The following is a 54211-nucleotide window of genomic DNA, read 5'->3' on the forward strand; positions in this document are numbered from 1 at the left end:
TTTTGAAGAAACAACCAGATTGAATTACAGAATCGAGGAATTAGGAAACACACTAGATATTTTAGATAGTTTTATATAGTTTATTTGACTGCCATGTTTTGGTATGACGGCCATAGCGGCGGGGAAACACCCGGTCCCTTCCCGAACCCGGAAGTAAAGTCCGCCCGCGTATCTGTCTGTACTGTACTGCGCAAGCGTACGGGAACTCAGACACGCTGTCAACCACTTTCCCATTTTCTCCGAAGACCGTGAGGTCTAGACTCGGAACACCAACAAGATAGGATTCTGAACCACGATGTATACCACCTGACACCGGTTCATGGGATTCGACCCGTCCGTTCCACAACCTGTCGCACTTGGCTCCGATCAAGAGTATATAAAATCTCAAAATAGATAGAATTATATACTACATCGACATGGCAGGGATTGGTATGACGGCCATAGCGGCGGGGAAACACCCGGTCCCTTCCCGAACCCGGAAGTAAAGTCCGCCCGCGTATCTGTCTGTACTGTACTGCGCAAGCGTACGGGAACTCAGACACGCTGTCAACCACTTTCCCATTTTCTCCGAAGACCGTGAGGTCTAGAAGTCGATCAGGACATCGATAGTGATCGCTCATTGGATCATCACACGAATCCCGATGGATACAGGAAACTTCGAATTTTGACAGAAATAAATGGTTTGGAAAAGGGTTTGATGAAAGCTATCAGAGATCCATCTCGGAGAGCTTGACGAGCTTCGCCCATCTCCTGTCGACCTCGGCCTGATAGGCCTCGACGACAGGCTCCCACTTGTCCACGAGGAGGTGCTTGAACCTTCCCTGTGCATTGAACCAGTCGAGGATGGGCTTCTTCTCGGCCTTACCGTCAGCGATCCTGGAGGATTCGGCTGTCAGGGAGTACTTCCCATCGACGACCTCGAACAGAGGCCAGACGCAGGTCTCGACGGCGAGCTTCGCCATGTCGATGGTCCTGTCGGACGGGAACCTCCATCCCCTGGGGCACGGGGAGATCGCGTTGATGAACGAGGGGCCATTGGCCTCGAATCCCTTGGATGCCTTGGTCACAGTGTCCCTCCAGTTGTGGGGGGAGACCTGGGCGACGTAGGGGATGTTGTGCGCGACCATGACCGCGGTCATGTCCTTGGAGTTCTCCTTCTTTCCGGCCTGGACGGTTCCCGCCCAGGAGGTGGTGGTGGATGCCCCGAGGGTCGTTGCGGACGACCTCTGGATACCGGTGTTCATGTACGCCTCGTTGTTCAGGCACACGTACATCATCCTGTGGCCCCTCTCCATCGCTCCGGAGAGCGCCTGCAGACCGATGTCGTATGTCGCACCGTCTCCGGCGAAGTTGACGAACTTGATCTCCTCGGTGATCTTGCCCCTCTTCTTCAGGGCGTTGTAGGCCGTCTCGAGACCCGCGCATGTAGCGGCACCGTTCCCGAAGGCGGTGTGGACGTACGGAGTGTTCCAGGAAGTGTACGGGAACACGGTGGTGGACACCTCGAAACATCCGGTGGACAGGGACACTGCTACCTCATCGGACGTGCCCATGAGGATCTGCTTCGCGATGATGGACTCCGCGCATCCGGCGCAGAGCCTGTGTCCGCTCGCGAGCCTTACAGGAAGCTTGTTCAGCTCCTTCAGAGAAAGTGAGGTCATATCTTCACCCCCAGGTAAGTGAGGCGCTGAGCCTCTCCGGAGACCACGGCCTCCATCATCTTCTTGAATCCGGCCACGGTGGCGTCGGCGCCTCCGAGTCCGTAGATCACATTGTACATCTTGGGCACCGTGCCGTTGATCGTGGCGGCGGTGACGACCTCGGGGAACACGGGTCCGTACGCCCCGATGCTGAGGTGCTTGTCGAACACGGCCACGGCCTTCTTGCCCTTCAGCACCTTGGCGATGGCCTCCTCGGGCCAGGGCCTGTACACGTGGGGCATGCAGCATCCGACCTTGAGGCCCTCGTCCCTGAGGATGTCCACGGTCTCCTTCATGGTCCCGAATGACGAACCGATGATGACCGCGACGTACTCCGCATCGTCGCACCTGTACTCATCGACCAGATGGTACTCCCTTCCGGTCTTCTCGGCGAACTCCTTGAAGACCTCCTCGGCTACCTCGAGCGCCTTCTTCATGGCGAGCTCGGACTGGACCTTGTGGGGGTAGTAGAAGTCGGGACCGTCCATGTTACCGTGGGAGACGGGGTGCTTCGTGTCGAGCAGCGGGTAGAGGGGCTTGTACTCCCCTACGAACTCCTTGACATCGTTGGTGTCCATGACGGTCATCCTCTCGATCGCGTGGGTCAGGATGAAACCGTCCAGGTTGACGAGGATCGGCAGCTGGACATCGTGGTGCTCCGCGATGCGGGGCGCGATGATCGAGTTGTCGTACGCCTGCTGGACGTTCTCCGAGAACAGCTGGATCCATCCGGTGTCGCGGGCGGACATCGCATCCCCGTGATCGTTGTTGATGTTGATGGGTCCGCTGATCGCCCTGTTGGCCACGGCCATGACGATGGGGACGCGCATGGCCGCGGTGATGGGGAGCATCTCCCACATGTAGGCCAGTCCCTGGGACGCGGTGGCGGTGAATGTCCTGGCCCCGGCGGAACCGGATGAGGTGCACAGCGTGAGCGCGGAATGCTCGGACTCCACGCAGACGAACTCCGTGCCGACCTCGGCGTTGGACACGTACTCCGCGAACTTCTCGACGATGATCGTCTGAGGAGTGATGGGGTATGCCGCACACACGTCCGGGTCGATCTGCTTCCATGCGAGTGCGACCGCGTTGTCTCCGTTGATTGCTATGTCGTGGCTCATGCTCACTCCTCCTTCATTGTGATGGCATCCTTGGGACATACCCTGGCGCAGATGCCGCATCCCTTGCAGTGGGACATCTTGACGCCGGACATCTTGTCGTCCCTGAACACGATGCTGTTGTCCGGGCAGTAGATCCAGCACGTGTAGCAGTCGATGCACTTGTCCTGGTCGACGACCGGGACGTAGCTTCTCCAATCTCCTGTGGCGAACTCCTCGGAGGAGCCGGGCTTGATGATCCTGCCGCCTACGACGAGGTCCTTGATGTTTGCCATTGCCATTTCACTGCACCTCGTTGTAGCCCCTCTTGAGGGCGGACAGGTTCTTCACGATGACCTTGTCGGCCAGCTTTCCGGTGAACTTCGTGGTGATCTGGTCCTCGAGCATGTCATAGGGGACCACAGGGCATGCCTTGATCACCGCGCCGAGCATGACCGTGTTGACCATGGGCTTGCCGATCTCGTCGATGGCTATCCTGTTGGCATCCAGCGTATGGCACTCGACGTCTATGCCGAGGGCGTCCTGGAGCTCCTTGGGGGAGCCGGTGTAGTTGGCCACCACGACGGAGTCCTTCTTCAGCCCGCGGGTGACATCGACCTTGCCCACGAGGGTCCCGTCCATGATGACGACGATGTCAGGCTCATACACTTGGCTATGTACTCTGATGGGTTTGTCGGAGATCCTGGTGAATCCCCTGATAGGAGCACCCATCCTTTCCGGACCGAACTCCGGGAAGGCCTTGACGTACTTGCCTGAGGCGATGGCGGTCTCGGCGAGGATCTCGTTCGCCGTGACGAGTCCCTGACCTCCCCTACCATGCCAACATAGTTCCATGTGCATTAGTACCACTGAGCCTCCGTATGTCTGCTTTGTTTTAAAATCTTCGTAGTTAGCGTTGCTTCAATTATTGATTGAAGAAAAAAATAAGCATATTTTTGAGGGGAATCGTAGCGGATTTACGATATTAGTAGGAATATCTACGAATACAGCCAAATCACATCGAAGGATCCATCATGTCGACATCCCGAGGGAGATCGTATTATCCATACGGGTAACATCCATGGAGGCGAACCGCGACCGATGCCCGCCGTCCCTCCCATATGCACCAGGTCACGGCGATGGGACGCGTCCGAACGACCGTCATGAGGGAAATCATTTAGAAGGCAAAGGGATACGGAGAATCATTAGGCATAAGTATGCCATCCAAACCGCTTGCAGATGCGGAGATTTCCCGATGGACAGAAAAATTGTGGATGTAAACGAGCTGCACGTCGAAGACATACCCATCGTGGGAGGAAAGGGTGCCAACCTGGGCGAACTCACCAACGCCGGTTTCCCGGTGCCGGAGGCGTTCGTTCTCACCACGTTCTCCTATGATTACTTCGTGAACAACGGAAAACTGATGCCCGAGGTCGAGAAGAAGCTCGCCGGCATCGATCGCACCTCCGACGACAGCCTCACCCAGGCGTCCGAGGAGATCAGGGCCATTTTCGAGGAATGCGCCATCCCCGACGACCTGAAGAAGGAGATCGTCTCCAAGTACAGGCTCCTCGTCCCCAAGGGAAAGGTCGGGTTCGTGGCCGTCAGGTCGTCCGCGACGGCCGAGGACCTTCCCGATGCCAGCTTCGCCGGTCAGCAGGAGACCTACCTCAACGTCAAGGACGAGGCGGACCTCTTCGACAAGATCAGGAAATGCTGGTCGTCCCTTTTCACCGCCCGCGCCATCGCGTACCGCGAGAAGCAGGGCTACTCCCACAGCGATGTCAAGCTGGCCGTCGTCGTCCAGAGGATGGTCAATTCCGAGTTCTCCGGGATCATGTTCACCGTCGACCCCAACAGCGGCGCGAAGCAGATCGTCATAGAGGGAGGATACGGCCTCGGAGAGGCCATCGTAGGCGGAGAGGTCACTCCCGACACCTACATCGTGGACAAGCAGAAGATGGAGGTCGTCAAGAAGAGGATCTCCACCCAGACATGGAAGTACGTCCGCGGGAAGGAAGGCGGTGTCGAGAAGAAGGACATGCCGTCCGACATGGTCAAGGCGCAGAAGATACCCGACTCCCGCATACAGGAGATCGCGGAGATCGGAAGGCAGATCGAGATCCACTACGAAAAGCCCATGGACATGGAGTGGTGCATAGAGGACGACAAGGTCTACATCGTGCAGGCGAGGCCCATCACCGCCACCGGCAACTCCGCCACCAACGAGTCCGTCGGGACCGCCGTGTCCAGCGAGGACATCCTGTCCAACGGCCTGGGTGCCAGTCCCGGCCTTGCGACCGGGAAGGTGATCCTGTACGACATCAGCATGAGCCTCGATGCCGTCAAGGAGGGCGACATCCTCGTCACCAAGATGACCATGCCCGACATGGTCCCCGCGATGAGCAGGGCCGCCGGGATCGTCACCGACGAGGGAGGCATGACCTGTCACGCCGCCATCATCTCCAGGGAGCTCGGGACGCCCTGCGTCGTCGGTACCGGGAACGCGACCGAGGTCCTGAAGGACGGGATGGAGGTCACCGTGGACGGTACCACCGGGACCGTGTACAAGGGGACACTCAGGAAGGCCGAGGCCGCGGCCGCCGGGTCCGCGTGCGTCTGCGCCGAGTACGTTCCCATCACGGGAACCAAGGTCATGGTCAACATGTCCATGCCCGCCAAGGCGGACGAGATCGCGAAGCTCCAGTGCGACGGCGTCGGGCTGATGCGCAGCGAGTTCCTGTTCACCAACTACATAGGGGAGCACCCCTGCGCCGTGATCGAGGAGGGGAGGACCGACGAGCTCATCGACAAGCTCGCAGAGGGCATAGCCAAGGTCTGCAGGGCGTTCTACCCCAGGCCGATCACCCTCCGCACATCCGACTTCAAGACCAACGAGTACCGCGACATGAAGGGCGGGGCGGACTACGAGCCGAACGAGGACAACCCCATGATCGGCTGGAGAGGTTGCTCCAGGTACGTCTCCGAGTCCTACCGCGAGGCATTCATGTGCGAGCTCAGGGCCATCAAGAAGGTGCGCGACGAGATGGGATTCAAGAACCTCAACATGATGCTCCCGTTCGTCCGCACCATCGAGGAGGTCGAGGACATCACAGAGATGATGAAGCAGGTCGGGCTCAGGCGCGGCAGGGACTTCAAGCTCTACTTCATGGCCGAGGTCCCCGTGAACATCTTCATGGCCGACGAGTTCTGCAAGTACTGCGACTGGTTCTCCATCGGGTCCAACGACCTGACCCAGCTGACCATGGGATGCGACCGCGACTCCGACATCCTCGGTCACATGGGATACTTCGACGAGAGGCAGGAGGGCGTCAAGAGGGCGATCGCCCAGCTCATAAAGGTCGCCCACGAGAACGGCAAGCACGTCAGCATCTGCGGACAGGCCCCCTCCGTGTACCCCGAGTTCACCGAGTTCCTGGTGGAGCAGGGGATCGACTGCATATCCCTGAACCCGGACACCTTCAACAAGACCAAGAGGATCATCGCCTCGGCCGAGCAGAGGGTGCTCCTGAGAGACCTCAGGAACCTCAGGGACAAGCTCTGAAATCATTTCCAGGAGGGGCATCCGCCCCTCATACCCTTCTTTCTCGCTCCGGACCGACCCCGATATATAGAGGCAGCCGCATCGGCGCCCTGCAGCCGATTAGGACATCGAACGAGTGAGACAATGAGCAGCTACAGAGAAGCGATCGTCAAGGCGTTCCCATACACCGTCCCGGTCCTCACAGGATATCTGTTCATCGGCGGGGCGTTCGGGGTGATGTTCGCCGACATGGGATACAACATCCTGTGGGCCATCCTCATGAGCACGGTCGTCTACGCCGGGTCCGGACAGTACCTGGCCGTCAACTTCTTCGTTCCGGGGTTCTCGCTCGTGCAGGCGGCGTTCCTGACCATCATGGTGAACATCAGGCACGTCTTCTACGGCCTGTCGCTCGTGGAGAGGTACAACAGGTTCGACAGGAAGCGCTGGTACATGATATTCGGGATGACCGATGAGACCTACTCGCTCATCTGCACCACGAAGGTGCCGGAGGGAGTGGACGAGGGCAAGTTCCTGTTCTCCATAACCCTGCTCGACCAGCTGTACTGGATCATCGGTACGGTCATAGGGTCGATACTCGCAACGGGAATCGGATTCAGCTCCGAGGGGGTCGAGTTCGCCATGACCGCGCTGTTCATCGTGATGTTCATAGAGCTCTGGTACAGGCGCACCAACAGACCTGCGGAGCTCATCGGACTGGTGGTCGCGTTCGTGTGCCTGCTGATATTCGGAGCGAACAACTTCGTCCTGCCCACGATGATCCTCATCATCGCGGTCATCATGCTCTGCAGGGACAGGCTGGAGAAGAAGATGGAGGTCGAGGACGGTGCTTGACACTGTATCGTCGCTGATCATGATCGCGGTCGTGGCCGTGGCGACGTTCGCCACGCGCGCGGCATCGTTCCTGGTGTTCCCCAAGGGCAAGGAGATCCCTCCGGCCGTCAAGTACATCGGGATGGTGCTGCCTCCGGCGGTCATAGGGATGCTGGTGGTCTACTGCCTGAAGACGACCGACGTCCTCACCTACCCCTACGGCATCCCGGAACTGATATCCTGCCTCGTGGTGATAGCGCTTCACGTTTGGAAGAGGAACATCTTCCTCAGCGTGGGCGCGGGGACCGTGCTATACATGTTCCTGGTGCAGGCGGTATTCTGACCCGCCCGTACGGACGGCTCACTCATCCTTGACGCTGTCCATCAGCCTCTGGTTTATACCGTCGGCCTCCTCGCTCGGGAGCAGCATCGTGGTGATCTCCATGAACGGGTGCTTGGAACCCTCGATGATCTTGACGTCGTCGAGGCTGTGTAACCCCCAGCGCTCCGCCGTCTTCTCCAGGCCGATCTTCGTGTCGTAGTCGTTGGGGACCAGGACTATCGCCTTGAAGTCCTTCAGGCCGAGCTTCTTCGCGGCCATCATCCTGTGGTGACCGTCCACCAGGAGATATCCCTCGCGGCGCTCCACGACTATGAGAGGCTCGTTGAGTCCTCTCTTCAGCTCGTACTGGCGTCCGATCAGCTCGTCCATGTAGACCTCCTTCTGGGTCGGGATGATCTGGTCTATGCCTATGTCCTTGTTGACCACCTTGAAGCGGAGTCCGTTCTGCTGCTCCAGGAAGTTCTTGATGGACATCACCTTGCCCGGACGCGACTTCTCTATCTGCGAACGGACGATGTCGATGTTGGATATGATCCCGACCAGTTTCTTGTCCTCGTCCACGACAGGGAGGTTCCTGAGCCCGTACCTGAACAGTATGCGCGTCGCGTCCTCCGTGGACATCGAGGGGATCGCACACAGCGTTCCCCTGCTCATGACCGTGCGGATCTTGGCATTTGGCTTGTCCACATGCCGGAGAAGCTCCTTCGCGGTGATGAATCCCAGAAGGTACCCCTTCTCCGTTATCGGGAATCCGTGGAAATTGGAGGCGATGATCTCCTGCCTCACCTGCTCCACCGTCATGTCAGGACTGACCGTGTGAACCTTGCGGATCATGTACTCTCCGACTGTAGCGTCTGGCATCGATCCCGAATCTCATCGGCGTGATAATAAGTCTCGGTCTGAGATGGCACGGACCCTACGCTCCAGGGAGGAGATGCGGGACCTCAGGAGCAGCATGATCGCATCGCGACGGTCCTCCGGGACCGCCCCGTCCGCGGAACCGAGTATGTCCTCGACACCGTCCAGACTGGAACGGAGGGCGTCCATATCGACCCAATCGAGATCCGATACTAGCGTCAGCTGGTCGTCGAAGCTCTTCCTGAACGGCTTGCATCTGTCGGACGAGGCATATTGGATGTCATCGACGATCTTGTCGAAACCCAGACTGGCCCCCGTATCGAATATCGGCGATGCCCCCTTCCACTCCAAGGTGTCCGGGTCACGTATGATGCCGAAGTTGTTGGTGTGACGGTCGACGTTGACCATGAGATAGTCCAGCACCAGCATCATGTCCACATCGTGGGTGATGTCGATCCCGTGTTCCCTGCAACACCCGACATAATGGTCCAGAGAGGTCGTGTTATTCGACCGGGGGGTCGATACCATGACATTGTATGCCGAGACGAACTCCGAACCTCCGTCTATGAAATCATCGCATGCGGAGCAGAGGAGCCTTCCGTCCGATATGAGATCGTAATCCACGTGCGGAATCCCCAACGCCTCCGAGATATGGGCCGCTATCACCTCGTTGAAAGGCTCCTGGTTGATGGGCGGTGTGCCGGATTTCAGAAGTCTGCGCTTGCTGCCGATTATCTTCCACTTCTTCCTCAGATTACCCTCGGTGGTGCTGTCCGGGGATGAGAGGTCCAACCCCCTCTCTGGAACATCCCGTCCGAACAACAGGTCCCCCATGTCCTCAGAGAAATCGTTCTCTAGGAAATTCACCGAAGACCAGCTGAGATCCGCATTGTGCTGACGGATCCAGTAATGATCGGACAGACAGAGGCCATTGGATTCCATCAGGAGTCTGAAAGGCGCCCCGATGCCCAGATACTCACACAGATCGCGTATCCCAGTACGACTCACGGGGATCGACCTGCCGGACCACCAGTCCTTCAAGGATTTGGAATCCGGATGCCCGCCCCTGACCGTTCTGACAGGCATGTGGTCCAGCCGGGAGACCGACACGACCGAGCTGATGAGGCCGGTGTCCAAGTCCATATCCAGTTCAGACACCAGCAGGTCCTTGTGCATCAGATCGTAATGTGCCATGTGGATTCCGTCCGAACTGTCCCTGATAGCTGTTCAGCATTGTCATATAACTATCATATTCTATAAAGATGTCTAGCACGGGGACTTAACCAGACTGAGTATGGATGGGTTCCTGCGAACTCTTTAATTGGTTGCTCAATCTACCGCCCTCCCAGAGGAATATAAACATGGCAGGAACAGTCATGACTGCGGAGAGCATCGAGGAAGAGACCAGGCTCCACGATGCGCTCGACAAGATCAAGCACATCATCATCGTTATGAGCGGGAAAGGCGGAGTGGGAAAGTCCACCGTATCGTCCAATCTCGCCACCGAGCTGTCCAACAGGGGGTACCAGACGGGGATCATGGACGTGGACATCACCGGGCCCAACATCCCCAAGATGTTCGGTGTCGAGGACGAGAAGCTCCATGTGCTCGACGAGAGGCTGATCCCCGTCACGGTACCGCCTTCCCTGAAACTCATGTCCATGGCATTCCTGCTTCCCGACAAGGACTCCCCCGTCATGTGGAGGGGCCCCGTCAAGATGGGCGCCATAAAGCAGTTCATCGAGGATGTCAACTGGGGAGAGCTCGACTATCTCGTCATAGACATGCCCCCCGGGACCGGCGATGAGGCGCTGTCCATCGTCCAGCTCATGCCCAAGGCCGACGGGATGGTTATCGTCACCACCCCGCAGGACGTCGCACTGCTTGACAGCAGGAAGTCCCTGAGGTTCGGTGCCGAGACGAGGATCCCGATCATCGGCATAGTCGAGAACATGAGCGGGTTCGTCTGCCCCCACTGCGGGGAGATCACGGACATCTTCAAGTCCGGCGGCGGGGAGAAGGCTGCGGCCGAGCTCAACGTCCAGTTCCTTGGCAAGGTGCCCATAGAGCCTGGAGTGGTGGAGTGCGGCGACAGCGGAATGCCCGTGGTCCTGAAGTATCCCGACTCCGCGTCCGCGAAGGCGTTCAAGGGGATCGTCGACAGGATCGTCAAGACGGTAGAATGAGGATAATCGCAGTTTCCGAAGGGGAGTCGCTGGACTCGTACGTCGCAGACGACTTCGGCCACGCCCCGTTCTTCCTGCTGGTGGACTCCGAGACCCTGGACTACAGCGTCATCGTGAACGAGTTCATGGACTCGGAGTCCGGAGCGGGGATGGCCGTGGCGAGGGCCATATCCGGACTGGGTGGTGTCGATGCGGTGCTGACCGGAGGGATCGGTATGCACGGCATAGAGATCCTCAGGAAGGCCGGCATCGACGTGTCCTCCGACGAGGAGGGCACCGTCGAGGAAGCGATAAGGGACTACATCCGTCGCGTGGAGAGACGGAAGAAGTTCGAGAGCATGGCTGGATGAAGAAGGCAGTTCGCTACCCTCATCATCCAACATAAAACCCATAAGGGCCGGCTCACACGCCGGTCCTGTCCCCCCATATGATCTTGTGAAGCTGAGGCAGTACGCGCACATCGATGCCCTCGGACAGGACGCGATCCGCCAGCCATCCCAGCCTCCCGGTCCCGCCGACCGGCCCGAATATCACGTTCGTCCCCGGGCGGTGCGCCTTGACGAAGTCCACCGCGTAGTCCAGGTCCTCCTCGGTCTCGATGACGAACTTCAGCTGGTCCTTCCCCGAGAGGAGATCCAGGTTCCCGACGAGCATGCGGTCGGTCATGCCCGACGCGGGACACTTCCAGTCCATGCTTATGAGGACCAGGTCGTCCCGGGGGACGGCGGAGAGGTCCACCGACCCGTTGGTCTCCAGGTCGACTTGCCTCCCCATCGAGACCAGCCTCCCGATCAGCTCCGGCGCGTCCGGCTGCATCATTGGCTCCCCTCCCGTGAGGCACACGCGGGGGCAGTCCCCGACCCTCTCAACTATCTCGTCCAGGGTCATGTCCGTTCCTCCCTCGAACGAGTAGCCGGTGTCGCACCACCTGCACCTGAGGTTGCATCCTACCGCGCGGACGAACACGGTCGGGAGCCCCATCTGGAGCCCCTCGCCCTGGATGGACCGGAATATCTCGCAGATCCTCATTGCAGGTTCTCACCGTGCTCGTATTCGATCTCGTCCCTGTACCCCGCCTCCCTGAAGCCCTCGAGCCTCAGGCGGCACGAGTCGCAGTGGCCGCATGCCTTGTCCCCGCCGTTGTAGCAGGACCACGAGAGCTCCAGGGGCGCCCCTAGCCTCTTCCCGCGCCTGACGATGTCGGCCTTGGAATCGTGGAGTATCGGGGTCACGATCCTGATCGGATTGCCCTCGACCCCTGCCTTGGTGCCCTTCCCGAGCATGTTCTGGAATGCCTCGAAGAACTCCGGGCGGCAGTCCGGGTATCCGGAGTAGTCGACGACGTTGGCGCCTATGTATATCCTGTCCGCGTCGATCGACTCGCAGAGTCCGGCGGCGATGCTCAGGAACACTATGTTCCGGGCGGGGACGTACGTCACGGGGATGGTCTCGCTGAGGTCCCCCTCGCGGTCCATCGGGACGTCGATGTCGTCCCTGGTGAGGGCCGAACGGAACGATGACAGGTTGAGGTCGATGACCACGTGGTCCACGCCGTAGTGCCTGCACACGTTCTCGGCGGAGACGAGCTCCCTGGTGTGCCTCTGGCCGTACCTGAAGCTGATGGCCGTTACCTCGCATCCGTCGGCGATCGCCTGTGCGAGTGACGTGGTGGAGTCCAAACCTCCAGAGAGTAGGACGACCGCCTTGGGCATTCAGAGCACCTCCGTGTACCATGCGGTCTGCCCGCGCTCCTCGTCCAGTCCCACCGAGACCGAGCGCACGTTGGACGGGAACCTGATGTCGTCGACCATCCTCCTGGTCATCATGCGGGCCATCTCCTCCGCGGTGGTCGTGGGGATGGGCAGCAGGGTGACGTCCTCCCTCGGGAACAGGTACCTCTTCCCGCAGGAGACCGCCTCCACGGACTCGGGGGTGACCGTCACGCTGACATCCTCGGACTCCGTAGGGATCAGCGTCCTGTGGTCGAACTCCTCGATGATCGCCTTCAGCTCCTTCTTGAGTATGACGAAGTCCATGATCATGCCCTCGGCCCCTATCTCGCCCTCCAGCCTGAGCCTCACGATGTAAGAGTGGCCGTGGAGCCTGGAGCACTTCTCGTGCCTCGGTATGAAATGGCATGCCGAAAACCTGATCCCCGAATATCCTCCGTCTATCTCCAATATCACTGTGAACCCTCCGTTAGTCTTCTGGCCAGGGCGATGGAGTCCCTGTAATCGGTTTTTGCCCTCGACGTGTCGACGAACACCCTGTCCGAGTTGACGACGGGCGCGCCCAGGGCCTGGGCCCCTCCCACGAAGTGGAGGGTCCTGAACATTATGTTACCCGTGATGCCCTCGGGAGCGATTATCACCCCCGCCTCGTGGATCGCGTCCTCCACGAGGATCTGGCAGTTGTAAGCGTCGTACCCCGCCTGGTTCAGCTTCGCTGTGACGGCCTCGGCGCTGTCTATGGAACGGTCCACCGCGGCGCACCTGCCGCGGTCCTCGGCCCTCCCGCCCGACATGACCGCTATGCGGGAGTCCATCCCGATGGTCCGGGCCAGGTCGGCGGCGCGGCGCGCGATGTCGACCCTCTGGTCGTTGGTCCACCCCTCGTCTATCCCGACGGGGGCGAGCATGAGGAGCCTCCCTCCCCTCGGCTCCAGCAGGACCACGCGCTCGAGCCTCCTGAGCTTCATGCCTCTCTTGAGTATCGGTAGCAGGACGTCGGAGGGCATGTCCCCGCGCACGGCGGCATCGATCCTCCCCGACACCAGGTCGGAGACCATGGCCTCGGGGTCGTCATATATGGTGACGTTCGCCCCGGACCCCTCGGCGCTCGCCTCGACGAAGCCCCTGTCGGTCCCCCTCCCTATCCCTATGCGGACGTTCGGCAGCGGCCCTGCGAGGAGCTCTCCCGAACTCCCGATCATCAGAGACCACCTTTGTTCGAGTGTCCGACGGATACGATCGCGCTACCGGGAAGCTTGTCCTTGCGCTCGGACTCCCCGGCGATCCTGCCGAACACGAGCTGCGCCACGAGCCTGTACCCCTCGGGTATGCCGAACTCCTCGCGCACCGCATCGTCCACGATCGGGTTGTAGTGCTGTATGTTCGCTCCGAGACCGATGTCGTACATCGCGGTCCAGACGGCGAACTGCATCATGGCGTTCCCGTGCTCGGCCCAGACGGGGAATGCGTCCGCATAGCTGGGATACTGCTCGGCCAGCGATGCTGCGGAACTGTCTATCTCGTAGAACAGGATGGTCCCGGCCGCCTTCGCGAAGTTGCGGAGCTTTATCTCGGTCTTGCGGAACCTCTGCTCGTCCCCCACCTTCCTGCGGAGGATGTCCTCCACGATGGCCCAGAACCTCCTGTGGTCCTCTCCAGCGAGGACGACCATCCTGACGGACTGCGCGTTGAACGACGAAGGGACGTTGGGAGACATGGTCTCCAGCATGCGGATCACGTCGTCCATCGTCACGCCTGCGCTCGCGATGTCATCGTCGAGCATGTACGCCGAATACCTGGCGGAAACAGCTTCCTGGTACTCCATGCGGATGCTAATGCCGACGGCCTATAAACCCTTGCGTCGGACACCTTCGCCCGAGAATCGATTTTTACGGATCCCGTCCGGGATGCGTGTCCCGGATGCCGTTCGGCGGTGTCACATTCATTAGCCCGTACTGCCATGGTCTCTCCGACGACAAGGAGTGTTCGTGATGGTGAGAGGAATCGGAATCATTGTCAGACCGGGTGAGCCGCCCTACGTCTCTTGGATCGTGGCGGGGACACTTGTCCTGATCACAGGGATCCTGGGGATCTGGGCAGACATCCTGCTGTTGGAAGCCGCCAGTGTTGTCATGGGAGGCTCCGTCATATTCCTGAACGCATGTACCAATTACAGGGTCCATAAGGATTTGAAGGACGTTCGTTGCGAGAAGGAGATGTCCATATCGTACGAATGTTCAGATGACGGGAAGTACTTCTACTTCATCTCGAACCCGGACCATGCTCCGAACAGATCGAACGACCGTGACGGTCCCAGAACTTGATTGACGACTGTCACCATCAGGTTCTAGGAATCATCTGCAGACATGGGGGATACCCCCCAGTTTCCCCTTTTGACAAGGCGTCTCATCCTAGAGACGTCTGCACAGGCCATAACCATCGTGAGTCATCGATCGTCCGAATGGACCCGGCATGATTCATCTTATCTATCAGCAGAGCATAGTCCGGGACATGGAAAAGGGACAGGTGTATCTCCTGATGTCCGTCGCCGGCATCGCGATGATGGTGTCGGGGTTCATCTGCTATGTGGCGCTCATCGAGGTGGGGTTCGAGGTGCTCTTCATACTCGGACTCGTTCTGCTCCTCTTCGCATACTATGCGACCAACAGGATGAACAAGAGCCTCAACGCGGAGCTGCAGGAGATTCTGGACCATGAGGCGGCGAACGGATACATCCACTACATGGACGGGGAGTCCGCGGAGAACCCCGCGACGGTGACGTACCTGACCAAGTGATACGATGACGGCTCTGAACGCGGAGATCCTGTACCTCATGTTCAATTCCGCGAACATGAACCGGTGGAACGACCACATGAGACCCGTCGACCTGACGGAACTGGACAAGCAGGCCCACAAGGCCGCCATCGCATGGGTCCTGGGGAAGTTCGAGGAGTCCGCGGGGAACGGGATCGACTGGAGGGTGGTCATCGAGCACACGCTGTTCTCGTTCATCCAGAGGACCGTCATGACCGACCTGAAGCCGCAGGTCTTCCACAGGATAGTCGCGGAGCGCAGAGGGCCGGTGAACGAGTTCGTGATATCAGAGTTCGAGAGGCTCGTCCCGAACTCCGACCCGGACCTGAAGGCCAGACTGACGGAGTACCTCTACTCGGAGAAGGACAGCCTGGAGGACCGCGTCATACGTGCGGCCCACTACCTGGCAACGAGATGGGAGTTCCAGCTGATCTACGATTCCAACCGGTCGCTGTACGGCATAGACCAGACCCGCGAGGAGATAGACGAGCAGATCGGCCAGCACCTAGACCTGGTCGGAGTGAGGGCGATAAACGATGCGGGGGACACCTTCGACTTCATAGACCTCATCGGCCAGCTGAGGTTCCAGCAGCGCTGGGCGAGGACCCCGCGCATACCGAAGACCACCGTCCTGGGACATTCCCTGATGGTCGCCAACATGATGTACCTCCACGACCTCGACCACGGCGCGTCCGACAGGCAGGTCTACAACGACTTCTACACGGGACTGTTCCACGACCTCCCGGAGGTCCTGACCAAGGACGTGATATCCCCGATCAAGACCAGCGTCAACGGCCTTGCGGCGATATTGGAGGATTACGAGCGCGACCTCGTCGAATCCAGGATAATGCCGCTGATCGACGGCGAGTGGCACGACGAGTTCAGGTTCATGGTGTTCGACCCGTTCTCCAGCACCGATCATCCGGAGTTCGGGGCGAGGAACGGCGGCGACCTGAAGGCGTGCGACCTCATGGCGGCGTACATGGAGGCCCACATATCCAGATGCTACGGGATCACGTCCAACACCCTCCTCGAGGGGGAGAAGGACCTTCGCGACAAGCTCATGGACCGCGGCAGGGGCATAGGCGCCAAGCAGCTGATCGACGGGCTGGACCACATGAGGATCTGATCCGACCGCTGCGGCCGCCGGGGGAATGTGTGAGAAGGGGCCCGAGGGCCCGGAAGAAGTTTCGTGACTTGCCAGGCATCACTGCCTGTCGATGACCTCCTGTCCCCTCATGTAGGGTCTCAGGACCTCGGGGATCGTGACGGTGCCGTCCTTGTTCTGATAGTTCTCGAGGATCGCCACCATCGTCCTAGGCAGGGCGAGGCCGGAACCGTTCAGGGTGTGCACGAACTCGCTCTTGAGGTGGGGCTCGCGCCTGAACTTGATCTTGGCCCTACGTGCCTGGAAATCGCCGAAGTTCGAGCATGAGGATGCCTCGAGGTACGCGTCCTTCCCGGGGGCGTAGAGCTCCAGGTCGTAGCACTTGTTGCAGGAGAAGCTCATGTCCCCTGTGCAGAGCAGGAGGACGCGGTAGGGGAGGTCCAGCGCGTTGATCATGTCCTCCGCGTTCTTCCTGAGCTCCTCCAGCCTTGCGGCGGAGTCCTCGGGCTTCACGAAGTTGACCATCTCGACCTTGTTGAACTCGTGCACCCTTATGATGCCCCTGGTGTCCGCGTGCTTCCCCACCTCCCTCCTGAAGGAGGGCAGGTATGCGGTGTAGTAGATGGGGAGGTCCTTGATATCCAGGATCTCGTCCTGGAGAAGGTTGGTTATGGGGACCTCTGCGGTCGGGTTGAGGAACAGGTCGTCCCTCTCCAGATAGTACATGTCGTCCTTCAGGTTCGGATACTGCCCGGTACCGGTGACCGCGGCCTTGTTGACGACCACGGGAGGGAACAGCTCCGTGTACCCCTGGTCCTGGTGCGTGTCGAGGAAGTAGTTGACGAGCGCCCTCTCGAGCCTCGCACCGTCCCCCTTGAGGCAGTAGAATCCGCTTCCGGCGACCTTGACCGCCCTGTCGAAATCGATTATGCCCAGGTCCTCCGCTATCTCGAAGTGCTGCCTCGGCGTGAAGTCGAACTGCCTCCTCCTTCCAGCCTCGTAGACCACGACGTTGTCGTTCTCGTCCTTCCCGAGGGGGACGTCGGACGCGGGGATGTTAGGTATGTTCAGGACGCAGTCCTGACGGACGTCCTCGAGCTCCGCCATCCTGTCGTCGTTGGCCTTGATCTTGTCGGAGACCGCCCTCATCTCGGCGATCTTCGCATCCTTCTCCTCGCCCTTGGGCATCTTGGAGATCTGGAGGGACACCTCGTTGCGGATCTTCCTGAGACGGTTGTTCTCGTCGGTGAGGGCCCTCCACTCGCCGTCGGCATCCAGGAACCTGTCCAGGATCGCCTCGTCCTTGTTTCTGTTCCTGAGCATGGTCCTGATCATGTCAGGATCCGCCCTAATGACATTGACATCAAGCATCGGAAAAACCTCAGAATTTCTTCTGGCAGAGTGATGACCACGTCCTCTTGTCCGTGAGGACCATGACCCCTCCGCGTATGTCCACGACGACGCAGGCGGTCGCCTCCTCTATGGCGGCCGCGGCCTTGCCGACATCGTCGTCGGAATTGGAGAGCACCTTCACCTTGATGAGACGGTTCTTCTTGAGCTGCGCAGTGATCTCGTCGAAGAGACCCTGGTCAAGACCGTCCTTGCCCACTCTCACGGTGGGGCTGAGGTCGTTGGCACGCCTCATCAGCTCCTTTCTGGCATCCTTCTCGCTCATGTAATTGCTCCCTGATGTATGGTCTGCGGAACACCTCTCCGCAGCATTCGCATGTCGTGCGCACCATGTGACCGCCCACGCGGACCCGGCAGTTGAGTCCGGGGATCATCGGCGTCAGGCAACCGTCGCAGTAGGGACGGTCCCGGGGGACCGCGACCTTGGTCTTCGCACTTATGCGGAGTGCGAGGTCTATGTAACGGCGGGCGCGGTCCACCTTCCCCTCGCGTACAGCGACGAACGCCATGTCCAATAGCCTGGATATGCGATCGGCACCTATGTCCGCGATGGCGTTATGGGAGATGCGCCTCTTTGCCATGGTATGCTCTAAGCGCTCGATAATACCCGCATTATAAAGGTTCTTTCCTGCGGATGCCCCGTCCGGGACGTCACGGGAACGCGTATGACAGGAGCAGGTCCCTGATGTCCTTCTCCTCGCCCTCGAACGTGTCCTCGGACTCGGCATACGTCTCCCACAGGAAGACGAAGTACTCGTGGAACGCTATGACCGCCTCGTCCCAGGACGGCTTGGATATGCTGATGCCCAGGTCCTCGTTGACCAGGGTCCATACGCCCTTCGCACGGTTGAAGCCGGGACGTCCGGCCACCGGACTCAGGAGGATGATGTCGCGATCGGGGGTGACTATGCGGTGGAACAACGTCTGGGGGAAGTCGTAGCACCCCGAGGAGTTCCTCAGCTCCGCGAGAGCGCCCCCCTCGTCCAAGACCACCGATCCGGTCACTATGAGCGGGCCCGCATCCGCATACGACATTATGTCGGCATGCGACACGGACGGCAGGAACGAGACCGGGACCGAATCCCTCCCGTTGGATATGAGCCAGCGGCTCTTATGGACCGGATCCCTGGACACGACTCCTATGAGAGCGGAGGGCATGTCCTCTATGTCCGCCGAAGCCTCCGCCTCCAGGGACCTGCGGGCGTTCATCCTGAACTTCCTCATGGACCCGTCCGACCCGTACGTCATCACGAACCCCTCGAGGTGGTCCGCAAGGTCCAGCATGTCCCTGGCTATGGCCTTCCGGCCCATGGCCTCGATGTGGTTGCTGGACTCCTCCGGCACGGTCGTGCCGAGGTTCGCACGGTCCAGCTGGGAGCACAGCGCCTGCAGCGCGTCCTCGATGAGCTGTCCATCCCTCTTGGCCCCGGCCCCTTTGCCCTGCATGACGAGCGAGAAGCGCTCGGATATGCCGTCGGGCAGCAGGCTCTGGGTCCTGAACTCCTGACGGACCATCAGTTCCCCGATGTGTGTCAACAGGTTCTGGATGTCGACCATGACCTGTCCTGCGACCGCGACCGGAACCTCGGCATTCTCATCCGTCGCATCCACCACATCGAACCTGAACTGCTGCATCTCCCCCCAGATGGAACGCAGTGCTTTTATTGGTTACGGGCATGTGCGCGCTCGCGTACTATTCCCTTAATAAGTGTCTTCAGAACGAAACCATTATAAGAGGGTCTGGTATCGGCACGTTCATCATACGGAGTCACGCGCTCCGTTCCAATTCACAATTAGGTGGTTCAAATGGTAAGAAAGCCCGCATCGATGTACAGACAGATCAAGGGACAGGCGTACACCCGCCGCGAGTACATGGGCGGAGTTCCTGCCAGCAGGGTCAGCCAGTATGTCATGGGCAACCCTCAGGCCGAGTTCCCCGTCACCATCACGCTCAAAGTGAAAAACAGGGTGCAGATCAGGCACACCTCCATCGAGGCTGGCCGTATCGCAGCCAACAAGGTCCTGACCGCACAGTGCGGATCCCCCAACTACCGCATGGTCGTTAGGGCATTCCCCCACGTCGTCCTCAGGGAGAACAAGCTCGCAACCGGCGCAGGAGCGGACCGTGTCTCGAGCGGAATGCGCCAGGGATTCGGCAAGACCGTCGGAACCGCGGCAAGGCTCGAGCGCAACCAGGCCATCCTGACCGTCAGCGTCCCCGCCGACAAGGTTGCCGCCGCCAAAGATGCCCTCTGGAGAGCATCCATGAAGTTCCCGTCCCCCTGCTACGTCGACGTTGACGAGGGACAGGAATACATCCAGTGAAACCTTAGATGTTCGATCTCGAACTTGAAAAGGTATCGAAATGGATCAGTGACGGAGGCTTCGCCTCCGTTGCTGTCCAACTTCCCGAGGGCCTGAAGATCCGGGCCCCGGAGATTTCTCAATACATTACGGAGCATACCGATGCATCCGTGCTGATCATAGGGCGTCCGTGCTACGGTGCGTGCGACCTTTTCGACCACAGGGGCTGGACAGATGCGCTCGTCCACTACGGACATTCAAAGATACCCTCCATGGGCGATGACGATACCGTCCTCTACATAGAAGCACGCTCCGATGTGAAGATTGACGATGGCGTACGGGACATCCTGAAAGACCTTCCGAACAATGTGGGGGTCCTCGCCACGATCCAGTACATAGACCTCATACCAGAGATGTGCAAGGTCTTGGAAGATATCGGGAAGAGACCGCACGTCGGTATGGGAGACCGTAGAATCTGCTATCTGGGACAGGTCCTCGGATGCAATTGTACCTCTGCGGAGAACATCGCAGACAAGGTCGACTGCTTCCTCTACATCGGAGAAGGGGACTTCCATCCTCTGGCGGCCGCATTCGGTGCCGGAAAGCCGGTGATCGTGCTGAACCCGATAACGAACGAGCTCAGGGACATGTCCGAAGCGAGGGACCGCCTCATCAGGAGGAGGTTCGCGGCGATCCAAACGGCATCCGGTGCGAGATCGTTCCTCGTGATGGTATGCAGCAAGGCCGGACAATGCAGGATGGACCTTGCGAGAGGGGCCGAGAGGATCATCGCGGAATCGGGACGCGAGTGCATCACGGCCGTCATGGAGGAGGTCACGCCCGACTCGCTTGCGTCCTATGGTGTGGACGCGTACGTGTGCACGGCATGTCCGCGCATAGCGACGGACGACTCCGCCCGGTACGGCAAGCCCATGCTCACCGTCCCCGAGCTGGAGATCGCCCTCGGAAGGAAGGAATGGGTAGGATACCCGTTTGATCAGATCAGAGGCTGACTCAGTTCGAAGCCTGGATCAGCCTGTTGACCACGAACTTCTGATTCATCGAGGCCAGGAACGCTCCGAGCCTGGGGCCCTTGTCCTTGCCGATGAATATCTTGTACAGGGCCTTGAAGGCGCCCTTCGTCCCGATGGGCTGCGTCTTGGCGATGTCGGAGATCACTCCGGAGATCGTGTCCGCATCCCATACGCAGTCGTTCATCCTCTTGACGAGGGCCTGGAAGTAGACCTTCTCGTTCATGGTTATCTCCATGTCGGAGGGGACCGCCTGGAGGATGGAGAACTTGACCATGTCCGGAGCGAATCCGTTAAGCCAGTAGCGGACACAGGAGACCCTCCTCTTGAGTCTCTCGATGTCATCCTCCGTGGCCGCCGACATGTCCTGGGTACGGGAGAGGATCTCCATGACCCCGTCGAAGTCGTCAGCCATCTGGACCAGGTTCACGAGATGGCGATATGATATCTGGACAGGGAGCTGCTCCGGGATGTGGTTGTGCTGCGCGATCGCATATGCCCTGACGGAGTTGTCCTCGGACTCGGTCCACTCCCCTCCGAAGTACAGACGCTCCATCCTATCGTACTCGTCGGACATGTCCAGCATACCGAGGCCGGAGTCGTAGTCGATTGCCCTGGAGGGGTTGACCCTGAGGAACAGGTAGTTGAGGACCTCAGGAGGGGTCATGTGTATGGCATCGAGACCGGTGACCGGGCATCCGAGGGACTTGTGCATCTGTCCGACACCCTTGAGCTGAACGAACTCGTAGGGTATCGGGTAGGGCGCCTTTCCGCCGAAGATCTCGGCGATTATCCTCTTTCCGGAGTCGTAAGACCCGCCTGCGGCCGCATGGTCCTTCCCGAAAGGCTCGGCGGAGGTCCCGAAGACCATCCACTTGGCAGGCCACTCGAGCCTCCATGTGAGCTTCCCGTCCGCCTTGCGCACATCCGCCTTCCCGTGATGGCCGCATATGCAGTCATACTCCACGAAGGGGAAGCTGTACGAATCGAAGATCGGGTGGGTGAACCTTCCGCACTTCTCGCAGACGGGGTTGTACGGTGCGTAATCGGCCTTGGCCTCCTTCCCGGTGACCTCGTGCAGGATCTGGATGATCTCCTGTCTCTTCTGGAAGGTCTTGTCGATGCACTCGGCGAATACGCCCTTCTCATAGAGCTCGTGGGTCCAGATGATCTCACACTTCACACCGAGGGAGTCCACGGCATCCAGGAACGGCTGGACGAAGTGATGGGCGTAGTTCTTGTGCTTGCCACAGGGGCAGGGGATCCTGCTTATGGGCATGCCCACGTACTTCTCGAACTCCTCAGGCAAGAAATCATAGCGCTTGCGCAGGGGATCGAACGAATCGATCAGATATATCAGGCGGACCTCTTTCCCTTTAGCCTCGACAGCACTACGGACGGACTCCCCCGTGATGGCTTCCCTAAGGCTTCCTACATGGATGATACCGGTCGGACTGATTCCCGTAGCGATGAGAGGATGCTCGCATGTGTTCGCGACCTCCTCGGCTATAACATCTGCCCAGTGCATTTTAATCATGGTGCCATCGGCCCATTATAGAATATGATTTCGGTCATGTCGGGGCATGCACCTATACTCGCGCGCGCGTGGGACTTGAAATAACCTTTTTATATGGACCGCAGATAACCCTGATTATGGCAAAGAAGAACGACTCGGGCTTCCAGTCCTCCGCAGGCCTCATGAGGTACTTCGACACGGAGAACGAGAAGGGAATCAGGGTAAGCCCGCGTACCGTCATCGGCATAGCGATTGGGCTCATTGTCGTTGTCATCCTTCTCAACACGCTCGTCCCCCTCTGATACGGGGAAACGACAGTTTAAAACCGGGCTGCATCGCCCAATTACGTCAGCTTCCACAGCGTGTGCTGTAGAGCCATTATGGAGTGATCTCAGAATAGGCCCGGCCTCTCGGCCGGGAAAAGGAGTTTCAGACCCTATCCTCGGGCATGATCACATATTCGTCGTGATACTTGTCCTTGAACAGCTTGGATATTATCGGCGGCGCGATTAGTGTCGTTATGACTGACATCAAAACAACGACCGCGTAGAGCTCCTGGGACATTGCCCCGGTCGCGAGTCCTATCGATGCGATGATTATCCCTACCTCTCCCCTCGGGACCATCCCGAATCCGATGATCTTGAGTGAGTGACCGTCCAGGGACTTGTTCCCGAGCTTCGCTCCGAGACTGCATCCGATGAGCTTCGCGATGACCGCCAGGATTATCGTGACGACCACGAGAATCAGGACGGACGTGTCCGTGAGGGAGGTGACATCCACCTGCAGTCCCACATTCAGGAAGAAGAACGACAGCATGAACGTGGATATGGAGTCGATCTTGTGCTCCAGGTCCCACTCCCATGCGTGATCGGCGAAGAGCATCCCTCCCAGGAACGCCCCGATGATCGCCGCAAGACCTATCGCCTCGGCAAGGGCGGCCATGCCCAGACAGACGATGATCGCCAACACCAGCTTGTTCGTGGACGTAGGGATCTTCCCGGCGGCCTCCTTGGCGTTCTTCCTCGCCTCGAAATAGTCGTAGATGCGCGGGACCACCCATTTGCATATCGCGATGATCAGGAACACGAACGCCGCGGCCTGGATGCTGATGGTGAGGATGCTGCCGATCGTTATCTCCCCGGACTCGACCATGCCCTTGACAATCGCGAGGACGATCATCCCCAGGACATCGTCTATGACCGCCGCGGCGATGATGATCCTAGCCTCGAGGGTGTCCATGAGCTTCATGTCCTTGATGATCCTCGCCGTTATTCCAACGGACGTCGCGACCATCGCCGCGGCGAGGAACAGGGCATGGTTCATGTTGCCCTCGGTGGCCATGATCAGCGCGAACCCGAACACGAACGGCACGATGACCCCCAGGAGGGCACAGAAGAATGCTGCCTTCCCGGATTTCATGAGGTCGTTGACGCGCGTCTCCAGACCGACCGTGAACAGGAGGAATATCACGCCCAGCTCCGCCAGCGCGTACACGATCTGGTACGTGCTGCTGCCGACGCTCTCCTCCACGCCTGGATCGGGCATCTCCAGATCCAGGAATTCCATTAGATTGAAGTCCCCGATGACGAGGTTCGCCACCAGGATACCGATGAGGATCTCACCTATCAGGCCTGGAAGGCCGAAACGGGAGATTATCGCGGACCCGAAGCGGGCCAGCGCATACAATATGACCAGAGTCACGAGGATCTGGAGCAGATGTTCCATGCATGGCGCAAGATATCTGCTTATTTAATTGGGATGTTGGTTGGAACAGGGAAAATGAAGTATTGCGCCCGGAGAAGATATGCCTCCGGGCGCCGGGCCTTCGCCCGGGATGTGTGTGGTTCTGGAACAGGTTTCGAAGGCGTTTCAAAGGTTTAGCGTCAGAATGAGAAGCAGACCCTCCATCCTCCCTCCAGACCGTTCTTCGGTCCGAAGGAGAACGTCACGAGGGGCCCGCGATCGTCCGACAGGTCCTCTTGGATCGCATACTCCGTCGCAGGGACCATCGCCGCCGGTGATGGCGCAGCGATGGCCAACACCGGGGAGGCCCCCTTGAGCATGAGCGTATCCCGTGCCTCATATCCCACTTCGGTCGCGAACAGGGCCGAGAACGCGGAGAGCGCCTCCTCGGGTATGTGGAGAGGCATCTCCTCCGCGAGGATCGGGCACTCCACGGCGAGCCATTCCGAGTCCAATCCGTCAAGGGGCAGCTCGATCTGCTCCTCGATGAACCCGTCTGCCGTCCATGCGTCCAACGACGGGACGGCGAGGCGCATGAGGTCGTAGACCTCGTCCTCCACGTGCATACTGGGGGTGTCGTCGTATATGAACGCCTTCGCGAAGGCCTTCGCGCATCCGTCGTCCGGAATCTCCTCGTCGGGTTCGACAAGGGTGATCTGATCGTCGATCTCCAGACGCGGGACCGTCAGCACCATTATGTCACGAACACGGTCCGTGACATGGGTGGGTGCGTCCTCGGACACGGCACGGAGGCCCGTCACTCCAAAGGGCGGCGGGATCCCTCCTCGGATCCCTCGTTCCTGTCCACGTTCTGCAGAACGCCGTTGTTGAATCTGAAACGGACCGATCTAGGGCGCCTGACCTGAGGATCGCTCAGGGGACGGATCCCCTCTCCGGACTGGTCGAAGCCCATGTCCTTCCTCTCAACGGGAGGGAGGGGCACAGCCTCATGCTCGGTCACGACCGAATCACCGGTGGGCACAGCCTCGAGCACATTGTCGACAAGGACCTGGGTCTCGTCGGTGCATGCCTCGGAAGGGGGCGTGTCGATCGTGACGCCCCTCACGCCTGAGATGACCAGGGCATCGGCGACCTCCGCCTCCGTCTGGATCTCGGGATCCTCGGCCCCGTCCATGTGGAACGCGGGGGGGATCGTAGGAACGACGACCATATCGTCCAGTTCGAATGTATCCTCTCTGGACTCGATGAACTCCTCGCAGGGGGCCTCCACATCCTCGGGAACATCCTTGATCTCGGATTCGAACTGCTCCTGCACATCGTCCGACACCTCGGGGACCTCGGACACGGGGTCCACGTCCACTGCGGACTCGGGGACCTCGACGGGGGCTTCGGGAACATCCAAGGGAACAACCTGGGCCTGTGTCTCCTCAGCCTCCTCTATCTGCATGATTATGGGGGACTCGTCGTCGTTGTCGATGACGATGCTCCCGATGCTGGGGGCGGGCGACTCAGGGGCCTCGACGTCAACCCCGTCAATGGCGGCAGCGCCCGAGGTCATTCCCCTGACCTCGCTGCCGGTCTTGATCTTGCTCATGAAGCCGTTGTCGACCTTGGGCTCCTCCGCGACAGGCTGTTCGGCCTCCATGCGGGGGGCGGGACGATAGTTCCTCGCTGCCATCTTGTCGAGTATGCTCCTGTCTATCGGGGTGGGCTTGACATGGTCCCCCTCGACCGTCCCGGTCACGCCCTTGAACTCGGTCTGGGACGTGCCGCGGCTGACACCGCGGAACAGGGATTCCGCATCCACCTTCCTCTCGGCATCGTTCACGTTGACCGAGACGACGTTGCCGGTGTCCCTGGAGCCCACGGGATTGCCCGCAGTCCCCCTCACCAGGAGATAGTCGTCCTCGAAGTCCGCCGTCCTGGGGGTCATGGAGATGTAGATCTCCTGACCGTCCTGTATGTTGTACCTCTCGTAACCGTACTTGTCCAACTCCAATGTACCTCTGGAGAACACGGAGTCGCTCTTGCCGGTCTTGCCGTATATGGACGAACTGGTCTTCTTGAAAGACTCCACACCACGGCTGAGGCTGCTGCTGATACTGTCAAAGCCACGCTTTATGGAAAATGACGCATTCGCCGAACCGCCGGAGCCGTGAGGCCTGAAGTTCTTGCGAAAGCTACCGCTATCTTGAGTGTTATCACTCATATCCACATCCCATCCGAACTCAACGTATGCAGTGTTCAATATAAAATAGACACGGTTTACTGAAAATCACATCCGGGAAACAGGACGTATGACGGGCGCATAGCACATCATCCGCGGACGAACTTCACGTAGTCCGCCTTGCCCTCCGCCTGTATCTCACGGATCATCTTCCCCAACAACCTGGAGTCACAGGAGACGACCATCACCTCCAGGCACTTGTGGTTCCTAAGGTGCGAATGGAGCTGCGTCTTGATCACGGACTCGTACGTTCCCTGTATGCGCATCATCCACGGGTCCTCATGGTTCCCCCTTACGATCACGAGAACCCCCTCGACGTCCCCGTCCATCTTCTCCAGCTCGCGGATCTCCGCCAGGGCCGCGTTGATGGACGTGCGGACCGCCTCGGACCTTCCGCTGAGACCGTATGTCTCCTGGATCTTGTCCAACGCGGCGAGATTGTCTTCATTCAGGGATATGCTCACGATGCCCATGGTATCACATTATTAACAAAGAGTATCAGTTCTAGGTATTTGTTATTAACATATCAAAAAGACTTTAATATCATCCCGCCCAAACGCAGTTCCATGGAGCCGTCTGTAACATTTCTCCTGTTCTCTCTGGGGATCCTCGCGATATCCATGGTCGGGGCGTACCTGCCAAGGATCAGGACCCTGTCGGATCGTCAGATCCACCTGCTGGTCGCATTCAGTGCGGGAATATTCATAGGACTGCTGTTCCTCCTGCTCCTTCCGGAGGCCATAGAGGAGTGCGAGCACGGCGGCATAGACACCCACATCGCGATGTATGCCCTGATGGGAGGATTCCTTGCGATCATGGCCATAGAGATGTGGATGAAGCACCGCCACATGTCTGGATGCTCCTGCGAGTGCGGCAGTGACAGCCACAGTCACAAGATCACCTCCATGTCCTCCTTCATAGGGCTCTCCGTGCATGCCGCATGCGACGGTCTGGCACTTGCGGCGACGTTCCTCGCAGGAGGGGAGATCGCACTGATCACCACGATAGGCATGTGCGTCCACAAGTTCGTGGTCCTGTTCTCGCTCTCGTCCATCATGCTGGTGACGGACATCCCGAAGAGGAAATCCCTGAAGTACATGCTGGCATTCGGACTCATCACCCCTCTGGCCGGCCTTCTGTTCTTCGCACTGCTGAGCGGCGTCTCCAACATAGACGGGTTCACCGGGATCCCGCTGGCATTCGCAGCCGGGTCATTCATGTACGTGGCACTGTGCGACATGCTCCCCGAGGCGTTCCACAGGAAGAAGCAGCACTCGATGTCCTTCGGACTCCTGCTCCTGGGGATCGCCGTGATAGTGATGATCACCATCCTGTTCCCCCACGCACACTGAGAATTTTGTTTCGGGGAGGGACGAAGCACCCTCCCCAGTGTTTTATACAAACTCTCATATGAGCAGACATGCAAGAATCAGACCTGTGGTTTGTCTTCATTGCCATCGTCGCGATCCTGCTCGTAGCGGATCTGGTGATGAATCGCAAGGCACACCACATTCCGATGAGAACCGCGCTGGCACAGACGTCCGTATGGATCGGTGCCGCCATCGCGTTCGGGGTTCTGCTGTTCTTCGTCACAGGAAATTCCACACTGACGATGGAGTACTTCACGGCCTATGCCATCGAGGAATCGATGAGCATGGACAACCTGTTCGTCTTCATCATCATCTTCGCATACTTCGGGATACGTGACGAGGATCAGCACAAAGCACTATTCTATGGGGTTGTCGGAGCCATCGTCTTCCGTGCGATATTCATCTTCGCGGGCGTGGAGCTCCTCAACATGTTCGACTGGCTCCTGTACGTGTTCGGAGCCATCCTACTGATCATCGCCATAAAGACGCTCATCGAGAAGAGCGACAACAACAAGGAGAACAAGATCGCCAAGTTCATGAAGAACCGCTTCGATTACGTGGATGACGAGGAGGCGAACGGAAAACTGTTCGTCAAGAGGAACGGGAAGCGCGTTGTCACTGCGATCTTCCTATGCATACTCGTCATCGAGCTCACCGATGTCGTGTTCGCCCTTGACTCCATCCCTGCGGTCCTGGCGATCTCCACGGACACCATGGTCATCTACACATCCAACATATTCGCGGTCATGGGACTGAGGTCCCTGTTCTTCGTGATAAAGGGCGGAATGAACTCCCTCGCATACCTCAAGTACGGCCTGGGTGCGATCCTCCTGTTCGTGTCGATGAAGCTGCTCCTCCACGAGTTCGTACACATACCCATCGCTCTGTCCCTCGGAGTGATCGTCGGAATCCTCCTGATCACCATCGTGGCATCCCTCCTCAAGAGCAGGAAGGACAAGGCTGCACAGGCCTGAGGCCCGGGACGGCAAACGATTTCAGGGTTCCCCGCTTATGCGGGCCGGAATGTCCGGCCCGCCCGGGAGAACCCTATTTCAATCAGTTCGAAGATTTGATCTCATGAAACAATGCATGGATGCCGATAATCTGCACCGGCGCCTCAAGAAGATCCAGGGTCAGATAGTCGCCATCGACAGGATGATCGACGAGGACGTGCCATGCGAGGACATCATCGTCCAGATCAATGCCGTGAAGAGCGCCATCCACAAGGTCGGACAGATCATCATGGAAGGTCACATCCAACACTGCGTGAAGGACGGGATCGAACACGGGGATCCCGAGAAGACCATCGCCGAATTCACCAAGGTCATCGAACAGTTCTCCAAGATATGAGCGCGTCCCATACCCCCGAGGGGTATTAATATGACATACCCCCTGGGGGTATGTTGAGGCGATACGACGTCGATCATCTCCGATGCTGTGAGTGAACAGAAACCGCTGTTCGTTGGCATTCTGATTGGTGCCATCTGTGTACTGTCCGCGATCCTGTTCGAGGCTGCTGAGCCGCTATTCCTGATAGCGGTCCTGATCTGCGGGACACCGATCGTGTTCGGGGCCCTGATCGGGGTGTTCGAGGACCATGACATAACCGCCGACGTCCTCGTGTCCATAGCCATAGTCGCGGCATGCCTCATCGGAGAGTACGAGGCCGCCGCGGAAATATCGGTGATCATGCAGATCGGCTCGTTCCTGGAGGAGGCGACCGTCAACAGGGCCAACAAGCGGCTGAGCAGACTGGAGAGCCTCACGCCGGATGTCGCGAGGATAGTCGACAGCGCCGGGGAAAGGACCGTGCCCACCTCCGAGGTGAAGGTTGGCGACGTGGTCAGGGTGGTCCCTGGGGAGACCATACCCGTCGACGGCATCGTAAGGTCTGGCTCATCCTCCATCGATGCATCCATGCTCACCGGGGAGTCGGTCCCGGTCGATGTCACGGAAGGGGACCGCGTCTCATCCGGCACCGTCAACATGTTCGGTTCCCTGGACATAGAGACGGACAGGATTGGGGAGGATGCCACGGCCGCGCATATGGCCCGGATGCTCGACATCGCAGGGTCCGGAAAGCCCAGGATAGTCCGCACGGCGGACAGATGGGCCGCGTACATAGTCGTCATCGCACTGTCCGTCTCGGTACTGACCCTTCTGCTGACCAGGGACGTCCACCGTGCGGTAACCGTGCTGGTGGTGTTCTGCCCGTGCGCGCTGATACTCGCCACGCCTACGGCGATAATGGCCGCGGCGGGCAACCTCTCGAAGCAAGGGATACTCGTTCGGAACGGGAACTCCCTCGAGGCCATGGCCAGCGTCGACACGATGCTCATGGACAAGACCGGCACGCTCACGTTCGGCTCGATGACATGCATGGGATTCGAATCCACGTCGGAGAACTCCCCCGAAGACCTTGCGGAACTCGCATCCGCAGTTGAATCCCGCTCCGAACACCCGCTTGGAAAGGCCATAGCCTCCTTCGCGAAGAATCCGCAGGATGCGGATTCCTTCGAATACCTGCCCGGAAAGGGCGTCATCGGGGATGTTCGCGGGAGGACGGTCGTCGCAGGCAACGTCAGGCTCATGATGGAACGGTGTCCCGAGAACCTCGATGCCACCGTCGAAAGGGGCTCTGTCGCCGAATCGGACGGCTATTCGGTCGTGTACATCGGGATCGACGGGAAGACCGCTGGATTCGCCATGGTCGCCGACCGTGTCAGGGACGGTTCCCCGGATGCCGTCAGCGGTCTCAGGGAGATGGGACTGACGACGATCATGCTTACCGGGGACACGGGCACCGTCGCGAGAAGGGTGTCCTCCGACCTGGGCATGGACGATGTGGTCTGGGAATGCCTCCCCGAGGACAAGCTCAGGACGGTGAGGCTCATCGGCGAAGGTCGCAGGGTATGCATGATAGGGGACGGGGTGAACGACGCACCATCCCTGAAACAGGCCGACGTAGGCATAGCGATGGGCGGGATCGGAAGCGGGCTCGCGAAGAACTCCGCGGACATCGTGTTCGTGAACGACGACATATCGAAGGTCAGGGGCGTCCTTGACCTGAGTCGCAGGACCATCCTTACGATCAAGGCAGGCATCGCATTCTCCCTGGCACTGAATTCCATCGCGATGGTTCTCGCTGTGATGGGTGCGATCGGCCCGGTGGCCGGTGCACTGGTCCACAACATCGGGTCCGTCATTGTCATCATAGCCGCCGCGATGCTACTGAGGTACGACTGCTGGAGTCCCGGATGCAGACCGAATGGCGCTGCGACCGTGACCGAGAGACCGTCCATGTGATCAATCCATTCGACGAATGACGAAAAATACATTCGTCGATTGGTATATCATTTTATAATGACGGTACAATGACCGTGCATGGCCGACGAAAATATGCCGACCAAGAGGGCGAATCCCGCGCCGTTGGGACTGCTGGGATTCGGAATGACGACCGTGCTACTCTCGATGCACAATGCCGGCGTCATCCCCTTGGATGATGTGACCCTTGCCATGGGCGTGTTCTGCGGAGGACTCGCCCAGATCCTGGCGGGAATCATGGATTACAAGAACGGGAACACGTTCGGAACGGTCGCGTTCACCCTGTACGGGATGTTCTGGATGGCACTGGTTGCCATAAAGCTCGGAGTGCTCGGTGTCGGGTCCGAAGGTACGACGATGGGTGTGTTCTGCTTCATCTGGGGCGTGCTCACGCTGTTCCTCTTCATAGGGACACTGAAGGGAAGGACGTCCCTGAAGATCGTCTTCCTCACCCTGACCGTGACGTTCTTCCTGCTTGCCGTGGCCGACATCTCAGGAGCGGAGGCGGTCCTGACAGTGGCAGGGATCATGGGAGTTATCTGCGGAGCGTCCGCGATGTACACCGCGTTCGCGGAGGTCCTGGCAGAACAGCACGGGAAGGAACTCCTTCCATTCTGACAAACAATGGAGGGGCTTCCCTCCGCCTTAACCCTGTATGATGCCATCGGACATACGGGACATTCTAACAAACCGAAACAGACTGGACAACAAAGACCCAGACATGAGACAATATTAAGGAAAAAAGGAAGATGAGTGCTCCCGTTCCTAACATTCAAAACTGATTCTATTCTGCCGCGCGAAGAAGACGCGACTGATGTTTTTATCACGGATGGGCAAGAGGCAGAGTCCTCGAATGCCAGACAAACGACTTGGTTTTTTGAGATGATTGAAATGAGACACTGTGTGCTGTTTTGCCTGACATCCGAAGACAGCGCCTCATATGGAGGTGCATGCGCATGAACGGATTCGGATCCCACTGCGAAGGATGCGAGCATCTCTTCGTCGGTATGTTCGGCCCGTTCTGCTGCCGCGGAGCGGAGCCCGTGCCTATCCTCTTCGTTAGCTCATGTCCCCCGTCCGGTGCCGCGGCAATCCGCGGATCCAGACGTGCCCTGCAAGCGGGACATTGCAAGGACCAGACATCCCTGGAGGCATGGGCATGAGCTGGTGGGTCCACATCGTCCTCACGAGGGGCGACGAGAACGTGTCCTGCCACACCTACGAGGATGCCGAGGAGCTCATGGGCCGGATCCTCGCGGCGATGGAGGGCAAGGGGGCCGTCGTCCTCGACGACGGGATGATCCTCGGCGGGTCGCAGATCGTCAAGGCATGGCCGGAGGCGGCCCAATGACATCCGACATCTACGACTCCGAGGGCAACCGCATCGGGGTCATGACCGTCACCGGGCCAATCCTCGACCTCTCCGATCAGGAGACGGAGGACATCCGGCAGTCCGACCTCCAGACGGCGAAGGCCACGGTCGGGAAGCTCCGGGCGATATCCGCGGAGGCGTCCCTGCGCCGGATGTCCCGTCTCCTCGACGAGGCCGAGGTCAGGCCCGAGAGGCGCGTGGACAGCCTGGAGCAGCTCACGTTCGAGGAGCGCAAGCTCGTGCAGTACTCCCTGCAGGGCGGGGACAGCGTGAATTTGCCGTATGCGGTCGCCATGGTCTCCAAGACCCGGCAGAAGCAGGGTCACGGGAAGCATGCCGTGGAGGTCTCCATGCGCCGTGCGGCCGCCCGTTTATATAACAGGGGCCTCGCGACCGTCGAGAAGCGCGGCGACGGCCTGGTTTGGGTGTCCGTCTCCAAGGACAGGCTGGTCTCCGCGATCCGTCGCGAGCTCTCCTCGAGAGGGGGCCCCGGCGAGCCTAACTTTAACTTGATGAAGGTACCCTGCGAAATTCAAACTTCTTCGGAAGAGGGGTCCGAGGCACCGGAAAAGGTCACGAAGAGGCTCCCGAGCCCCATTGCGATGCCCCGCAGGTGCTCCGGCGAGAGGGTGCGGGCCGTCCAGCTGCTGCACGGAGTCCGCATGCTCGAACGCCCTGACAAGGTGGAGATAAACACCCTGTTCGAGACGTACAATGACGAGACCCTGCAGAAGATCATCTCCCTGATCGACAACCGCAACGGGGAGGTCATGGGGTTCGAGTACTCCACCAGGTTCAACGACCTGGCGAAGGCGGCCGCCAACCTGAATAAGTTCGATTATGCATTGGACAAGAGCCTCCGCGACTTCAGCAAGGCGGTGTTCCTGACCCTGACCACAGATCCGAACCTCACCGACGAGGAGAGGGCGAGGGCGAAGGAGTCCAAGATCGCCGGATTTCGCAGGAAGCTCTCGGATCCGCACCTCAGGGAGAATGAACGGAGGAAGCTCACATGGGCGTTGATGGAAGCCGAGGGTCCAGACTACGAGATCTCCGAGATCGAGTTCAAGGTCGGTGCGGGAACGGCCACCGCAGGCGACAGACAGCGCCTGTCAAAGCTCCTGTCGGAGAGGAGGGAGGCGGAGCTGCTGAAGGCGCGGCTCGACGACCCGTCCACGGGGGTCCGCACGCGGGAGCGCATGGTCCAATCGCTGAAGAAGATGCGCCGTTGGGACTACACCCATGATCCCGAAGGTTTCGCCAACCTCTGGGAGGCCAACCGCAGCTTCGCCCCTGCATGGAACCGCTTCATGTCGTACCTCAAGAAGAAGAACGGCGGGAAGAGGCCCAAGTACCTGGCGGCCTTCGAGTTCACCGAGTCGGGCCTGCTGCACATACACGTCCTGATCTTCCTCGAATATCTGTTGCCGAACGACCAGATCTCCCTGGAGTGGAGGAGATGCGGCCAAGGCGAGATCACATATGTCTATGCTTTGCGCAACGTCAGGAACTCCGCCGGGAAGAGAGAGTGGAGATGGAACTCCGGTGCCAGGCCGCAAGACGCCAAGGGGATGTCCGGAGGCGACTATCTGAAGAAGTACGTCCGCAAGTGCATGCTGGCGCTGATGGACTCCTACACATCGCCGGCGGACACGCACTCGATGTACTGGGCGCTCAACAAGAGGATGCACACATGCTCCCGCTCCCTCATGGAAGGGTACACGGGCCAGCGCGTGGAGCCCGGCAAGGAGGAATCGGGACCGCCGACCCATTCCCTGTTCCGCATAATGTCCCAGGAGGAGGCCGAGGGCGGAGGGGTCGACCGCATCGTCTACCACAGGATACGTCCCGGCTGGAAGACGGGGAGCGACCCTCCCGCGGATCCGTCCGAGGGGGTGTCGGCATGACCGTCATGAAGAGGGTCAGGAGCGTCCGTCCGATCCGTACGACCTGTCCCGTGTGCGGCGCCGAAGCGATGGTCACGGAATGGGTCCGCAGGGACGGGGACGGATATCGCAGGGCGGAGGTCACGACATGCCCGTCATGCGGGATGGAGAGCACCGACGACGGGAGGTGCGGGCATTGACGTCCCCTGTGTCGACCATAGCGTACCGCTCCATCCCCGACCTGGAGGAGAGGCAGCGTAGGGTCTACGAGTGCATAGCGTCCCATCCCGACGTCAGCAGCAACGACGTGTCGAGGATCCTGCACATGCGCATCGGGAACGTCAGGTCGAGGGTTGGCGAGCTCCTAAGGACGGGGGAGATCGCAGTCTCCGGGGAGAAGGTGGACCGCATCACCGGGCGCACCATCCGGACATACCGTGTCACGGAGGCGAGACGATGCAGTCGACCGTGGAGGATGCGCACGACCGCAGGGTGGCCACCGCACTGCTCTCGGAGTACGGTTTGCCGGATGCGCAGGAGTATGTCCTGAGGCAGCTCGTGACCGTCGGGGCCGAGCGGGACCGGAGGATGTGGTCCAGGGTCCTGCAGCAGCTCGAGGTCCTGAGCCATCCGATAAGGTTCAGACAGGACCTCCAGGCGCTGGTCCTGTCGGGGGCCAAGACCGCGACCACGCGGAGATCGGTCAAGGTCCCTCGGGGAGGGAGCTTCTGGGTCTCGGACATGGGGACGGAGAGAATGTTCAGGGTGACGGACGTCCACAGCGGCACCGTCGGGGAGCTGTCGGAGACGTTCTGGAGGTCGGAGGGTTTCGACAGCCCGGTGCAGATGGTGATGGAGCTTGCGCGGATCTATCCGGCGATCACCTCCGAGACGACCCTCGTCACGCATGTCTTCGAGGAGGTGCCGGCATGAGCCGTGCCGACGCAGGCCGCAACGGGCGCAGGCCCAGGTCGGTGCCGGACCGCCACATGGTGGTCCCCAGGTTCACGGACGAGGAGATTGCGACGATCGACCGCTATGCAGATGCGATGAGAATGTCCGGAAGGTCCGAGTTCATCAGGTTCGCGACGATCTACTTCATGAAGAGCATCAAGGAGGCGGAATGATGACCGTCATCCGGGCCGATCTCTGCAATCCTGCGGAATCGGGTATAAATACGGTCCGCGCGTATAGAGTGTCCGAGGAAGGTATGACGGCTCCCGAGGGAGCCGGATTCCTTGAGGGAATCACTCTTCGGCATCCCTTACGGGATGTCTATGACGATCACACCGTCGCTGGTGATGATCGTCAGCCGGAAACCGCAGTCCCGACATTCGAAGACAATCTCGAGGATCGCCTCACCTCCTGCCGGGCAGGTTCCCTAGGCTCGCCGTCAGACTGGAAATCCAGGCAGAGCCTAGGGACTTCCCCGCTTCGGCATTTCTGCGCAACTTGCGAATCGGACATAAATCTATCGTCCGCAATCATAGGACATTCGCCGGGCATTGTGTGGGAGGCTGTGCGATGACCTCGATCGCAGACGTCATCGGGACCGTGAGGGACCATCCGGGGCTGACCGTCGACGAGGTCATGGGGACATGCGGATGCACGCACGACGACATCCGCCGGGCCATCCGTACCGGGCGGGTTTTCCTCACGGATATCGACTGCCGTCTGTACGTCCCCGGTGCGGCGGAGAGGGTCATCCCGTGCAACTGGTGCATCCCCGCCTTCGACGAGCCGGAGAGGATCCGCGTCCTGGACACGGAGACCACGGGGCTCGACCCATCCGTGGACGGGATCCTGCAGGTCGCGGTCATCGACGGCAACGGGAGGACGCTCTTCGAGTCGTACGTCCATCCGTACGAGAAGAGGGAGTGGCCGAAGGCGGAGAGGGTCAACGGGATCTCCCCGGAGATGGTCCGCGACGCTCCGTCCATGGCCGAGCTCCGCCCGGCCATCGACAGGGCTCTCGAGGACGCGGAGCTGATCATCGGCTACAACGTGGGCTTCGACCTGTCCTTCCTGAGGTCGAAGGGAGTCACCGTTCCCACTGTCGACACCTGCGACGTCATGAGGGACTTCGCATACATCTGGGGCGAGTGGGCAACCTGGGCGGACGACGGGTGGGTGTGGCAGAAGCTCAGCACATGCGCCCATTATTACGGCTACAGCTTCGATGCCCACGACGCCCTCGAGGACGCCAGGGCGACGCTGCACTGCTGCCGTCGCATCATGTGGGACCTGGTCGACGGCAGGCGTCGGGTGCGGGCATGAGTACACAGCTCACCCTTGAGATGCGGCCCGCGACGGAGCGCCCCCGTCCGAAGAAGGGGGCCAGGGCGCGCCAGTACGTGTTCCCTCCGGAGGTCATAGTCATGGTGGACTACCTGGCGATGATCTCCGGCAAGCCCAAGGGGGACATCGTAGCGGATGCCGTCCGCATCGCCGCCATCATCATGCGCAACATGCCCGACGCCGCCAGGAAGATGGCTGAAGAGAAGTCGTTGGAGCCCCTGATGGACGCCATCGACGATATGGATGACCGATTTCGGCCCACGTTTTCGGTTTTTTAGATTTCTTCGGGTAGATAATCCCAGTTCCGGATATGCATCTGGGTCCGACCGTGCCTCAGGCGCGTGGAGAATCGGACCCAGGTGAATATCATGAGTTCAACCGCATCCGCATCGAAATCGACGATCGTCGCCATCATGGCGATCATCGCCGTCGTCGGGACCGCTGTGGTGATGCTCGGGAGCAGCAACGAATCCGAGGCCGCCATCGAGGGCGACTACGGGCAGGTCTACGAGGTGGACCTCGCCCCGGGATTCCAGTACACGTACACCCCGACATACCCCAGCGATCTCGAGGTCACAGTGAGCATCCAGGAATACGAGGAGGAGGGGCTCAACGCCTCCGTCAGCGGCGGGACGCTGACCGTCACCGTCAAGGACGGCGTCACATCCGGATCGTACGACATAGTCCTCATGTCCGTGACCAACACCGCGGGACTCTACCAGGAGCTTCCCAGGCACATCAGGATAAACGTCGTCGAGGGACTCAGCGTGTCCGGGTCCATCAACAACATCATCGTCGGCGCCAGCGTCGACTTCACCCCTCAGGCATCCTCCGGGATGACCGAGAACATCGATTGGTCCGTCAAGGGAGGCCTGCCCGCAGGTCTCGCGTTCTCCAACGGGAAGGTCACCGGAACCCCCACGCAGGTCGGTCTCAACACCCTGACCCTGACCGCCAACGCCGGCGGGGAGACGAAGGACCTCGTCATCAGCTTCACCGTCTTCAACGAGATCGTCGGAGGTTCCGACGAGACCATCACATCCTACGGCACCACCGTCTCCTCCGCCGCCATCGAGCAGACCGGGGCCGACCTCGGTGTCACATGGGCCGTCACATCCGGGACCCTGCCCGCAGGATTCTCCCTCGACCCCGCCACCGGTGCCGTGAGCGGATCCTCCTCCGTCCACCAGGAGACCACCGTCACCATCACCGGTACGGCGGCCAACGGGCCCGCGCAGTCGGTCACCAAGGACATCACCATCAGGTCCGAGCCTGCCCTGTCCCTCACCGCGGACACCAACACGGTCGTGATCTACCCCGGAGCTCCCGACAGGACCGTCCAGATAGGTGCGACGTCCGGGACCTCCGCCATAACATGGTCCGTATCGCCTACATCGGGCATCAGCATCACCCAGACCGGACTGCTGACCGTCACCGACGACGCCTCCGCAGGGACCGCGACCGTCACCGCCTCGACCGCGTACGGTCAGACCAAGACATTCCAGGTCACCGTGTCCGCTGAGTCCGCGGTGTCTATCTCCGGAAGCTCCTCCGTGGCGGCGATCGCCGGCACCCCGGTCGAGTCCGCGTTCACCGCGAACGTGCCCGGAGCGACATGGAGCATCGACACCAGCAGCGTCCCCGACGGGGTGACCGTGACCATCGACGCCTCCACCGGTATCCTGACCCTGTCCGGATCCTCTCCTGCAGAGGCCTTCACCGTCACCGTCAGCGTCGTCACCGAATCCGGTCAGACCGACACGATGGACGTCACCTGCCAGGTCGTCTCGAAGCTTATCTACACCAACACGCCCAGCAACGGACTGGTCGTCTGGGTCCTGTGAAAGGGATAATGAGGTTGGTACCTTGACGGATCTCAACAAGTCCATCGTCGTGCTGGCGGTGGCCATGGCGGCCCTCGTGGCCGTCATGACTTTCTCCATGCCGGTCGACGCGGCGGAGGAGCAGGAGTACGACGAGGACATGGGCGTCCTCTACGGGTACACCCTCCAGTTCGTGTTCACCGGGTCCGACGCATCGTCGGTCACATGGGACTTCGGGGACAGCTCGGAGCCCGTGACGGCATGGAACCCCCAGCACACCTACGCCGAGAAGGGCGTCTACTACGTGACGCAGGACGCCTACAACACCTACGACCCCGACGGAGACGGGGAGGGGTCCCACACCGTCGCCGTCTACAGGATCGAGATCGCAGGGTTCCCGTGGATCACCTTCGAGAGCAACGGAGGGTCCGAGGTCGGTACCGTGACCATGACCTCCGGCGGGAAGTCCGCACAGGCGGCGACCGAGCCCGAGGAGCCCGTCAGGGAGGACTACGAGTTCCAGGGATGGTACACCGATGCCTCCCTGACCGTGCCCTACGACTGGTCCTCGCTCGTCACCGAGCCCGTCACCCTCTATGCCGGATGGGAGTACGTCGGCACCGCCGACGTGTTCACCGTCACGTTCGACAGTGCCGGAGGGACCGTCATCGCACAGCAGCAGGTCGTCTCCGGGTCCGCGGCCGTCGAGCCTGCGGACCCCGTCAGGGATGGCTTCGGCTTCGCGGGATGGTACCTCGGGGACACCGAGTGGGACTTCTCCTCGGCGGTGACGGGCAACATCACGCTCATCGCGCACTGGACGGAGACCGGGGCGACCGACGGGGAGTCGTTCCCCCTGTGGATCCTTATGGCGATAGCAGCGGCGATCCTCGCCCTGGCGACCCTCGTCACCAGGAACTGGATGCCCGGCGTGGCCGCCGTGGCCGCCGCGATCGTCGCGGCGCTTCTCTACACCGGGGTGATCTGACGATCTCCGAAACCCCTTCCCCCTCCGGGGGGAGAAGACTCTTCGCCGTGGTGGCAGTGCTCGTCATGGCGCTCTGCGCCATATTCGGTGCGACATCCATCTGGGATGATTCGGATGCGGCCAATGGGACCGCCTCGAGTCCGCTGACATCACTCAACACCACGGCTGATACCGCCATCGGAGAGACCTACTACGTCGCTGTTGGAAGCAGTGTGACGATATCGTGCAGTGGAAATTGGGTTTGTTCCGATGTCACATCCGGATACGGCATCTCTCAGTCCGGAGCCAAGTACGCTGGTACCGTATCGAAGGCAGGTACTATCACAGTGGAGTTCTGGATACCTGATGGAGAAGAGTACGGATCGGTGACCATCATCGCAGTCAATGCTTCCACACCGGTGACATCCGTCTCGATCTCCGGATCCTCCTCCGGGGAGGTCGGCGAGACCATCACGCTCACCGCGACGACCTCGCCTTCCGGTGCGACGGACAGGACCGTCACATGGTCCATCACCTCCGGGAGCTCCAGGGCCAGCATCACCAGCCAGACCGACACCTCCACAGGGGGACGCTGCGTCATCTCGCTGGAGTCCGCAGGGTCCGTGACCGTCAAGGCCACCGCCAGCGACGGTTCCGGGAAGTCGGCCACCAAGACGATCACCATAACCGAGCCCGTCACCTACGTCTCGTCCATCTCGATCTCGGGAACGTCCAGCGTTGAGGTCGGCAGCTCCGTGACCCTCCGTGCCACGGCCAGTCCCACCTCCGCGGACGACCGCGGCGTCACATGGTCCGTGCAGTCAGGGTCCGCTTACGTCACCATCAGCGGCTCCTCCAGTTCCACCGGGGGCACATGCACGGTGACCGGGAAGGCGGCAGGGACCGCGGTCATCAAGGCGACCGCGGAAGACGGCGGAGGGGCATCGAAGACATACACCGTCACCGTCACGAACCCCCAGTACACGTGCTATCTCGCATACAATGCCAACGGGGGGTCCGGAGCGCCGTCGCAGCAGTCGTACACCGGCACGTCGACGACCAACCACACGTTCACGATCTCCGCCACCGAGCCCACCAGGTCCGGGTACATCTTCCTCGGATGGAGCACATCGAGCTCCGCCACGAGCGCAACATATCAGCCCGGGGACACGATCTCCGTGGGATACAGCTCGACCAGGACGCTCTACGCCGTATGGCAGGAGGCTGTCATCGACATCACGAGCAGTCCTGCGTCGACCGCGGTTATCGTCGGCCAGGAATGGCTGTACACGGTGTCCACGGATGTCTCTGGATGCACCATATCCGTCTCCGGGGCGGATTGGCTGTCCGTCAGCGGCAGCAGCGTCTCCGGGACGCCGACGAGCGTCGGATCCCACACGGTGACGGTGACCGCCAGCAAGACCGGGTACACCTCCGACGTCCAGACCTTCACGCTGACCGTCGTCAGCGCCCTCGAATACACCAACACGCCTTCCAACGGAGTTGTGATCTATGTTCTCTGAATTTAATAGAAGCCGTCCAATCGCCATGCTGGCCGTGACCCTCATGGTCGTCTGTGCGATGGGGGCCATGATCGCGTTCGGGTCCGAGGACTCGGACGCGACGACGTTTGGATCCGAAACAGACCCGTTGACCGCACTTGACACCACCGCCGATGCTGCCATCGGCGAAACATACTACGTCGCTGTTGGAAGCAGTGTGACGATATCGTGCAGTGGAAATTGGGTTTGTTCCGATGTCACATCCGGATACGGCATCTCTCAGTCCGGAGCCAAGTACGCTGGTACCGTATCGAAGGCAGGTACTATCACAGTGGAGTTCTGGATACCTGATGGAGAAGAGTACGGATCGGTGACCATCATCGCCGTAGAGGGACCGAGTACCGTGTCCATCGACTCCGTCGGAGGCACGGAGGCAACCGTCGGATACCGCTACGCGTACAGTGTCCAGACCACGCCCTCGGACGCGGAGGTCTCCATCTCCGGTGTCGATTGGCTGTCCGTGTCGGGACACGCCATCTCCGGCACACCGACAACCGCCGGGTCCTACACGCTCGAGATCACCGCCTCCAAGGATGGATACGCCTCGGCGACCGAGAAGGTCGTCATCGTGGTGTCCGAGGCGCCTGTCACGCAGGATGCCCCCGTCATCACGGACTTCGGATACACGGTGTCCACAGGCAACGCCTACAGGATCACCTTCAGCGTGACCGCCGTGGACGCTTCGAGCATCAGCATCGACTACGGGGACGGGACGTCCGGAACCGGGCCGTCGTCCACCCACACCTACTCCAGATCGGGAAGCTACACCGTCAGGGCCACAGCTTCCAACGCCGCAGGCTCCGTGACGTCGACGCTCATTATCCTGGTCGCCGACAGCGCCCCGGGGACGTCGGTGCAGTACAACCACGAGTACGCGTTCACCCTCGGGATGGACACCGAAGGCGTCACGCCGAGCGTGACCGGATGCCCGTTCCTGTCCGTGACGACCGGCAGCAACTACGTCAAGGTCTCCGGGACACCGAGCAGCACGTCGTACGTCGGGAAGACCTACGACGTCACCCTGACGGCAGGGTCCTACACCCTGTCCTGGAAGCTGACCGTCACCGAAGGTTCCACCGTGCCGACGGCGGGGTTCTCGTTCGAGACGGACGGCCTCACCGTGACCGTCACTAGCACCGCGTCCAACGCCGACGTGACGTTCTACCGGTGGACCGAGGGCGGGAGCTTCGTCCAGTCCAACACCGGCACCACGAAGTACACGTACAGCGGACCGGGGACGTACACGGTGACGCAGCGTGTGACCGCGACGATCGATGGACAGACCGTGACCGACGAGTTCTCCGCCACGGTGACCGTGACGGACGCCGGTGAAGGGTCCGAGCCTGCACAGGATGAGGACAGGACGGTCCTGTACCTCTGCCTGGCGATGGTCATCGTCGGGGTCCTGATCATGGTGATCTCGCTATGGGCCGGGATGTACCCGATCGCAGGGATCGCCGCGCTCGTGGCCGCGATCGGGGGGATGCTCCTGATAGGGGCATCGTTCTGGCTGATGCCGTGAGGTGACTCGGATGGCATACGATGAAACGACTTCCTTCCGGGAGGCGAGGAACAGGAGGGCGGTGCTGAGCGTGCTCTGCGCCGTCCTCGTCCTCGCCTGCCCCCTGGGGGTAGCCTTGGACGACGGAAACGTCATCGAGGAGGACGAGGCGGTACTGCCCGTCCTAGTGGTCCCCGCCCTCCATCTGGTCGGTGCCCTCATCACCATGGCCGTGGCCGCGTACGCGACCTATACGCTGGCGACATGGTCGGGCGACGGCTCGGTGCCGGATGGCACGCTGGACGATTCCGTGAACGCCACGCTGAGGGAGCTGCAGGCACAGCTCGTCACCAGCAACTACGACACCGCATCCGGCATCTGGAGCAAGCTCGCGGTGAACGATGCGCAGCTCTGGTCCTTCGTCGAGGCGTACTTCGACCTCCAGGCGGAGACGGCCGCCGCATCCCTATGGACGGACGAGGGGACATACGACGGGGACCGGATACTGGAGAGGTCCTCGCTGATCTACAACTCCCTGATCTACAACTACAACATCACGAGCACCTGGAACGAGTTCTCCCAGTCCTGGTCCGGATACCGCGGGTCGTGGGCCGCGAAGGGCGATGCCTACGACTCGATGAGGGTGTCCTTCGACTGGGACGGGCACTCCTGGACATCGGACGGCGTGTTTTCGGCAGAGCTCCTCAGGATGGTCTCGCCGACATCGACGTCGTTCCGCGTCTACGTCGACGTGGTGGACCAGGGCGAGGAGGGCTGGTCCGACCGCACCAACATCATGTACGCCGTCGGCGGTCCCGGGTCCCTCACGTCCGCGAGCACCGGGAGGACCTACCAGCTCAGCGAGGGCGAGAACGACCTCGCAGGCATGGGGGTGACGTCCGGGTGGTACGAGCTCGGCCTCGGAACGTCGTATCTGTCGCAGAACCTGCACGGCTCCGTGTCCGCCGACGGCCTGATGCCAACGGCATGCATGCTGCTCCGCAACGGCTCCGGCTACGCCCACGTCTACGAGTCCGGAGGGTCCTATGTGATCGTGAGGGACGGGATCTCGTCCGTGTCGTCCTCCCTTGCCCTGGGGATCTCGTACTCCGACGGGAACGGCGGGACCGTGACATCCGACATCGTCCCCGACCTGGGACTCGTCCTCTCATCGTACTCCGACGTCTCCGACGCGATCAACCACGCCGCACTCTCCGCCAACTATGCGGGGGAGGCCGCATGGAACATCTACGACAGGCTCGGGGAGAGCTCCGCCCTCCTGAAGCCGTCGTCCATAACGTCCGGCACACAGGTGGACACCGCGCTCACCTCCGCTCAGGCGGCGGTGATGTACCTGGCGGCGATGGAGCAGATGGCAGAGCTCGGGGAGGGTGCCACACCCGACGGCATCTTGGTCTCCGGCGAGAGCCTCGGCATGTACTGCTACGGGGACATCTACTACGAGGGCGTGCTCATCGCGGAGGGCGCGGTGTTCACCCCGTTCGTCTACAGCGATGCGACGCTGTCCGTCGGGAGCCACAGGATGGACGTCGAGGGGCTGGCGATGGTATGGGCCACGGGCATAGAGGACCTGGAGGCATGGGACGGCGTGACCGAGGGCTCCAGCATCATCGGGATCACCGGCGCGACCCTGGACATCCTCAACATCGTCAGCGACGGCACCGAGGTGTCCTCCCTGGACCTCGACGTGGTCTCCATGGAGCGCCTGGGGCTCATCGGCTTCGACGTCCCCGACGTCCCCGACACCCCCAGGACGATAGACGTGGTCCCTCTGCTGCAGCTGATCGTCATCCTCATCGGCGCCGTCGTGGCGCTGGCGGGACTGTTCGTCAGGAACCCGTGGCTGATACTGATCGGGATCGTCGCGGCCGTCGCCGGGTACTTCCTGGCAGGCGCTATCGCGGGGCTGATATGGTGATCCGCGCATGATCGAGATCCCTGTCGGCGAAGTCTGCGGTTACCTCGGGACGATATGGTGCGTCCTGAACCTGGCATGGGCGGTGTTCCGGAACGATGCCGAGCATGCCATGGTATACGGGGTCGGGGTGTTCGCCGCCTTCGTCGTGGCGCTCAACCTGGGCGGGGTGCTGAACGACTACACCTGGTCCCTCTTCGGGCTAGGCGTGTTCGGGCTCCATCTCGCCATCGCCACATGGCAGCACGTCTGGTGGAAGGTGCCCGTGTTCGCCGTCCTGTTCATCGTGTCCACCCTCGCGTTCATGGGGGTGGTCTGACGGACACCGTCTCCATGATCGTGCTGACCACCATGGTCGTGGTGCTGGGCGTGGCCATGGGTGCGGCCGTGCAGAAGAAGACCTACTTCCTCTACCCGGTGGACGCCTTCACGCTGGTCCTGATGTTCTTCATCGGGGCCCAGGTCATCGCCCAGTACGTCCCGGGGCTGTCCGTGGCGTACGTCGGCATCGATTCCTACTGGTACGTGCCGCTGGCCATCGGGTACGTCGCAGGATACATCGTCTCCGGCAGGACCCGGTACATCATGATCCGCTGCTTCAACCCGGACAAGTCCACGTACGGGGAGCACTGGATCCTGTACACCAAGGACGGCAGGACCTACAGGCAGGAGCAGTCCAACAGGGAGCTGTTCAAGCGCCTGTTCTTCCACGTGGAGCACGAGGTCGTCAGCAATGCCGCCCTGGTGCCGGATTGGGACGATGTCACGTCGTACCCCCTCTTCCCCGAGTTCAGGAAGAAGTTCCTGATGGCCGAGTGGTGGGAGACCTACGAGGTACCGCCCGAGAAGAGGCAAAAGTACGTCCGCAGGCTGAACGCCACCGTGGAGGTGGAGCCCCGTCTCTACATGCGCCGCTACGTCACCAGCGTACGCGTCGCCAGGGGCTCCATGGTGTCCAGGGTGGACCTCGTCCGCGACGCGAAGGCGCTGGACAGGATGCAGGGGGACCTGATCGAGGCCAACAACGAGATCTTCAGGCTCCGCCAGAGCCTGAACATAAGGATGGCCGACACCGTGGCCGAGTTCCTGGCCGACGTCTACAGCAAGGCGCCGGGAGCGTCGCTGAGTGTGGCGGCGAGGAGGTGGGCGCAGAAGCAGAGGGAGAAGGAGAGGGAGCGTGAGAAGGATGCTCGGAAGGAAGGAAGGCAGCAGTGAGAGGAAGGAGAGGAAGAGGCCCCGGAGGATGTCGAAGATCCTCACGGAGGCCATCGTCTCCGGGGACGAGTGGCTGGAGACCGTCCAGATCATCCAGGCCCTCGGGCCGGTGAAGGACCTGGTGGACGACCAGATCCGCGGCTTCGACGAGATGCTCGGGAGGTACTCGGAGATGGGCGGGACCATAGACCGCACCGAGCTGGAGGACGGCTACTTCCAGATCCGGTTCTCCCTCAGGGAGTCCCACTGGACCAAGGTCTTCGACCCCCGGGGGAACGAGGTCAGGGACATCAAGGACGACCGCTCCGGGTCGAGGGACCCCAACGCCATGACGGAGATCGCCTACGCCATGCGCGCATCCCTGGAGATCCCCAGGAGGGAGTTCGTCAGGGACGAGCTGGAGAGGCTGGAGTCGTATCTCGAGAGCGACAACACGCTCGCGGGCGTGGAGAAGATGAAGAGGATATTCGAGGAGGACCCCGCCACCCTCTTCGAGGCGGCGTCCGCGGTGGTCCCGGATGCCGTGGAGTCGGACGTGGACATGTCCTCCCTGGCGGACGTGAGGGGGAGGCCATGATAACCGACATCCCCCCGATGTCCCTCCCGTCCCGTCTGATCTCCCTGGACGACATCCTTCCGGACACGTTCCGCAGCAGGGACATCACCGACGAGATGCACAGGCGCTTCTTCGTGGACCTGCCGGACGAGGAGAGGCATCAGATCGAGTGGAGGCACGGATGCATCGTCGGCAAGCCCGGATGCGGGAAGTCGGAGACGTTCCGCACACGGGCGGAGATCGCCGTGGGGAAGTACGGGCGCTCCAACGTGAACCTGATCTACACCGACGACCTCCGCACCGCCCTCACCATGATCGACGACGCCCCGGTGCAGTACTGCATCGTGGACGACGCGAGCAAGTGCCTGTCCTCCAGGATGGTGTACGAGCAGGCGGAGCTCCTGGGGGTGTTCAACCGGCTCCGCCATCACTTCAGGGACTTCATCAAGTCGGAGTCGGGGGTGTTCCTGTGCGAGTTCGGATGGCAGAGATGGAACGACCTGGACCCCGGGTTCAGGGACGGGACGTCGCTGATCTTCAAGACCAACATGTCGTCCGAATCGGAGCGCAGGAGCATCCAGGACTTCGTCGGCCAGAGGTACATGGGCGTCCTCGACGACATATGGGACTCCATGGACCGCGGCGTGCAGACGGTCAAGTCCTACTCGGTGGGGAGGATAGGCCCGAAGCCGATATCCAGGGGAGGCGTCGGGATCTACCACCTCCCGATGACCGACTGGGACGGCTTCCCGGCGATGGTGAAGTCTGACGACGCCCCGAAGCAGGAGGCGGCCGTCGACCCCCTGGAACGGATAAGGGGGGACCCGGCCTGGTCGTTGGCCCTCGAATGCTACGAGCGCAGCGTCGGAGGGGAGAGGCAGCAGGACATAGCCAGCGCCCTCGGGATAAGCCAGGCGAAGGTGTCCCGCATGGTCTCCCGGGTCAGGGAGATCGTTGGGTCGGCAGGAGGTGAATGAGGGCTGAATAAGCTCGTCGGAAGACGAATATCGCCCCTTCGGGGCTGAATATTCGTGAATAATCCGGGCCGATTATTCATCGGCCTAGTTTTGCGCGCGCGTGCACGCGCGCACGTTGCTCCGCAACGACGCGTACGCACGCGTATGCGCGGGTCAAAGGAAGGTCGAACGAATGGAATCAAGGTGATCCACATGGCAGAGAAGAGATCGGGCAGGAAGTCCGTGTTGAAGGGAAGGACGCCGGAGCAGAAGAGGAAAGCCCAGGCGGAGAAGGATGAGAAGAAGCAGAGGAGGAACACCAGGAAGCAGATCTCCCTGGACAGGTCGGCCGCGAGGATGAGGCGCTACGACGCCAAGACCGAGGCCAGGAGGAAGGCGGGGGGAGCAGGCATGAGCATCGTGTTCTACGAGGTCATGATGCCCGACGGCAGCATCACCAAGGTCCGGAAGAAGGACGGCGGGAAGAGGAGCGGGAAGAGGCGAGGGGCATGACGAAGACTGAGACGGTCACACTGCCGTCTTCGGGGAGGAGGGTCACCGTCCAGGTCGACGACGACGGATACGTCCCGCCTGGATTCCTGGCGAGATACCTCAAGGCGAGGGGCTCCCCGAGGAACGACTACGACCAGAGGGCGGACGTGGTCCTGCCTGTAAGGATCACCCCGAGGCAGGCGGCCGCATGGATGGCTGACCCGGACGCATACGACATAGAGAGCATCGACGTCCGCGGGAGGCCGCTCCGCAACGTGGGCGACAGGAAGGGCGAATCGAGGAAGGTCCATGAGAGGATCATCGTGTACGGGATGCCGGGCGAGGAGATGCGGATCAGGAAGGCCTTCGACGAGGCGTTCCCGTCCATCGAGGACCAGAAGAGGATGGTCGCCAAGGGGGAGATCGTCCTCGAGGCGCGCCCGCTGGACCCGAACGTCGCCGGAACCCACAGCGGGGACATCATACAGCTTGACCGGGACAACGGCATACGGAACGGCGTCGTGGTCCACGAGGGGGTCCACCACCTCAGGGCCGTCGACAGGGACAGGTCGGGCGCGTCCACCAGGCTGTCCGCAGACAGGATCCCATACACGGGATCGTCGAATGACCCCGAGACCATCGCCAGGGCGAAGGCCAGGGAGGCGGTGTGCGTGGAGGAGTCCTGCACGGTGGCCGAGCAGATGGCCAGGCAGAAGGACTTCGACCCCTCGGGATACTATGCCCACGTCCAGGTCTACGACGCAAAGACGCACCGCTACCGCAACCCCACGCCGGCGGAAGCCCGCAGGATGGCGGAGGAGGACAGGAAACTGTTCACCAACGGCACCGGGAAGCCGCTGAGCGGGAAGGATGCCGTGGCATCGGTGAACGCCAACTGGTCCAGGTCGCACATCTCCAGGCTGAAGCTCGGGAACAGGATGGCGATCTCCACGATGGAGAACGCGACTGGCCGCAAGCCGGATGGGAAGAGGCAGCAGCGGAACAGCGGAAAGGATAAGCCCGCGAAGAACACCGGCAGGAGATCCGGGAAGACCTCGCAGACCACCCTGTTCTCCAGGTCCGGAGGGAAGAAGAGAGGAGGGAGATGATGTGAGCGCCCCCCGTGACATGAAGCAGCGCGAGATCCACCGCGCATACTATCGCGGACGTGCGAGGGAGCTCTCCACCGGACGGAGAGCATCCCGCCGCGAGTACCGCCGGAAGTGCATGAAGGGCAGGATAGACAGGGTGAGGGCTAGGATGTCGAGGGTCCTCTTCGGTCGAGAGAGGTGGGTCGGACGGTGAAGTCGTCCAGGTCGAAACAGGTACGGAGGCAGTTCAGAGGCCCCGACGGCCGCTTCATAAAGCCCACATACATCGTCATCGACGACTTCGGGAACGTCAGCCCGTATTCCAGGAAGGAGCCTACATTCGGATACGCCTACTCCGTGACCGACGAGCCGAAGGAGATGGTCCGCCTCGCGGTTGACAACCGCAGGAGGGCAGGGAAGAAGGTCGAGGCAAAAGCGAACGAAGACGGCCTGTGGAACCGCGTGCGCATGTCTCTCGCCATCCGTTCCCTAGGCATCAGGACAGGTGCGGCGTATGTGGACAAAAAACGTCCCCCTCATGGATGGGACGTAGAGAAGAACGATCACGAATCGAAGAAACAATACAGGGTGAGGAAAGGGCGTGTACGCCGGGGAGTCCTGGAATACGTGATAGACGAGGCCTTGAACGGCACCGAATCCTATGGAGTTATGATCATCGTGGACGAACATGATGCTGTGCACAATGTCGGAGAACTTTGCAGATCCAAATCGACGGATGATAGGAAGGTGGACGGTGGTAGCTTCAGCTCCTCGAACTCGAGATACAGAGACCTGCTGCAGACTCAGGACTACGTCGCCAACGCCGCTGGCTCCGCCACCAAGGGGTATCCGCTCAGAGCGAGGTCCATGAGGATGAAAATCCACAGGATACGCAGGCACGAGAGGGTCAAGGAATGAGATCAGAATCCGGAGGCGGGCAGGCGCCCCCCTGTACCCGGACCACTGCTCCGGCTCCGGAGGGAAGTAGAACATCTCCCTGACTCCGGACAGAGTAGTTAATTAGAATTCGTCGTCCCGATAGATAAACATGGCGGGATGCATGATAGCAACTGTCATTCGACAGGCATCCTTAACTTTACCTTAATTTCATCAAATCTCATTAGTATGACCAGATGATACGAAGTTTGTCGACCGCACGCATCTCTCTTTATCTACTTCGACCGTTTAGGGGACATAGGGTCGGGAGTATGACAACGTACGATGTTTCGGACGTCGCACGCTTTATCGTGCGGAAGTATATCGCGGACGGCAATCCCGTCACGAACATGAAGCTTCAGAAGATGCTCTATTACGCTTGGGTCAAGTATTTCCAGAGATTCGACGAATACCTGTTCAATGACGACATCTATGCATGGAAGTACGGCCCTGTCGTTCCCAAGGTCTATCGCGAGTACAGGATCTACGCGGGCATGCCGATCCTCCACTCCGAGCAACCTGCCGAGATGGACAGGCAGACGACGGACTTCCTAATCGAATTCGCGGACGACCACAAGGATTTCACCGCAAGCCAGCTCGTCAACCTGACTCATAGGGACGGCTATCCGTGGAAGCGGGTGTACAAAGAAGGCGAGAAGTACACGAAGATCCCGTTCGACACGATTATAAAGATAGAATGTCGCGCGTGATTCCTCCACTTCCCGAAGAGAAGGTCGCGGATAAGCGCGACGCTCTCATAGAGATTCTCTTCGACATGTCCGAAGTCTATCTGGAGGATGATAGCTATGTGCTTGAATCATATGCGTCCCGGATGTCGGAAATCTACTCCGATGACTACAGGCAGCTGTACTCGGAGTTGTTCCCTATCCTGATGGCGATATCCGGGGGCGATCCCGACAGCCTCCAACCGCTTACGACGAATCTGGTCTCGCTGTACCGCCACGTCGGGAGGTCCGATGAATGGAGCGAAATGGACCCTCAGCTCTTCGGCCACCTCTTGAAACTGAGCGATCATGTGAATCTCGAGATGCAGCGCATGGTGGACCGTGCCGAGTACGAGGAAAGGTTCAGCGAGCTCTACGATGAACTGTCCGAAGTGTATGATAGTTCCGTTGAATCCGAACGTAAGCTGAAGAAGGCGGTCCGGAAGATCAAGAACCTCCAGCTCGAGATGGTCTCCATCCTGGCCATCTTCGCGGCGATAGTGGTGGCGTTCTCCGGCGGGATGAACATCCTGGGGAGCGCCCTTGCCGGTATAGGGCAGGTGCAGCTTCAGAATCTGGCATTCATAGTGATCCTCTGCGGCATCATACTGTTCAACACCGTAGCGTTCCTGATGCATGTGGTGTTCTGGATCATCCGCAGACTGCATGAATCGGAGGATAAGGAGAGCAGTTTGATAGACTGGAAGTACATCCTGGGATTCAATGTTCTGATGCTCGCCCTTCTGGCCGCTTCGGCCTGCATCTGACCGTCAGGTCGATGAGATCAGACTGTTCCCGATGCCTGGGTCGGCGATGCGTAAAATGATGCATCGCATCATACCATGGGACTGGAATGGAGGGATATGATGGTTTATAGAACGCCAAAAGCACGATGGCCATCCGTGTGAAACGTGTAATCCGATGTAAGGGATTCTCACATCGTGACGCTTGAGAACTCATTTTTTCCTGCGGAACCTGTCCAGGAACCGCGGCTTGGACCGCTCCTCCTCATAGGGGGATATGAAGCGTCCGCGCTCGTCCCTGGGAGGGCCGGACGCGGTCATATATCCGAGCTTGCGGGGATCCCCCTTCTTGCGGGTGGTTCTGGTCTTCTTCTTGGTCATAGTATCACGCACAATGCCGCCGATGCCATCATAGGTATGAGAGCTGCCGAGAGCAAGTAGACCGTCCACCTGATATCTATGTTTAGTTCGGAGTCCTTCCGTATGGATTCGAAGAATGCCTTGGCCATGAAATTGTCTCTCGATGCCTGATATCCCCATTCATACCAGTCGGAATCCATGAGCTCATAGAGGTTCGCGCCAGTTGAAGGTGATGCCTTGTATGATACGAGGGAACGGATCCCCACCACACTGCCTGCGGCCATCATGGCGAATGACATGATGATGAGGACGCACACGGACGGATCGTATAGATGCGATTGATCGCTGAAGATGAACACACCATAGGAAGTGATCATCAGGAACCCGAATCCAACGATTGTTCCGAGCTTTTGCACAGAGGTGACAATAACCGAGATCTGCATAGGGAATTGCATCGATATGTCCTGACGGGCTCCAAGAACCTCGAAGTCAGTACCGCGATACCAGAAATCGAATCCCGAATCAGCATCATACTCCTTCGGGAGATCGATGTGTGATACCGACGGTATCAGGATGCAGATCCCTGGGCATGATACCAGAATCGCTTCCCACCAAGAGATGGGACTGAAACCGTACATGATGACTGCCAGGGTAATGATGACCACTCCGACCAACAGATTCAGTGGCTTCTCCAAGGACAGCCGCCTCTCGGAATCAAAGAAAGGGGATTGGATGTCTGAATCCACATACGAGGTATCGTCGCAGTCTTCCTCGATCGGTGGGCAGTCGTCGACGCATACCGTGCTTTCTGACAGATCTTCTTCAGCAACCATGATGCTCATCCTTCTGGCCGCTTCGATTTTCATCTGACCGTCATATCACGCCTCTCCGCCTGAGATGCATCTGGATCACATCGAAAATCTCCGATCCGCAGAACCCTTCGACGTGGTCACGGACGAAGTCGTCTACCGGCATCGCCCCCCCCCCCGCGACATCCCGTTTCACACGATGCGTTTGAAACAGCCTTGTCAGAGGGCCCCGTACCTCTTCCGGAGCCGCTCTTCGCTGCTCCATCTGAGGTCAGGATCTCAGTTCCCCCCCCCTCAGATATGTCAGCGGTCTGATCAGAGAGTTCAAAACCCATTCTTTGGCCATCGTATGCTTTCAGGACTTTTTTCAATGCGAATCTGATGAATTCGGTCTTGTTATCAAAATCTCCGGATTCAATCAGGCGATCTATCGCATCCGCCTCATCTGGCGTCAATCTGATGTTAACCTGAATGCTTTTGGGAGTTTTCACGTGATATTGTTAGTAGCAACGATATTTTACTACTTTTGTATAGCAGAATTATTTATATTCTAGTTTGATATTATTGCTACTAATGATATCAGTACAGCAGACAAGCAATCAAATCAATGTTCGTTTCACGAACGAGGATTATGCTAAGATTCTGAAGATGGCAGAGGAGAGTGACAGATCTCCCACATACATCGTCAGAACCATTGTGAAGAAGGAAATTGAGAGTTTGGAGGCCTGAGATGCTCACAGAGGACATCATGGCCTTCGCCATGGAGCATCCGGACGGCTTCGTCTCCCGCGAGGTCATCGACGTGAAGGGCCTCAACCCCGCGAACGCCACCAGGCGCCTCAAGCAGCTCTGCGACCGCGGGGACCTCAGGAGGGAGCGCGGTCCCGACGGGACCTACGTCTACTCCCTCAGGGAAGTGAGGGTGGAGCCGGTCCGCGGGTCCCTGCCGGAGGACCTCCGCCTGATTGACCTCATAGACGCGGAACTGCTCTCGTCCGTCTACTTCGAGCTCGCCCACAGCCTTGACGAAGACGCCCCCTACGCCACGGTCTGCGGGATCGCCGCGGACAACCTGTCGGACGACGCCCGCCGGGAATGGGCCGATGTCCTCTCGGCCGAGGTGGAGTCGGTCTCCCCCTACTGCGAGTACCTGTGGATCAATCTCCGCATGGAGCTCACCGAGGAGGCCATGGACAGGGTCAAGGACTTCGTCGAGTGCTACGCCGGGTATTGCTCCGCCCAGGACTTCGAGCGCTGGTTCCCCGGGGTCACGATACCATGACCCCGGAGGATGCGGTCACGTACCTGAAGGAGTCCCAGAGCATAGGCTCGGGGGTGTACGGGAGGATCTGTCCCCGCTGCGGCGGGCCCCTCGAGGGGAGGATGGTCATGAACGCCCTCTCCAGACGGGTCCCGCTCTACATCTGCTCGGACTGCGGCGTCGACGAGGCCATGCTGGATTTCAGAGGGCAGTGCCCCCTGCCTCTGGAGAAGTGGCCACTGGTCCGCGAGGTGATGGGCAGCTCATGAGTCACGCTTCTTCCGGGCCCCAGGCCCAACACGCCCCGTCCCATCATTGGGCCCGGGGGAAGGCACGGAACCGGTGACGTTTGCCGTCCGGCCGTGCGAAACCGCTTACGAAACCGATTGAAGAAAAGAGGAACGGCGGGGAACAACGGCCGCCGTTCCAAGACGCTGAGGTCTGTATATGAGATGGAACAACAGAGATTTAAGTACTGCGAACGGAGGCCGCGATTCCGTGCTGATTGACATCCGCACGTGCGACCTGACCCTGTCCCAGGTGATGGCCGAGATTACGCGCTATCAATCGGAGATGCCCGGTCACGAGGTCTTCATGGACGGGGACCTCTACGCAATCGTCG

General features: G+C 60.1%; 65 protein-coding genes and 2 rRNA genes. 44 read left to right on the forward strand and 23 right to left on the reverse strand.

The window, feature by feature from the left end:
• Nucleotides 1-102 precede the first annotated feature (102 nt).
• Both rrf (V5D86_RS08400) and rrf (V5D86_RS08405) read left to right on the forward strand, forming a co-directional pair.
• A 5S ribosomal RNA gene (gene rrf, locus V5D86_RS08400) occupies nucleotides 103-224 on the forward strand.
• A 206-nt stretch (nucleotides 225-430) separates the two neighbouring features.
• Nucleotides 431-552 (forward strand): 5S ribosomal RNA (gene rrf, locus V5D86_RS08405).
• A 155-nt stretch (nucleotides 553-707) separates the two neighbouring features.
• On the opposite strand, the gene V5D86_RS08410 is transcribed toward rrf (V5D86_RS08405), so the two are convergent.
• From V5D86_RS08410 to V5D86_RS08425, 4 genes are read right to left on the reverse strand one after another with little or no spacing between them, the layout of a single operon-like run.
• The gene (locus V5D86_RS08410; protein WP_414596237.1) at nucleotides 708-1661 is read right to left on the reverse strand and encodes a thiamine pyrophosphate-dependent enzyme; all 954 of its coding nucleotides are present in this window, start codon (nucleotides 1659-1661) and stop codon (nucleotides 708-710) included.
• A complete protein-coding gene (gene porA, locus V5D86_RS08415; protein ID WP_414596238.1) occupies nucleotides 1658-2821 on the reverse strand; it encodes a pyruvate ferredoxin oxidoreductase in 1164 nt (387 codons plus the stop codon). Before porA ends, V5D86_RS08410 begins: the two co-directional genes overlap by 4 nt.
• A gap of 2 nt (nucleotides 2822-2823) precedes the next feature.
• Nucleotides 2824-3099: a 4Fe-4S dicluster-binding protein gene (locus V5D86_RS08420; RefSeq protein WP_414596239.1), complete on the reverse strand. Its 276-nt coding sequence runs from the start codon at nucleotides 3097-3099 to the stop codon at nucleotides 2824-2826.
• A gap of 1 nt (nucleotide 3100) precedes the next feature.
• Nucleotides 3101-3652 carry a 2-oxoacid:acceptor oxidoreductase family protein gene (locus tag V5D86_RS08425; protein ID WP_414596240.1) on the reverse strand — a complete coding sequence of 184 codons (552 nt, stop codon included), beginning with the start codon at nucleotides 3650-3652 and terminating at the stop codon, nucleotides 3101-3103.
• A 400-nt stretch (nucleotides 3653-4052) separates the two neighbouring features.
• On the opposite strand from V5D86_RS08425, the gene ppsA reads away from it, so the two are divergent.
• The 3 genes from ppsA (at nucleotide 4053) to V5D86_RS08440 (ending at nucleotide 7518) form a co-directional block, all read left to right on the forward strand.
• Nucleotides 4053-6362: a phosphoenolpyruvate synthase gene (ppsA, locus tag V5D86_RS08430; RefSeq protein ID WP_414596241.1), complete on the forward strand. Its 2310-nt coding sequence runs from the start codon at nucleotides 4053-4055 to the stop codon at nucleotides 6360-6362.
• 123 nt (nucleotides 6363-6485) lie between these two features.
• Nucleotides 6486-7196 (forward strand): AzlC family ABC transporter permease, encoded by a 711-nt coding sequence (locus tag V5D86_RS08435; RefSeq protein WP_414596242.1) that lies wholly within the window; start codon nucleotides 6486-6488, stop codon nucleotides 7194-7196.
• A 19-nt stretch (nucleotides 7197-7215) separates the two neighbouring features.
• Nucleotides 7216-7518, forward strand: coding sequence for a branched-chain amino acid transporter permease (locus V5D86_RS08440; RefSeq protein WP_414596300.1), 303 nt, complete (start codon nucleotides 7216-7218; stop codon nucleotides 7516-7518).
• An 18-nt stretch (nucleotides 7519-7536) separates the two neighbouring features.
• Here the strand turns inward: V5D86_RS08440 and V5D86_RS08445 are convergent, their stop codons facing one another.
• Both V5D86_RS08445 and V5D86_RS08450 read right to left on the reverse strand, forming a co-directional pair.
• Nucleotides 7537-8379 (reverse strand): CBS pair associated ParBc domain-containing protein, encoded by an 843-nt coding sequence (locus V5D86_RS08445; protein WP_414596243.1) that lies wholly within the window; start codon nucleotides 8377-8379, stop codon nucleotides 7537-7539.
• Between the two features lie 12 nt (nucleotides 8380-8391).
• Nucleotides 8392-9570: an excisionase gene (locus V5D86_RS08450; RefSeq protein WP_414596244.1), complete on the reverse strand. Its 1179-nt coding sequence runs from the start codon at nucleotides 9568-9570 to the stop codon at nucleotides 8392-8394.
• Nucleotides 9571-9737: 167 nt separating this feature from the next.
• On the opposite strand from V5D86_RS08450, the gene V5D86_RS08455 reads away from it, so the two are divergent.
• Both V5D86_RS08455 and V5D86_RS08460 read left to right on the forward strand, forming a co-directional pair.
• A complete protein-coding gene (locus V5D86_RS08455) occupies nucleotides 9738-10562 on the forward strand; it encodes an Mrp/NBP35 family ATP-binding protein (protein ID WP_414596245.1) in 825 nt (274 codons plus the stop codon).
• Nucleotides 10559-10912 (forward strand): NifB/NifX family molybdenum-iron cluster-binding protein, encoded by a 354-nt coding sequence (locus V5D86_RS08460; protein ID WP_414596246.1) that lies wholly within the window; start codon nucleotides 10559-10561, stop codon nucleotides 10910-10912. Before V5D86_RS08455 ends, V5D86_RS08460 begins: the two co-directional genes overlap by 4 nt.
• A 52-nt stretch (nucleotides 10913-10964) precedes the next feature.
• On the opposite strand, the gene V5D86_RS08465 is transcribed toward V5D86_RS08460, so the two are convergent.
• From V5D86_RS08465 to V5D86_RS08485, 5 genes are read right to left on the reverse strand one after another with little or no spacing between them, the layout of a single operon-like run.
• On the reverse strand, nucleotides 10965-11591 hold the full coding sequence (locus tag V5D86_RS08465) for a 7-carboxy-7-deazaguanine synthase QueE (RefSeq protein ID WP_414596247.1): 627 nt from the start codon (nucleotides 11589-11591) through the stop codon (nucleotides 10965-10967).
• A complete protein-coding gene (queC, locus tag V5D86_RS08470) occupies nucleotides 11588-12274 on the reverse strand; it encodes a 7-cyano-7-deazaguanine synthase QueC (protein WP_414596248.1) in 687 nt (228 codons plus the stop codon). Before queC ends, V5D86_RS08465 begins: the two co-directional genes overlap by 4 nt.
• Nucleotides 12275-12748: a 6-pyruvoyl trahydropterin synthase family protein gene (locus V5D86_RS08475; RefSeq protein WP_414596249.1), complete on the reverse strand. Its 474-nt coding sequence runs from the start codon at nucleotides 12746-12748 to the stop codon at nucleotides 12275-12277.
• Nucleotides 12745-13494, reverse strand: a complete 750-nt coding sequence (mtxX, locus tag V5D86_RS08480) for a methanogenesis marker protein Mmp4/MtxX (protein WP_414596250.1) — start codon at nucleotides 13492-13494, stop codon at nucleotides 12745-12747. Before mtxX ends, V5D86_RS08475 begins: the two co-directional genes overlap by 4 nt.
• On the reverse strand, nucleotides 13494-14117 hold the full coding sequence (locus V5D86_RS08485; protein ID WP_414596251.1) for a nitroreductase family protein: 624 nt from the start codon (nucleotides 14115-14117) through the stop codon (nucleotides 13494-13496). The genes mtxX and V5D86_RS08485 overlap by 1 nt, the downstream gene beginning before the upstream one ends.
• A gap of 166 nt (nucleotides 14118-14283) precedes the next feature.
• Between V5D86_RS08485 and V5D86_RS08490 the strand changes: the two genes are divergently transcribed.
• The 3 genes from V5D86_RS08490 (at nucleotide 14284) to V5D86_RS08500 (ending at nucleotide 16235) form a co-directional block, all read left to right on the forward strand.
• Nucleotides 14284-14616 (forward strand): hypothetical protein, encoded by a 333-nt coding sequence (locus V5D86_RS08490; RefSeq protein ID WP_414596252.1) that lies wholly within the window; start codon nucleotides 14284-14286, stop codon nucleotides 14614-14616.
• A 187-nt stretch (nucleotides 14617-14803) separates the two neighbouring features.
• Nucleotides 14804-15088, forward strand: a complete 285-nt coding sequence (locus V5D86_RS08495; RefSeq protein ID WP_414596253.1) for a hypothetical protein — start codon at nucleotides 14804-14806, stop codon at nucleotides 15086-15088.
• Between the two features lie 4 nt (nucleotides 15089-15092).
• A complete protein-coding gene (locus V5D86_RS08500; RefSeq protein WP_414596254.1) occupies nucleotides 15093-16235 on the forward strand; it encodes an HD domain-containing protein in 1143 nt (380 codons plus the stop codon).
• 78 nt (nucleotides 16236-16313) lie between these two features.
• On the opposite strand, the gene serS is transcribed toward V5D86_RS08500, so the two are convergent.
• The 4 genes from serS to V5D86_RS08520 are packed head-to-tail and all read right to left on the reverse strand — an operon-like array spanning nucleotide 16314 to nucleotide 19259.
• Entirely contained in the window at nucleotides 16314-17585 is a 1272-nt protein-coding gene (gene serS, locus V5D86_RS08505; protein WP_414596255.1) for a serine--tRNA ligase, read from the reverse strand.
• A gap of 10 nt (nucleotides 17586-17595) precedes the next feature.
• Nucleotides 17596-17889, reverse strand: a complete 294-nt coding sequence (locus V5D86_RS08510; protein ID WP_414596256.1) for a YhbY family RNA-binding protein — start codon at nucleotides 17887-17889, stop codon at nucleotides 17596-17598.
• Nucleotides 17804-18352: a ribonuclease P protein component 4 gene (locus tag V5D86_RS08515; protein WP_414596257.1), complete on the reverse strand. Its 549-nt coding sequence runs from the start codon at nucleotides 18350-18352 to the stop codon at nucleotides 17804-17806. The genes V5D86_RS08510 and V5D86_RS08515 overlap by 86 nt, the downstream gene beginning before the upstream one ends.
• A complete protein-coding gene (locus V5D86_RS08520) occupies nucleotides 18276-19259 on the reverse strand; it encodes a hypothetical protein (protein WP_414596258.1) in 984 nt (327 codons plus the stop codon). The genes V5D86_RS08515 and V5D86_RS08520 overlap by 77 nt, the downstream gene beginning before the upstream one ends.
• Nucleotides 19260-19430: 171 nt before the next feature.
• Between V5D86_RS08520 and V5D86_RS08525 the strand changes: the two genes are divergently transcribed.
• Nucleotides 19431-19949: a 50S ribosomal protein L16 gene (locus V5D86_RS08525; protein ID WP_414596259.1), complete on the forward strand. Its 519-nt coding sequence runs from the start codon at nucleotides 19431-19433 to the stop codon at nucleotides 19947-19949.
• Nucleotides 19950-19957: 8 nt separating this feature from the next.
• Nucleotides 19958-20941, forward strand: coding sequence for a diphthamide biosynthesis enzyme Dph2 (dph2, locus tag V5D86_RS08530; protein WP_414596260.1), 984 nt, complete (start codon nucleotides 19958-19960; stop codon nucleotides 20939-20941).
• Nucleotide 20942: 1 nt separating this feature from the next.
• Here the strand turns inward: dph2 and lysS are convergent, their stop codons facing one another.
• Nucleotides 20943-22487 (reverse strand): lysine--tRNA ligase, encoded by a 1545-nt coding sequence (lysS, locus tag V5D86_RS08535; protein WP_414596261.1) that lies wholly within the window; start codon nucleotides 22485-22487, stop codon nucleotides 20943-20945.
• Nucleotides 22488-22612: 125 nt separating this feature from the next.
• Here lysS and V5D86_RS08540 point away from each other — a divergent pair, with 125 nt between their 5' ends.
• Complete coding sequence (locus V5D86_RS08540; protein WP_414596262.1) at nucleotides 22613-22777, forward strand: preprotein translocase subunit Sec61beta; 165 nt, start codon at nucleotides 22613-22615, stop codon at nucleotides 22775-22777.
• A 127-nt stretch (nucleotides 22778-22904) separates the two neighbouring features.
• On the opposite strand, the gene V5D86_RS08545 is transcribed toward V5D86_RS08540, so the two are convergent.
• The 4 genes from V5D86_RS08545 to V5D86_RS08560 form a co-directional block, all read right to left on the reverse strand.
• A complete protein-coding gene (locus V5D86_RS08545) occupies nucleotides 22905-24200 on the reverse strand; it encodes a cation:proton antiporter (RefSeq protein ID WP_414596263.1) in 1296 nt (431 codons plus the stop codon).
• A gap of 158 nt (nucleotides 24201-24358) precedes the next feature.
• Complete coding sequence (locus tag V5D86_RS08550; RefSeq protein WP_414596264.1) at nucleotides 24359-24979, reverse strand: hypothetical protein; 621 nt, start codon at nucleotides 24977-24979, stop codon at nucleotides 24359-24361.
• Nucleotides 24976-26256, reverse strand: a complete 1281-nt coding sequence (locus V5D86_RS08555) for a hypothetical protein (protein WP_414596265.1) — start codon at nucleotides 26254-26256, stop codon at nucleotides 24976-24978. The genes V5D86_RS08550 and V5D86_RS08555 overlap by 4 nt, the downstream gene beginning before the upstream one ends.
• A 239-nt stretch (nucleotides 26257-26495) precedes the next feature.
• Nucleotides 26496-26879 carry a CopG family ribbon-helix-helix protein gene (locus tag V5D86_RS08560; protein ID WP_414596266.1) on the reverse strand — a complete coding sequence of 128 codons (384 nt, stop codon included), beginning with the start codon at nucleotides 26877-26879 and terminating at the stop codon, nucleotides 26496-26498.
• A 93-nt stretch (nucleotides 26880-26972) separates the two neighbouring features.
• Between V5D86_RS08560 and V5D86_RS08565 the strand changes: the two genes are divergently transcribed.
• From V5D86_RS08565 to V5D86_RS08705, 29 genes are all read left to right on the forward strand, one after another.
• On the forward strand, nucleotides 26973-27758 hold the full coding sequence (locus tag V5D86_RS08565; protein ID WP_414596267.1) for a ZIP family metal transporter: 786 nt from the start codon (nucleotides 26973-26975) through the stop codon (nucleotides 27756-27758).
• 68 nt (nucleotides 27759-27826) lie between these two features.
• Nucleotides 27827-28750, forward strand: a complete 924-nt coding sequence (locus V5D86_RS08570) for a TerC/Alx family metal homeostasis membrane protein (protein WP_414596268.1) — start codon at nucleotides 27827-27829, stop codon at nucleotides 28748-28750.
• A gap of 103 nt (nucleotides 28751-28853) precedes the next feature.
• A complete protein-coding gene (locus tag V5D86_RS08575; RefSeq protein WP_414596269.1) occupies nucleotides 28854-29126 on the forward strand; it encodes a metal-sensing transcriptional repressor in 273 nt (90 codons plus the stop codon).
• Nucleotides 29127-29213: 87 nt separating this feature from the next.
• Nucleotides 29214-31082: a heavy metal translocating P-type ATPase gene (locus V5D86_RS08580; RefSeq protein ID WP_414596270.1), complete on the forward strand. Its 1869-nt coding sequence runs from the start codon at nucleotides 29214-29216 to the stop codon at nucleotides 31080-31082.
• A gap of 93 nt (nucleotides 31083-31175) precedes the next feature.
• Nucleotides 31176-31718 carry an acetate uptake transporter gene (locus V5D86_RS08585; RefSeq protein ID WP_414596301.1) on the forward strand — a complete coding sequence of 181 codons (543 nt, stop codon included), beginning with the start codon at nucleotides 31176-31178 and terminating at the stop codon, nucleotides 31716-31718.
• Between the two features lie 338 nt (nucleotides 31719-32056).
• Nucleotides 32057-32263 carry a hypothetical protein gene (locus V5D86_RS08590; RefSeq protein WP_414596271.1) on the forward strand — a complete coding sequence of 69 codons (207 nt, stop codon included), beginning with the start codon at nucleotides 32057-32059 and terminating at the stop codon, nucleotides 32261-32263.
• A complete protein-coding gene (locus tag V5D86_RS08595) occupies nucleotides 32260-32451 on the forward strand; it encodes a hypothetical protein (protein ID WP_414596272.1) in 192 nt (63 codons plus the stop codon). Before V5D86_RS08590 ends, V5D86_RS08595 begins: the two co-directional genes overlap by 4 nt.
• Nucleotides 32448-34379: a hypothetical protein gene (locus tag V5D86_RS08600; protein ID WP_414596273.1), complete on the forward strand. Its 1932-nt coding sequence runs from the start codon at nucleotides 32448-32450 to the stop codon at nucleotides 34377-34379. The genes V5D86_RS08595 and V5D86_RS08600 overlap by 4 nt, the downstream gene beginning before the upstream one ends.
• Nucleotides 34376-34558 (forward strand): hypothetical protein, encoded by a 183-nt coding sequence (locus tag V5D86_RS08605; protein WP_414596274.1) that lies wholly within the window; start codon nucleotides 34376-34378, stop codon nucleotides 34556-34558. The genes V5D86_RS08600 and V5D86_RS08605 overlap by 4 nt, the downstream gene beginning before the upstream one ends.
• Complete coding sequence (locus V5D86_RS08610) at nucleotides 34555-34908, forward strand: winged helix-turn-helix transcriptional regulator (RefSeq protein ID WP_414596275.1); 354 nt, start codon at nucleotides 34555-34557, stop codon at nucleotides 34906-34908. The genes V5D86_RS08605 and V5D86_RS08610 overlap by 4 nt, the downstream gene beginning before the upstream one ends.
• Nucleotides 34815-35291 (forward strand): ASCH domain-containing protein, encoded by a 477-nt coding sequence (locus tag V5D86_RS08615; RefSeq protein WP_414596276.1) that lies wholly within the window; start codon nucleotides 34815-34817, stop codon nucleotides 35289-35291. The genes V5D86_RS08610 and V5D86_RS08615 overlap by 94 nt, the downstream gene beginning before the upstream one ends.
• Entirely contained in the window at nucleotides 35288-35485 is a 198-nt protein-coding gene (locus V5D86_RS08620; RefSeq protein ID WP_414596277.1) for a hypothetical protein, read from the forward strand. The genes V5D86_RS08615 and V5D86_RS08620 overlap by 4 nt, the downstream gene beginning before the upstream one ends.
• Nucleotides 35486-35882: 397 nt before the next feature.
• Nucleotides 35883-36635: an exonuclease domain-containing protein gene (locus V5D86_RS08625; protein WP_414596278.1), complete on the forward strand. Its 753-nt coding sequence runs from the start codon at nucleotides 35883-35885 to the stop codon at nucleotides 36633-36635.
• Nucleotides 36632-36934: a hypothetical protein gene (locus tag V5D86_RS08630; RefSeq protein WP_414596279.1), complete on the forward strand. Its 303-nt coding sequence runs from the start codon at nucleotides 36632-36634 to the stop codon at nucleotides 36932-36934. The genes V5D86_RS08625 and V5D86_RS08630 overlap by 4 nt, the downstream gene beginning before the upstream one ends.
• Nucleotides 36935-37024: 90 nt before the next feature.
• Nucleotides 37025-38500 carry a putative Ig domain-containing protein gene (locus tag V5D86_RS08635; protein ID WP_414596280.1) on the forward strand — a complete coding sequence of 492 codons (1476 nt, stop codon included), beginning with the start codon at nucleotides 37025-37027 and terminating at the stop codon, nucleotides 38498-38500.
• A 22-nt stretch (nucleotides 38501-38522) separates the two neighbouring features.
• Nucleotides 38523-39467 (forward strand): InlB B-repeat-containing protein, encoded by a 945-nt coding sequence (locus tag V5D86_RS08640; RefSeq protein ID WP_414596281.1) that lies wholly within the window; start codon nucleotides 38523-38525, stop codon nucleotides 39465-39467.
• Nucleotides 39468-39517: 50 nt separating this feature from the next.
• Nucleotides 39518-40969, forward strand: coding sequence for an Ig-like domain-containing protein (locus tag V5D86_RS08645; RefSeq protein ID WP_414596282.1), 1452 nt, complete (start codon nucleotides 39518-39520; stop codon nucleotides 40967-40969).
• Between the two features lie 25 nt (nucleotides 40970-40994).
• Complete coding sequence (locus V5D86_RS08650) at nucleotides 40995-42530, forward strand: PKD domain-containing protein (RefSeq protein ID WP_414596283.1); 1536 nt, start codon at nucleotides 40995-40997, stop codon at nucleotides 42528-42530.
• A gap of 10 nt (nucleotides 42531-42540) precedes the next feature.
• The gene (locus V5D86_RS08655) at nucleotides 42541-44448 is read left to right on the forward strand and encodes a hypothetical protein (protein WP_414596284.1); all 1908 of its coding nucleotides are present in this window, start codon (nucleotides 42541-42543) and stop codon (nucleotides 44446-44448) included.
• A gap of 7 nt (nucleotides 44449-44455) precedes the next feature.
• A complete protein-coding gene (locus tag V5D86_RS08660; protein WP_414596285.1) occupies nucleotides 44456-44764 on the forward strand; it encodes a hypothetical protein in 309 nt (102 codons plus the stop codon).
• Nucleotides 44765-44778: 14 nt separating this feature from the next.
• On the forward strand, nucleotides 44779-45660 hold the full coding sequence (locus tag V5D86_RS08665; RefSeq protein ID WP_414596286.1) for a hypothetical protein: 882 nt from the start codon (nucleotides 44779-44781) through the stop codon (nucleotides 45658-45660).
• Nucleotides 45632-46237, forward strand: coding sequence for a hypothetical protein (locus V5D86_RS08670; RefSeq protein WP_414596287.1), 606 nt, complete (start codon nucleotides 45632-45634; stop codon nucleotides 46235-46237). The genes V5D86_RS08665 and V5D86_RS08670 overlap by 29 nt, the downstream gene beginning before the upstream one ends.
• Nucleotides 46234-47193: a hypothetical protein gene (locus V5D86_RS08675; protein WP_414596288.1), complete on the forward strand. Its 960-nt coding sequence runs from the start codon at nucleotides 46234-46236 to the stop codon at nucleotides 47191-47193. The genes V5D86_RS08670 and V5D86_RS08675 overlap by 4 nt, the downstream gene beginning before the upstream one ends.
• Before the next feature lie 192 nt (nucleotides 47194-47385).
• Entirely contained in the window at nucleotides 47386-47685 is a 300-nt protein-coding gene (locus V5D86_RS08680; RefSeq protein ID WP_414596289.1) for a hypothetical protein, read from the forward strand.
• Nucleotides 47682-48773: a hypothetical protein gene (locus V5D86_RS08685; protein WP_414596290.1), complete on the forward strand. Its 1092-nt coding sequence runs from the start codon at nucleotides 47682-47684 to the stop codon at nucleotides 48771-48773. The genes V5D86_RS08680 and V5D86_RS08685 overlap by 4 nt, the downstream gene beginning before the upstream one ends.
• A 1-nt stretch (nucleotide 48774) precedes the next feature.
• Entirely contained in the window at nucleotides 48775-48969 is a 195-nt protein-coding gene (locus V5D86_RS08690) for a hypothetical protein (RefSeq protein ID WP_414596291.1), read from the forward strand.
• Complete coding sequence (locus tag V5D86_RS08695; protein WP_414596292.1) at nucleotides 48966-49673, forward strand: hypothetical protein; 708 nt, start codon at nucleotides 48966-48968, stop codon at nucleotides 49671-49673. The genes V5D86_RS08690 and V5D86_RS08695 overlap by 4 nt, the downstream gene beginning before the upstream one ends.
• A 329-nt stretch (nucleotides 49674-50002) precedes the next feature.
• Nucleotides 50003-50401 (forward strand): Panacea domain-containing protein, encoded by a 399-nt coding sequence (locus V5D86_RS08700; protein WP_414596293.1) that lies wholly within the window; start codon nucleotides 50003-50005, stop codon nucleotides 50399-50401.
• Complete coding sequence (locus V5D86_RS08705; protein ID WP_414596294.1) at nucleotides 50398-51183, forward strand: hypothetical protein; 786 nt, start codon at nucleotides 50398-50400, stop codon at nucleotides 51181-51183. Before V5D86_RS08700 ends, V5D86_RS08705 begins: the two co-directional genes overlap by 4 nt.
• Nucleotides 51184-51372: 189 nt before the next feature.
• Here V5D86_RS08705 and V5D86_RS08710 read toward each other — a convergent pair whose 3' ends face one another.
• The 3 genes from V5D86_RS08710 to V5D86_RS08720 form a co-directional block, all read right to left on the reverse strand.
• Nucleotides 51373-51540 (reverse strand): hypothetical protein, encoded by a 168-nt coding sequence (locus V5D86_RS08710; RefSeq protein WP_414596295.1) that lies wholly within the window; start codon nucleotides 51538-51540, stop codon nucleotides 51373-51375.
• Nucleotides 51537-52352 carry a hypothetical protein gene (locus V5D86_RS08715; protein ID WP_414596296.1) on the reverse strand — a complete coding sequence of 272 codons (816 nt, stop codon included), beginning with the start codon at nucleotides 52350-52352 and terminating at the stop codon, nucleotides 51537-51539. Before V5D86_RS08715 ends, V5D86_RS08710 begins: the two co-directional genes overlap by 4 nt.
• A gap of 116 nt (nucleotides 52353-52468) precedes the next feature.
• Complete coding sequence (locus tag V5D86_RS08720) at nucleotides 52469-52819, reverse strand: ribbon-helix-helix domain-containing protein (protein ID WP_414596297.1); 351 nt, start codon at nucleotides 52817-52819, stop codon at nucleotides 52469-52471.
• A 239-nt stretch (nucleotides 52820-53058) separates the two neighbouring features.
• Here V5D86_RS08720 and V5D86_RS08725 point away from each other — a divergent pair, with 239 nt between their 5' ends.
• Together V5D86_RS08725 and V5D86_RS08730 are read left to right on the forward strand one after the other, a co-directional pair.
• Nucleotides 53059-53610 carry a hypothetical protein gene (locus V5D86_RS08725; RefSeq protein WP_414596298.1) on the forward strand — a complete coding sequence of 184 codons (552 nt, stop codon included), beginning with the start codon at nucleotides 53059-53061 and terminating at the stop codon, nucleotides 53608-53610.
• Nucleotides 53607-53858 carry a hypothetical protein gene (locus tag V5D86_RS08730; RefSeq protein WP_414596299.1) on the forward strand — a complete coding sequence of 84 codons (252 nt, stop codon included), beginning with the start codon at nucleotides 53607-53609 and terminating at the stop codon, nucleotides 53856-53858. The genes V5D86_RS08725 and V5D86_RS08730 overlap by 4 nt, the downstream gene beginning before the upstream one ends.
• Nucleotides 53859-54211: the final 353 nt, after the last annotated feature.

The organism is Candidatus Methanoprimaticola sp. MG2, assembly GCF_047501175.1.
Lineage (GTDB): Archaea > Thermoplasmatota > Thermoplasmata > Methanomassiliicoccales > Methanomethylophilaceae > Methanoprimaticola.

What these genes read in the sequence shown, in the direction of transcription:
- V5D86_RS08410 (WP_414596237.1), bottom strand. Translation starts at nt 1,661, where the DNA reads ATGACCTCACTTTCTCTGAAGGAGCTGAACAAGCTTCCTGTAAGGCTC.
- porA (WP_414596238.1), bottom strand. Translation starts at nt 2,821, where the DNA reads ATGAGCCACGACATAGCAATCAACGGAGACAACGCGGTCGCACTCGCA.
- V5D86_RS08420 (WP_414596239.1), bottom strand. Translation starts at nt 3,099, where the DNA reads ATGGCAATGGCAAACATCAAGGACCTCGTCGTAGGCGGCAGGATCATC.
- V5D86_RS08425 (WP_414596240.1), bottom strand. Translation starts at nt 3,652, where the DNA reads ATGGAACTATGTTGGCATGGTAGGGGAGGTCAGGGACTCGTCACGGCG.
- ppsA (WP_414596241.1), top strand. Translation starts at nt 4,053, where the DNA reads ATGGACAGAAAAATTGTGGATGTAAACGAGCTGCACGTCGAAGACATA.
- V5D86_RS08435 (WP_414596242.1), top strand. Translation starts at nt 6,486, where the DNA reads ATGAGCAGCTACAGAGAAGCGATCGTCAAGGCGTTCCCATACACCGTC.
- V5D86_RS08440 (WP_414596300.1), top strand. Translation starts at nt 7,216, where the DNA reads ATGATCGCGGTCGTGGCCGTGGCGACGTTCGCCACGCGCGCGGCATCG.
- V5D86_RS08445 (WP_414596243.1), bottom strand. Translation starts at nt 8,379, where the DNA reads ATGCCAGACGCTACAGTCGGAGAGTACATGATCCGCAAGGTTCACACG.
- V5D86_RS08450 (WP_414596244.1), bottom strand. Translation starts at nt 9,570, where the DNA reads ATGGCACATTACGATCTGATGCACAAGGACCTGCTGGTGTCTGAACTG.
- V5D86_RS08455 (WP_414596245.1), top strand. Translation starts at nt 9,738, where the DNA reads ATGGCAGGAACAGTCATGACTGCGGAGAGCATCGAGGAAGAGACCAGG.
- V5D86_RS08460 (WP_414596246.1), top strand. Translation starts at nt 10,559, where the DNA reads ATGAGGATAATCGCAGTTTCCGAAGGGGAGTCGCTGGACTCGTACGTC.
- V5D86_RS08465 (WP_414596247.1), bottom strand. Translation starts at nt 11,591, where the DNA reads ATGAGGATCTGCGAGATATTCCGGTCCATCCAGGGCGAGGGGCTCCAG.
- queC (WP_414596248.1), bottom strand. Translation starts at nt 12,274, where the DNA reads ATGCCCAAGGCGGTCGTCCTACTCTCTGGAGGTTTGGACTCCACCACG.
- mtxX (WP_414596250.1), bottom strand. Translation starts at nt 13,494, where the DNA reads ATGATCGGGAGTTCGGGAGAGCTCCTCGCAGGGCCGCTGCCGAACGTC.
- V5D86_RS08485 (WP_414596251.1), bottom strand. Translation starts at nt 14,117, where the DNA reads ATGGAGTACCAGGAAGCTGTTTCCGCCAGGTATTCGGCGTACATGCTC.
- V5D86_RS08490 (WP_414596252.1), top strand. Translation starts at nt 14,284, where the DNA reads ATGGTGAGAGGAATCGGAATCATTGTCAGACCGGGTGAGCCGCCCTAC.
- V5D86_RS08495 (WP_414596253.1), top strand. Translation starts at nt 14,804, where the DNA reads ATGGAAAAGGGACAGGTGTATCTCCTGATGTCCGTCGCCGGCATCGCG.
- V5D86_RS08500 (WP_414596254.1), top strand. Translation starts at nt 15,093, where the DNA reads ATGACGGCTCTGAACGCGGAGATCCTGTACCTCATGTTCAATTCCGCG.
- serS (WP_414596255.1), bottom strand. Translation starts at nt 17,585, where the DNA reads ATGCTTGATGTCAATGTCATTAGGGCGGATCCTGACATGATCAGGACC.
- V5D86_RS08510 (WP_414596256.1), bottom strand. Translation starts at nt 17,889, where the DNA reads ATGAGCGAGAAGGATGCCAGAAAGGAGCTGATGAGGCGTGCCAACGAC.
- V5D86_RS08515 (WP_414596257.1), bottom strand. Translation starts at nt 18,352, where the DNA reads ATGCCGAGTCCGAGGACACGTTCGAGGGCGAGGAGAAGGACATCAGGG.
- V5D86_RS08520 (WP_414596258.1), bottom strand. Translation starts at nt 19,259, where the DNA reads ATGCAGCAGTTCAGGTTCGATGTGGTGGATGCGACGGATGAGAATGCC.
- V5D86_RS08525 (WP_414596259.1), top strand. Translation starts at nt 19,431, where the DNA reads ATGGTAAGAAAGCCCGCATCGATGTACAGACAGATCAAGGGACAGGCG.
- dph2 (WP_414596260.1), top strand. Translation starts at nt 19,958, where the DNA reads ATGTTCGATCTCGAACTTGAAAAGGTATCGAAATGGATCAGTGACGGA.
- lysS (WP_414596261.1), bottom strand. Translation starts at nt 22,487, where the DNA reads ATGCACTGGGCAGATGTTATAGCCGAGGAGGTCGCGAACACATGCGAG.
- V5D86_RS08540 (WP_414596262.1), top strand. Translation starts at nt 22,613, where the DNA reads ATGGCAAAGAAGAACGACTCGGGCTTCCAGTCCTCCGCAGGCCTCATG.
- V5D86_RS08545 (WP_414596263.1), bottom strand. Translation starts at nt 24,200, where the DNA reads ATGGAACATCTGCTCCAGATCCTCGTGACTCTGGTCATATTGTATGCG.
- V5D86_RS08560 (WP_414596266.1), bottom strand. Translation starts at nt 26,879, where the DNA reads ATGGGCATCGTGAGCATATCCCTGAATGAAGACAATCTCGCCGCGTTG.
- V5D86_RS08565 (WP_414596267.1), top strand. Translation starts at nt 26,973, where the DNA reads ATGGAGCCGTCTGTAACATTTCTCCTGTTCTCTCTGGGGATCCTCGCG.
- V5D86_RS08570 (WP_414596268.1), top strand. Translation starts at nt 27,827, where the DNA reads ATGCAAGAATCAGACCTGTGGTTTGTCTTCATTGCCATCGTCGCGATC.
- V5D86_RS08575 (WP_414596269.1), top strand. Translation starts at nt 28,854, where the DNA reads ATGAAACAATGCATGGATGCCGATAATCTGCACCGGCGCCTCAAGAAG.
- V5D86_RS08585 (WP_414596301.1), top strand. Translation starts at nt 31,176, where the DNA reads ATGCCGACCAAGAGGGCGAATCCCGCGCCGTTGGGACTGCTGGGATTC.
- V5D86_RS08590 (WP_414596271.1), top strand. Translation starts at nt 32,057, where the DNA reads ATGAACGGATTCGGATCCCACTGCGAAGGATGCGAGCATCTCTTCGTC.
- V5D86_RS08595 (WP_414596272.1), top strand. Translation starts at nt 32,260, where the DNA reads ATGAGCTGGTGGGTCCACATCGTCCTCACGAGGGGCGACGAGAACGTG.
- V5D86_RS08600 (WP_414596273.1), top strand. Translation starts at nt 32,448, where the DNA reads ATGACATCCGACATCTACGACTCCGAGGGCAACCGCATCGGGGTCATG.
- V5D86_RS08605 (WP_414596274.1), top strand. Translation starts at nt 34,376, where the DNA reads ATGACCGTCATGAAGAGGGTCAGGAGCGTCCGTCCGATCCGTACGACC.
- V5D86_RS08615 (WP_414596276.1), top strand. Translation starts at nt 34,815, where the DNA reads ATGCAGTCGACCGTGGAGGATGCGCACGACCGCAGGGTGGCCACCGCA.
- V5D86_RS08620 (WP_414596277.1), top strand. Translation starts at nt 35,288, where the DNA reads ATGAGCCGTGCCGACGCAGGCCGCAACGGGCGCAGGCCCAGGTCGGTG.
- V5D86_RS08625 (WP_414596278.1), top strand. Translation starts at nt 35,883, where the DNA reads ATGACCTCGATCGCAGACGTCATCGGGACCGTGAGGGACCATCCGGGG.
- V5D86_RS08630 (WP_414596279.1), top strand. Translation starts at nt 36,632, where the DNA reads ATGAGTACACAGCTCACCCTTGAGATGCGGCCCGCGACGGAGCGCCCC.
- V5D86_RS08635 (WP_414596280.1), top strand. Translation starts at nt 37,025, where the DNA reads ATGAGTTCAACCGCATCCGCATCGAAATCGACGATCGTCGCCATCATG.
- V5D86_RS08650 (WP_414596283.1), top strand. Translation starts at nt 40,995, where the DNA reads ATGCTGGCCGTGACCCTCATGGTCGTCTGTGCGATGGGGGCCATGATC.
- V5D86_RS08655 (WP_414596284.1), top strand. Translation starts at nt 42,541, where the DNA reads ATGGCATACGATGAAACGACTTCCTTCCGGGAGGCGAGGAACAGGAGG.
- V5D86_RS08660 (WP_414596285.1), top strand. Translation starts at nt 44,456, where the DNA reads ATGATCGAGATCCCTGTCGGCGAAGTCTGCGGTTACCTCGGGACGATA.
- V5D86_RS08665 (WP_414596286.1), top strand. Translation starts at nt 44,779, where the DNA reads ATGATCGTGCTGACCACCATGGTCGTGGTGCTGGGCGTGGCCATGGGT.
- V5D86_RS08670 (WP_414596287.1), top strand. Translation starts at nt 45,632, where the DNA reads ATGCTCGGAAGGAAGGAAGGCAGCAGTGAGAGGAAGGAGAGGAAGAGG.
- V5D86_RS08675 (WP_414596288.1), top strand. Translation starts at nt 46,234, where the DNA reads ATGATAACCGACATCCCCCCGATGTCCCTCCCGTCCCGTCTGATCTCC.
- V5D86_RS08680 (WP_414596289.1), top strand. Translation starts at nt 47,386, where the DNA reads ATGGCAGAGAAGAGATCGGGCAGGAAGTCCGTGTTGAAGGGAAGGACG.
- V5D86_RS08685 (WP_414596290.1), top strand. Translation starts at nt 47,682, where the DNA reads ATGACGAAGACTGAGACGGTCACACTGCCGTCTTCGGGGAGGAGGGTC.
- V5D86_RS08710 (WP_414596295.1), bottom strand. Translation starts at nt 51,540, where the DNA reads ATGACCAAGAAGAAGACCAGAACCACCCGCAAGAAGGGGGATCCCCGC.
- V5D86_RS08715 (WP_414596296.1), bottom strand. Translation starts at nt 52,352, where the DNA reads ATGGTTGCTGAAGAAGATCTGTCAGAAAGCACGGTATGCGTCGACGAC.
- V5D86_RS08725 (WP_414596298.1), top strand. Translation starts at nt 53,059, where the DNA reads ATGCTCACAGAGGACATCATGGCCTTCGCCATGGAGCATCCGGACGGC.
- V5D86_RS08730 (WP_414596299.1), top strand. Translation starts at nt 53,607, where the DNA reads ATGACCCCGGAGGATGCGGTCACGTACCTGAAGGAGTCCCAGAGCATA.